This is a genomic window from Mangrovimonas sp. TPBH4 (assembly GCF_001280505.1).
Classification (GTDB): Bacteria; Bacteroidota; Bacteroidia; order Flavobacteriales; family Flavobacteriaceae; genus Mangrovimonas_A.
This window is the reverse complement of the sequence record NZ_LBIO01000037.1, coordinates 346,029-403,699: the sequence shown is the minus strand read 5'-3', so window position 1 is coordinate 403,699 and position 57,671 is coordinate 346,029. Positions and strand designations below refer to the sequence as shown.

Genomic DNA, 57,671 nt, shown 5'->3' with positions numbered 1-57,671 from the left:
GCATTAAATAGGTAGGCCAAAGCATCCTCCTCGGTATAGTCGATTGTTTTTCGCTTTTTCATCTTCTTTATCTTAGGAGACACTTCTTCTGGCCGCAACTCATCCTTGAGCATATTGAATAGCCGCATTCGCTCCTCTTTAGGGAGCAATTGACTTATTTCATATACAGTGGATGCGTTTGCCAAAGTTTTATAGGCCTAATCTTTTGTTTGTATTTCTAATTGTTCCTTCACTCACACCCAGCTGTTCCGCAATTTTGGTGTTCGCAAGTCCTTCGCTTTTAAGCTTTTTTATAACTTCATCCCTCTCAGACATATCACTTGCGCTTAACTGCTTCAAATGGTCTGTTTCAGATCCAAATTCCCTTAGTTCGAGCTTCAAAAAGTTATGCGGGTTAACGATCTCACACACGGCAACGTTTTCTCCATGATAGATCTGTTCTGTATTCCGCTGCTTTATTTGTTTGATATACCTATAAGATGGGAGCATGGTACTTTCTCCAAGGGCGAAGGCACTATCACAAAAGTTCATAAGCATTTTACTTCCTGCAAGATCATTCTTGGTGATAGGGTTGAACCCGGTTCGTTTGGGAGTATGCGCCAATACCAAAATTGACGCCCCATACTTCCTATTTAAAGCTTTTAAATGCTTCATCAAGGCCAAAGCATCCTTAGCTCTCTCATTGTCACTCTTTAGATAAGTGATGTTATCTATGATGAGAACTTCTGCTCCGTGGTTTTGGATCATGGTTTCGAACGAATGGCACAAGTAATCTTCAAAGGTTACAAATTCCTTAGGGATCTCTGTTTCTGGGTTTATCTCGGCTCGAAGAAAATTGTCGTGAAACTTATAATGATCGGTATAGTCTTTAGAGTAACGCTTTTCAAACTGTTTATCGGAAAGCTCGAAATCAAAATAGGCTACTTTTTTAGTGGAAGTCTCTATTTGAAACCCATCTATGGCAATGCCCCTACTTATACTGTCAGCAATTTGCATTCCCAATATAGATTTACCAACATTGGTGTCGGCAAACAAAACGCTGACTTCCCTTTCATACCAAAATTCACTAAACAGCATGTTTGGAATGGGACGCTGTTTAGCGTCCTCTATCCATTCATTTCCCGACTTTACGATAAAACAACCATGTTGCGATGATTTATCCCTTAGGGCTTTCTCTTCCCTTTCGATCTCATGCAAAAGATCAAAATGCTTATCCAATGTAACATTAGGATCTTTCATAATTCTTAAGTTTTTTAGGATTAAGCATATTTTGATCGATCAAGCCTCTGATGTATTCAGAAACAGTTTGTTTTTTGGCATGCCTCATTTGTTCTATACCGTCCATTTGTGTGCTAGTTACTCGCACATTAATCATAAATTTTTTCATAGTTGATTAAAGTTTAATTTGGGTTAATAAATAAGAATGCCGCCTATAGACCATACGGATCCATAGGCGGCATATATAAATTTGTAGTCTAAAGAAAAGTAGGGCTGCTTTACCGCTACTTTGCTTCACTTGAATTTCTTTTGTAAGGATAAAGGTGCTGAGCACCGAAAGCCTCCTTACTCGATCTGCTTTCCTTTTAATAGTAATACTGTTCATAATTTACAGGTATTGGTTAACACTTGCAAATTATGAGCATCCCCAGAAGAGGGCTAAAAAACTGTATTACATTCTATATCAAAAAACAGAAAAGTTATATCAAAAAAGGGCATTTCTATATCAAAAAGCCGATTTACCCTCCATTGAGGCTTCGTATTTCTCGATTTCGGTGGTTAAAAGTTGAACCCTTTCATAATATTTTCTGTTCAAATGTTCCTTAGGTTTTAGAACCCGAATAAGCTCCACTCCAAACTCCTTTTTAACGAAATTAAGGTAGCTCTTTGGCTTACTCTCTTCGAGATATCCTTTTCCTGCCATAGCAAGAAAAAAGGCCTGAATGTACATCTCTGGATACTCCCTAAATGAAGTTATCTTATTGTAGACAAAACGGAAAAACTCAAAGTCATTAAACAGATCCATATAGCCTTCTTCATATTTCCGCTTTAATTCCGCTGCCTTGGAAAAGTAATTATCTTCTTCGAATTTGAACTGCCTATTAAGATTAAGTAATATTTTTAAATGTGTCTCGAAGTTGACTACAGTTCGAATATTTAAATTTTGAAGAATTAACTCCTCTGTGAAATACTCTAGATCACCACATAGAAATGGGACAACCATATCTTTAGTCGCCAACGCCCTCTTTAAGGCATTTCTGTGATAATAAAGGTACTCAAACTTGGCTTGTGTATACGACACAACATCCCCCTCACTATTCACCGTCTGGACGACCTTATCAAACCCTTCTGGTTTTAATACAGACATAATATCAAGAAATAGTCCACTTGCATATTTCCTGAGCTCTAGTGCATCTTTTCCAAACACGGCTTTGTCCCATTCACGTAAAAAATCATTATAGTCCTCTGAAATAAAAATCTTCCATCTTGTTACAATAAACTCATAGAACTCATCCCGCAATTCTTTTACGGGTGTTAGCTGGCGCTTTAAGGGGACAACTTGATTTTGAAAAATTTCATCAGATACTACTATCCTTGCCGAGTTTTCCCATTGAAAGTATCCCTCCCCAACTAAAAGCTCATCAAAATCTTCGAGCTCCTCAATTAACTCTAATGCCTTTTTACTACCAGATTCATCCTTTAGGTTGATGTTATTAAAATATGCCATACAATATTGATTTAGGTCGGGCGAAATTATAATTTATCCACTTCTAACCCACCTAAAACAACTATTGTTTATTCACATTACCCCTAAATCCTTTCAGGTCAAAAAAAGAGACACATAATTAGTAAGGATTAAATTATACCTTAATTAGGTTAGAGTAGTCCTTTGGTAGTTCTGCGTCGATATCCCTTAAATACTTCTCTAGTGCTTCCATAGTTGAATGGCCTGTAATAAGCATTAATTGGGATTTGGTCTCATAAGTACTAAAGTTCTTTTTAAGTTCCCTGTAAAGCATAGTAATAAAAGTATGCCTAAAACTATAAAGTCCATAGTTCCCATCTAAGCCAAAATGATCCTTGACCTTTTTAAATCTTTTTGTAAAATAATCTCGCTTATTGACTTCCGTAGTGTCCCATTCCCCTCCAATTCTGTCAGGAGTAAATAGGAAGGAATTTCTATCCATCTTCGTTAGGTCGGGAAGGTCTTTCAGAAGTTTGGCTGGGATAATTTTTGTCTTAACAGGCTTATTCTTCGCCTTTACATACAACTTTTTGTCCTCCACGTCCAGATCCTTTACTTTCAACCTACAAACTTCTATGGGACGAAGGAAGTTATAGGAAACAAACTTAATGAACAAGGATAGAATAGGATCCTCCTTTTCAAGGTAGGCATAAATCTCTTTGTTCTCTTGTGGCTTATAGGTCTTATTTCGGATAGGCTTAGCGCTAAGGACATTGATCTTCTTAACAAAATTGCCAGCTATTACTTCATTGTCCTCTAGAACCTGAAACAAAGAGCTTAGATCAACACGGGCATTATTTCTGTTCCTTGGACTTGTACGTTGAAGGACATCATTAAGGTAATTTATTACGATCTTTTTAGTCACTAGGTTAATGGAAGACTCTTCTGTGATCCCATTTTCCTGTAACCAGCTCTTTAACCTGTTGATACGACTCTTGAACTTAGGGTAGGAAGTTGCGTTGAGAACCTTTTGCTTAGTTTCCAAACCAAGCTTGAAGGCCTCCCCTAGCGTCATCACATTTTCTGCCTCCTCCTGTATACCTTCAACTTTATGATTGGCTTTACTAGCAGCTACCTCGGTAACTTTATTGGAAATCTCTGGAGCAATCTTATGGTCATTATTGCGACTATCAGTTTTAGCCTCTACTCGTGCCATCTCAACGACTTTCGGTTCTTTGCTAAGAAGCCTGTCCTTTACCTTGGAATTGTCCTCTGCATAGGGATTATATCCTGCCTCCAGAACCTTCTCCAAAGTCGCTTTTATTTGTGTTAGGATTTTTAACCTATTCCTTTTTGTCTTCTGAAAATTTGCATCTCCTTTCAAATTTGTTTGTCGGGTCAACTTTCCCGTCTCGGGATCTCGGTAAGAATAATAGACGTACCAGTCCTTTTTAAGAGCATCTTTCTGCTCTTTTTTGGATAGTTTACTCCATTCGGAAACCTTGACGCCTCCTGTGAAGATTTTGGGTTCATTGTAGTTCAATTTCATACTAAAATCGTGTACTGCATCGTGTACTTCAAACAAAAACCGCATAGCTGACTGCATAAAAAAAACGGATTGTGAATACACAATCCGTTCAGTTTAACAGCTTTAAGCTTTGTAGCGGGAACTGGACTCGAACCAGTGACCTTCGGGTTATGAGCCCGACGAGCTACCTACTGCTCTATCCCGCGATATCGTGCTGCAAATATAAGACGTTTTTTGAGAATACAAAGCATATTTTAAAAATAACTCCCAACAATTTCTTGCCGGGAGCTACACAATTATTATGGGCTTATTTTAATCTTCTGGGTCCAAGGTTACTATCACTCCTCTACCCTCAGTATTGTGCACATCAAAATTTTTCATTTTTGGAAAGTTTTTTTCCAAAGCCGCCAAATCTCCCTTGAAAGCGTTGTTTCCTAAGAGCAAAACTTTCAGGTTTACCAAGCTAGCAAGTTCATTTGGCAAATCACCATAAAAAGCATTATTGGCCAATACCAATTCTTCCAAACCTGTTAACTTACCAATTGACTTTGGGACAATCCCTAACATTTGATTATCAAAGACACTCAATACTCTTAGTGATGCCATCCCTGAAATTTCCTTCGGAAGGTTTCCGGTAATTTTATTACTGCTAATTAAAAGCTCTTTTAGTTTGGTAAGTTTACCTATGGATTTTGGAATCGTTCCTTCTATGTGGTTATTATATAATTCCAAATATTCTAAATTGGCCAAGTTTCCTATCTGACGAGGGATCTCACCTTCAATTCTATTCATAAACAACTGCAACGACACCAAGGATTTTAAATTTACAATGGAACTTGGCAGTGTTCCGTTCAATTGATTAAAAGCTATGTTCATTACTTTTAGTTCCGTTAGGTTCCCTATGGATGAAGGAATCTTTCCGGTGATAGCGTTTCTAAAAAAACTAATTTTTCTTAAGTGAATCAAGTCTCCAAACATCTCTGGAAGTGTCCCCGAAAGGTTATTGGAATCTAAATTTAACTCAACCACCTTATCGTCCTCAATGATCACACCACACCAAGTATATACTGGTGCATTGAGATTCCATTTTTTAAACCAATGCTCTCCTTGGGTGGAAGCATTTAATGCCACAAGAGCTGCTTTTTCTTTGGCCGAAATTGCGCCAAATGACAATACACTAATTAAACAGAACAGAAATGATAGTTTGAGCGTTTTCATAATGATAAGTTTGAAGCAAGAAAAAAGTTACATTAACGAATATAATCTTAATTCGTTGAAATGCAAATTTTTTTCGACGAAATACATAGTCAACTAAAAAGAAATACTGATAAAGACATTGAAAATCAACATATTTTATAAACTCTTACTTATTAAAGCTCACTTACTTGAAAGTAAAATATGTCAAAATTTTGAATCTTGATTTCCAACAACATGGGATTACAACAGACTTCGCAATCTTCAATATAATTTTGATTGTGAATAGACTTGTCCACTACAACAGATATTTGCTGCCAACAATATGGACATTGAAAGAAGTATGTTTCCATTCTGTAAGTTACAGATTTAGAAACGATTTTAAACAACTAAATTTTAAGTGAATGTCTTTTAGTTAAAACTATCCAACTCCTCGTGGATTGTTTCCCAATCCAACATGAGAGTATCCAATTTGTCCTTTTTGGCTTGATAATTCTCAAAGAAACTAGGGTCTGCCACTAAGGCATCATAATTTATAGCAAGTTCGGCATCAATAGCCTTGATTTCCTTTTCCAGTTGACTAATTTTAGCTTCGGTATTGCTCAACTTGTTGGCCAAAGCTTTCATCTTCTTTTGGTCTTGGTATGATTGCTTATTGGTTTCCTTTGGTTGCTCTTTGATAACATCGCGTTTTTCAACTTCCCTAAGGTTCTCCACGTTGCGTTGCTCTAAATAGAAATCGATATCTCCCAGATACTCCTTGATTCTTTGATCTTTGAATTCGTACACCTTATTTGTAAGCCCTTGAAGAAAATCACGGTCGTGAGACACTAAAATCAAAGTTCCCTCAAACTTCTTTAATGCTTCTTTTAAAACATTTTTGGATTTAATGTCCAAATGGTTAGTGGGCTCATCCATAACCAACACATTCAAGGGTTGCAGTAACAATTTTGCCAGCGCCAAACGGTTTCGTTCCCCTCCGGAAAGCACTCTCACATATTTATCAACCTCCTCACCACGGAACAAGAACGATCCCAAAATGTCTCTTACCTTACTTCTATTGGACTCATTAGCAGCATCAATCATGGTATCCAAAACTGTTTTGTTGCCGTCCAGATATTCTGCTTGGTTCTGAGCAAAATACCCTATTTGCACGTTATGCCCCAACTTTAAATGCCCTTCGTGCTTTATTTCCCCAACAATAATTTTAGCCAAGGTAGATTTACCCTGACCATTCTGCCCAACAAAAGCCGTTTTGGAATCTCTTTCAATACTTAAGTCGATGCCATTTAAAACCTGTAAGTCACCATAATTCTTGGATATATTTTCAGCTTCAACTACCACTTTACCTGGGGTAATGGACACCGGAAAATTTAAGGTCATCACGCTATTGTCATCTTCATCTACCTCTATTCGCTCCATTCGGTCCAATTTCTTGATCAGAGACTGTGCCATGGAAGCTTTGGAAGCCTTGGCCCTAAATTTTTCAATCAGTTTTTCGGTTTGCTGAATCTGTTTCTCCTGATTTTTTTGTGAGGCTAACTGCTGTTCCTTGATTTCCTTTCTAAGCACTAAAAACTTTGAATAAGGCTTATTGTAATCGTAGATTCGTCCCAAGGAGATTTCAATAGTACGATTGGTTACATTATCCAAGAACATTTTGTCGTGGGATACAATCACTACGGCACCGGAATAGCCCTTTAAAAATCCTTCCAACCAAATAATGGATTCAATATCCAAGTGGTTGGTAGGCTCATCCAGAAGTAAAATATCATTGTTTTGAAGTAACAACTTGGCCAATTCAATACGCATACGCCATCCTCCGGAAAAGGTATCCGTAAGTTTATTAAAGTCCTCCCTTTTAAAACCTAAACCTTGAAGAATTTTTTCGGTTTCACCTTGATAATTGTAACCTCCCAAGATTTCATATTGATGCTGAATTTCATTTAGATCGACCATCAATTGGTGATAGCTTTCACTTTCATAATCGGTACGCTCTGCCATTTCTAGGTTGATCTTCTCTAATTTCCGTTCCAAGGCCTTAATCTCCCGAAACGCTTCATAGGCTTCTTCCAAAACTGTCCTTCCTTGGATGAAATCTATGTCCTGTCTTAAAAATCCAATGCTTAAATTTTTATCGGAAGCTATTTGCCCCAAATCAGGCTCCATATCCCCAGACAAAATCTTGAGCATGGTAGATTTACCAGCCCCGTTTTTACCAATCAAACCAACCCTATCCCCAGGATTGAGTTTAAAGGTGATTTCTTCAAATAAATATTCGCCCTGAAACGAAATAGAGAGGTTATGGATATTGAGCATTTAGTGACTTTTGTTACAATTAATCATTCTATAAAACGTAACTTTACAATTCGATAGAAAACGCAAAAATACACTATAAATCCATGATAAAAAAAGGGACTAAGCTGTATAGCATATTTACGGGATCTTGTCCAAAGTGTCAAGAAGAATCCATGTACGTCAACAAAAATCCGTACATCATCACCGATACCCTAAAAATACATGATAAGTGTTCACACTGCGGTACAAAATACAGATTGGAGCCTTCATTTTTTTATGGATCCATGTATGTGAGCTATGCCGTAGGTATAGCCTTTGCCGTGGCCGCCTTTGTGATAAGCTATCTCATTCTTGGAACGACCTTAAAAACCGCCTTTATCGCGATTGTAGGGACGATGATAGCCTTTTATCCCATTATCATGCGCTTGTCCAGAAATATTTGGATCAATATTTTTATGCATTACGATAAAGAATGGGCTAAGAAGAAAACCGCTTAATGTCTATCTCTGGATTTAGAGCTTTGTTGTTTTCAATGGATCCATAGAGCTGCTCAGCTACATAAGGTGCAATCATAACGCCGCGCGTCCCCAAACCATTTAAAACATACATGTTTGAGTGTTCTGGATGTGCACCAACCAAAGGACGTCTATCCTTTACCGTTGGCCGTATTCCTGCTTCTTGATCTATTACTGTGAATTCGCAATTAATTAATTCCTTTACTTTCGCTACCAATTCCTCTCGTCCCGCTTGACTGGGTTGATTGGTTTTATCCTTCCAATCGTAAGTTGCTCCAACCGTATAAACATCATTTCCTTCTGGCAATAAAAACACAGATCCCTTCAAAATAACATCCAAGTTAAGATTGGGCGCCTTAATGGTTATGGTCTCCCCTTTAGTGCCATTTAATGGTAAATAGTTGAAATAAGGATTGGACTTTATACCAAAGCCTTCACAGAATACAATGTTTTTAGCTGTATGCTCATGATATTGAAACGAATTTGAGTTGATTTCCAAGGTGCCATAATTAAAAGCTTCGGAAATAAGTTGGTTCATCGTCAACAAATACGCTATATAGCCATCAATGAGCTTGTTGGTATCAACTCGTCCTGTATGCAATACCTTACCAAAACCAAAAGGCGCTTTGATTTCGTCATTATGATTTTTAACCAAAGTAGTCGATAAAAAAGCCTCCAATGCAGGTTTATCTGAAGCAGAAAACCAAAGGTTTTGTTCTTCAATTGAAGAAAACCGCCTGTGAATTGGAATTGAAAAATCTATTTGCGTGCCCAAGAGTCCTTCCAAGTCCTTATATTTAGGTAATGCCAAATCCAATTGCTCCCTAGCCATCCAAACTTCGGAAAACCGCTTTAAAATAACAGGATTATAGACCCCTGCCGCTACTTTTGATGACTGTTGCGACTCATTGTTGAACACCAAAAAGGTTTTATTATGTTGACGCAATTGTTCGCAAAATGCAATACCCGCCAATCCACAACCTACTACAAAATAATCTACATTCATAACTACAAAATTAATATCCTGAAAATAATTACAAACTATAAAAAAGAAAAAGCCCACTTCAAAAGTGGGCTTTTTCTTTTATTTGATCGTGATTTACCTTAGTAAGACCACATATCTTGTTCGAAATTACGAATCTTCTCTTTGATTCGGTCAGACTCCAAAAGTTGCATTAATGCGTTGTCAGCAATATACTCCTTCACCTCTCTGTCTCCATAAACGTTCTCTTCTTTATACATAAAGCCATTGAAACGTCTAGAATTCAACAAGTGATCGAAAGAGATTGGCACAGCACTGTTTTTGTTGTTAAACGATTTTGCTTCGTGCAAAACAGTTCTAGCTTCTGGGAAGAATACCCAAAACAATTCAACTAAATCAGGAATTTCTGCGTCAATAAAGTTAACATCTGGACAAACCGGAGCGATACCTAAAAGTCTGTAACGCAATTCACCTTGTCTTTTGTCAAAATACCACAATCCTTTGATACGGTATTCCTTGATATCATAAGAAGAGATTTCTCTTTTTCTAATGTATTGAGGATCTACGATACCTTCTGCATTGTATTGCTCAAAACCTAGATCTGTAGTATCTACCAATTTCAAGGCTCCTTCCAAATCTTTCAACGTACGCTTTTCAGTGAAATAAGAGTCAGCATAAACATTTTCAATATTACCATTTGCTACATTCTTCATGATTACATCAAACAAAGAACGTCTGTTACTACCAATGTTGTTAGTATCTACAGGGTAGTAAAGCGGGAAGTTGGCACGCTCATCTAAAACGATTCTTTCCCAGGTCATTTTTGAAAACAAAATATCTCTGTCATCTACATAACCATACTCTAAAGGTCTGTCATGATCCAATGCCAGTTGAGCTTCTGTTTTAACTCCTATTTGGTCTGGTGTTTTAGCGTTAAGGATATTTGCCTGAGCAAATGCCCCAGTTGTTGCAACAACTCCTAAAACGGTTAATAAAATATTCTTAATCTTCATCTTAAATCATTTAATGTTTGGGACTTCTGAGTCTCTACGTATAAAACGTTTGTTGTCTAACTAAAATATCTTAGTTTGTTAATTCGATAATTACTGGAGATACCTTTTTCAACTTGTATGATGAGTTGTTGGTAATCTTAGCATTGATATCAAATATTTGAACAGCATCTCCACGCTTAGCTTTACGCAACGCAGATTTAGCTCTATCATTTAATTTGTTACCGTTAACAGTAATTGTTGGTTGCCCTGGTACTTTGAACTTGAATCCAGAAACACTTAATGGTAAATCGAAATCGAAATCATCCAACTTAGCACCAACAGAAGAAATTTCTAAACCGTTACGTTGCATTGGAACAACTCCATCTTCTCCACGAATAGTACCAGTAGGTGCAGGGATATCCTTAATACGGAAAGTAGCCTTATCACTAACTTTAGTACCATCAGGTAAAGTTCCAGAAACGTTGATAGTAACTTCTCTACCAGAACCTGGCTTCATGTTGTATTTACCAACACCAGATCCCTTAGATAAACCTGTAGCAGACGCTGTTACTTTGTTATCTGGCACGCCAGCGAAAGAAATTGTCATTGGGTTTACAACACCACGGTATACAACATTCATCTTGTCAGCAGAAATTGTTGCTGAGTTTGGTTTAGGTACAACTGCGTAAGTACTCTTTACTGGAATAGAGATAATAGAATCTCCTTCTTTAAATTGGAACTCACCTTCAATTGTTTGCTCACCTACATTACCAGCAGCAAACTTCAACATAGTTTGTCCAGCTTGCATAGCTTCAGCAGGTAATTCTTTACCGTTGATGATTACTTTATCAGCTCTTAACGTTTTGTCATTTTTACCCAAGATGATTCTACCTGTAAACTCTTCTCCTGAGAAGAAAGCAGTTTTGTCCGGTACAACAATAGCGTCAAAGTTTGTTAAAGAAGCTTCCACTTTAAGCTGCTCACCTAACATAGACTGTAATACTTCAGTTTCAGTAGTTTTAACGTCAGCTTGCATCTGAGTCAATTTAGTTAAAGACGCTACCAATGGGAAACCTTTATAGTTGTGGCTTAACCATTCTACAGTTCCAGCACCTCTTTTTACATCTTCAGTAGCAAATTTCTCTTTAACAGATGGCGCCATAGAAGCCGTCATAGGGTTTGCTTCCAAAACAGCTACCACACCATCTCTAAATTCAGCAATTTTAGCTTTGAATTCTTCTCCTTCTGGTTTCAATTTATCACCTTTAAACCAAAGGTTATCCAAGAAGTCTCCTTTATCCATTGACTCATACTCAGTAGGATCGTCCAACTTAGCGGTCATTTCAGTTTTAAGATTGGTTATGTAAGCATCCAAACCAGTTGCTAATTGATCAATTTGATCAGCAGCAGCTTTTAAAGGCTTATACTTTGCTGGTTGTTCGTCAACCTTAGCCGCCAAACCATTCATGAACTGTGTATTTCTCTCAGTAGAAGCCTCGTTGGATTCGGTCAACTTTTCATTCATCAAACCGAAAGCCGAAAGTACTTCTTTTGACATATTCAATGCTAACATCGCAATGAAGATCAAATACATCAAGTTAATCATTTTCTGCCTTGCAGATAATTTTCCTCCTGCCATTTCTAATTAGTTTTTTGTGTTGTTAATTGTTTAAAATTCTAGACTAAAAAACTAATTAGTTTTTGTTCATAGCAGATAGCATACCACCGTAAACACCGTTAAGTGAAGACAAGTTAGAAGCCAAAGATTGCATTTGTTCTTTAAGTTTAGCTGCGTTTTCTACTGCTTCTTCGTTAATTGTCGCTTGACGGTTAACGCTCTCTAATTGTACTTTGTAAAGGCTGTTCAAAGACTCCATTTGAGATGCAGCAAGAGACAACTCTTCACCATACTTTTTAGTTGCAGCGATAGAATCTACTGTTGGGCTGATTCCTTTAGCAGCTCCTTCGAAGTTTTTGATGCTGTTTCCTAAACTTGCCATAAGTTCACCATCAATTTTAGCTTCTTTCAATAAGTTGTCTAATTTCTTAGATAAAAGACCTTCAGCATCTTTAGCTTCTTCTTTCTTAGCTTTTGGTGAAGACTTACCACCTGCCAATTCTGGGTAAACCAAAGACCAATCTAAATCGTCATCTACTGGTTCGAATGCTGAAATCGCGAAAATAATTGCTTCTGATACAAGACCGATAGTTAACATTACGTTACCAGTAAGTGGTCCTAATTCGAAGTGAGTAATCTTAAAAAGTGCTCCAATGATTACGATTGATGCTCCTAATCCGTAAGCCATGTTCATAAAACGCTTACCTGCTTTTGACTGTGCCATAATTTTTGTTTTTAGTTTAAGTTAATATGTATTATTACTTAAGTAGGTTAAATAATAGATTAAATTTTATTGTTTTGATTAGTGTGAATTATTGGTTACTTCAGTTCCCATATAATCCTGTACGGTTCTAAATCCGATATAACTTCTTGCTGAATCTGCGTACTCATAATCTCTTGAGCTCACCTGTAAGAAGTATGCAACATCTTTCCAAGACCCCCCACGTACTACTTTACGTTCGTTAGCAGCATCATTTACATTAGGGTTGATGGTTGAGAAATGCTCGTATGAAGCTGGGTCATAAGATCCTTGCACCCATTCTGACACATTACCTGCCATGTTATATAGGTTGTAATCGTTTGGCTCGTAAGCATCCGCTTCAACAGTATACAAAGCTTGATCTGCTGCATAGTCTCCACGTAATGGTTTAAAGTTTGCCATAAAGCATCCTCTATCATTTTTGGTGTAAGGTCCACCCCAAGGGAAAGTTGCTCCTTGAAGACCACCTCTAGCGGCGTATTCCCACTCTGCTTCAGATGGCAATCTGAATTTATTTACCTGAGCTTTACCTCTAGATTTTTGGTAACCATTCTTATAAATAGTACGCCATTGACAGAATGCATTTGCTTGTTTCCAAGACACTCCAACTACTGGATACGCTCCATAAGCATCATGCCAGAAATAGTCATTGTGCATTGGCTCATTATATGAATAGGCAAAATCACGAATCCAAGCGGTAGTATCCGGATATACAGCAACCTCATCAGTAATAAGTACATCACTTCTTCTAAGGTTTCTGTTTTTTGCAGCCTTTTCGATATCCATATAAGTATATTGGAACTTGAACTTGGTTACGTCCCAAGTACGTTGTCCATTATAGGATTCCTCGATAGGTAGATACATGGTATCCATTACCTCGGCGTAGTATTCATCAGGATAGTCGTTAGTATCCAAAATAAGGTCTACATCCTTATTAAGTTTTCTACCTTCATATCCTGTTGGACCTAAACCACTATAGTTATCCAACATGTACTTTTCGTACACACTCATATCGGCAGTATCTGCATCTTTAAATGCAAACTCTCCAATACCACCATCATCTGGTGTTTTACCAATTTCATCGGCTAGGATCGCCAACTTGGTTCTTACGATTGAGTCACGTACCCAATTCACAAACTGACGATACTCACTGTTAGTGATTTCAGTTTCGTCCATATAAAAGGCCCTTACGGTCACCGTTTTGGTTGGTGCATCTTGTACACCCGCCAGATCATCATCCGATTTACCCATGATGAATGCTCCTCCCGGAACAAGGGTCATACCATAAGGTTTTTCAGGATGCCATTTCTTTCCTTTAACTCCTACCAGTTCTCCTCTGTCACCAGAGCTACAACTGTGTAATAGAGCCAATACAGCGGTTAATAAAGCAAACTTCTTCATATTCATAGAAACTCGAGGTTAAATTATTTAGTTGTAATTATATTTTTTTTCAAAAAAACACTGAGCGTATTTTTTTAAAGGCTGTAAACATATCTATATATTTTCAAAAAACCAATTTTTTTTTGATTTTTTTTGCATTTCATCCTATAAACTTTGCATTTCATCGATGATAAAGTGTTAAAAAAATCAAAAAGTAAATATACTAAAAACTATTCTTTTTATAGGCTTTATACCATCTTTCCGGTATTTTGCCCTGAGTAGCTTCAATATAATCTTCGTACATGCAAGGTAATAACGTATGCTTTTTCAATTTATTATTAACATTTGGTAAAAAAGGTATTTCTATCCACCAACGTCCAGTTTTGATGCTTTTAAAGAAAATAAGCTCATCATCTTCTACCAACACATTGAATTTCTGATAATTAACATCACTCTTAAAATCATCATCCTTCACCCTACAGTTAACACCTTCGACGAAATACCATATCATTTGCGCCATTAACATAGCCGTCACGCTATCGTCACTAGACGGTCTATACTCATATATTCCAAACGAGGTCACCTTGTTACTGATACCTGCATATCGGGAAACTGCGCAAATTTCCTTTCCATCCAATCCGTTTGGAGAATACCGTTGATTTGAACCAAGTTCTGAGGCTTTCACCGATTTTAAATCGACACTAACGATATTAGCATCTCGCATCACCGGTTCTACCAAACTTATATTATTGGAAATCTCCCCCAAACGATAGGCTTCAAAATAAAGCTTCTCCATAAGATCAATTTCCTCCTGCGAATTAAAATAGGTTTGATAACCTACAGCAGAATAATTGAACAAATTAAAAGGTTCTTCCAATATTATCTTACCCAAAAAGCTGTTGTTCTTAATAGGAAGCGAGGCATCTCCCAAATCAAAATTGCTATCCACATTTACAATATTGACCATAGGCGCATAATTATCATAGGCCCTATAGTTGGCATAGGTTAAATCCTGACTACCTCCCAATATAATAGGTATGATTTGCTTTTCTAACAACATACCTACGGTGGTTCGTAAAGCAAAATAGGTATCCTCAACCTTTTCCCCAGGAAGAATATCTCCTAAATCGGCCATAGTAGTGTACCAATTTCCAGGAAACAGACTATACAACGAAGTTCTAACAGCATCAAAAGAAACAATCTCCCCCATAAAATTGACATCATTTCTGTTTTCCAAAACACCAATAATGGCAATTTTTACGCCTTCCAAATCTGGAAAGCCATTCTGTTTGGAGTGAACCCTTAATTTTCTTCCTAGTGCTTGTTGTGATAATAATTCGCCATGGGCTAGCACAGCATCGGATATTGGGGTTAGAAAATCAAAGTTCATTTATGGTACTCCTATTACTTCTTTTTGGTTACTGTTTTTTTTCTAGTAGTTTTTTTCTTTGGCGTATTCTTTTCTATAATGCCTTGGGCTTCTTCCAAAGTCATTTTTGAAACATCCACGGTTTTAGGCAATTCTACCTTTACCTTCCCCTTAATAACATTATGCCTACCCCATCGTGCCTTCTCTACTCTAATGCCTTCCTCTTTCCAATCGTGGATAAGCTTATCTTTTTCCTTTTGAATTTTATCTTCAATTAGTTCAACAATGTCAGTATCTGAAAGGTTATCCCAGTCATACTTTTTATTAACATTGATAAACATATTGTTCCATTTAATATATGGTCCAAATCTCCCCTTACCTTTTTGTACCGGTAAATCTTGATACATATATATAGGAGCGTCTGCCTTTTGCTTTTCCTTTATTAGCTCAACCGCATCATCAAATTCCACACTCAAGGGATCCATTCCTTTCGGCAAGGATACGAAAGATTTTCCAAATTTCACATAGGGTCCAAAACGTCCGTTGTTAACTTCTATGCTTTCTCCCTCAAATTCACCTAAAGTTTTTGGCAATTGGAACAAGTCCATAGCCTCCTCAAAAGTAATAGAACTCAATTGTTGGTCTGGCGCCAAACTAGCAAACTGTGGTTTTTCTTCATCATCAACAGTTCCTATCTGCACCATTGGGCCAAATTTCCCCAAACGTACACTCACTTGTTTCCCGGTAGCAGGGTCAACACCTAAAATACGTTCTCCAGATTCCCTCTCAGCGTTTTCCTCGACATCCTTCACCTGTGGATGAAAGTCTTTGTAGAAGTCCTTCATCATTTTGGACCAATCTACTTTACCTTCGGCAATCTCATCAAAGTCTTCCTCAACTTTTGCCGTAAAGTTGTAATCCAAAATGGTCTCGAAATGATTCACCAAGAAATCAGTTACAATCATCCCGATATCAGTGGGAACCAATTTTCCTTTATCAGAACCTACTTTTTCAGTAAGCGCTTTTTCCTTTACCGAACCGTTTTGAAGCTTCAACTGACTATAAGCTCTTTCTACTCCATCAATATTTCCTTTTTCAACATAATTTCTATTTTGAATGGTAGAAATGGTTGGCGCATAGGTAGACGGTCTTCCAATACCCAATTCCTCCAATTGCTTCACCAATGAAGCTTCGGTATAACGGGCTGGTGGTCTTGTATAGCGTTCGGTGGCGGTTATATAATTATTAAGGAGTGTTTCATTCACCTTAAGTGCTGGCAACATTCCTTCTTGTTCAATATCTTCATCATCGGTTCCTTCCAAATATACCTTCAGGAATCCGTCAAAAGTAATCACCTCTCCATTAGCCGTGAACACATGACTATCAGTAGAAGAACTAATCTTTACATTGGTACGCTCCAACTTGGCTTCACTCATTTGGGAAGCAATGGCACGTTTCCAAATCAAGTCGTATAAACGATCTTGATCTCTATCTACACTAATGGAATGGCGTGAAAAATCGGTAGGACGAATGGCCTCGTGAGCTTCCTGCGCCCCTTTAGCCTTTCCTTTATAGTTTCTTGGCTGACTATAGTCTGATCCGTAAGCTGAATTAATTTCTGCTTGGGCTCCTGCTCTTGCCTCATCGGATAAGTTCACACTATCCGTTCTCATATAAGTAATCAACCCAGATTCATAAAGGCGCTGTGCCAAGGTCATCGTTTTACTTACCGAAAAATATAATTTACGAGCCGCTTCCTGTTGCAAAGTAGACGTAGTAAATGGTGCCGCCGGTGATTTCTTGGCTGGCTTTTTCTCTAGATCAGCTACTTTAAACTCTGCTTTGACATTGGCTTCCAAAAAGGCATAAGCCTCTTCTTTTGTACTGAAGTTCTTCGGAAGTTTTGCCTTGAAAACTTGCCCATCTTCATTTGAAAACTCAGCATCTATTCTAAAAGACGCTTCCGCAGTAAAGTTTTGGATGTCGCGTTCGCGTTCTACAATCAATCTTACAGACACTGATTGCACTCTTCCCGCCGAAAGACCTCCTTTTACCTTTCTCCATAAAACAGGAGACAACTCATAACCCACAATTCTATCCAACACACGACGCGCTTGTTGTGCATCTACTAAATCGTAATCAATACCCCTTGGATTTTCAATCGCCTTTTGAATGGCCGTCTTGGTAATCTCGTGAAATACGATACGCTTGGTCTTGGCCTTATCCAATTTTAAAGTCTCAGCAAGGTGCCATGCAATGGCCTCCCCTTCACGGTCCTCATCACTCGCCAACCATATCGTTTCTGCTTTCCCAGCTAAGGTCTTCAGTTTTTTAACAACATCTTTCTTATCCTTGGACACTAGATATTTTGGCTTAAAATCTCCATCAACATCTACCCCCAATTCCTTTGAAGGCAAATCTGCAATATGTCCAAAACTAGACTCAACCTTAAAGTCTTTTCCTAGGAATTTCTCTATGGTTTTGGCCTTTGCAGGGGACTCAACTATCACTAAATTCTTTGCCATTTTTCTTATTTTAAGGCTACAAATGTATATCAAAAAAAATATATCATCCTAATTTAACATTTTTTAACCCCCAGATATTGCGCAATTTTTCTGGAATCACAAAAAAAAGCCTGAAAAAATTCAGACTTTTACAACTATAACTAAAACAAATGAAAATAGCCTATTCAAAAGGTAATTCGTGAGGCTCAAAACCAACACTGTCCTTATATATATAGTATGCCGGCAAGTAGGCAAAGGATGCCGTTATCAAAAGTCCAACTCCACAAAGCACAAGCCCTATTACTTCGGCAAACAATCCTGAAATAACAATTAATCCAAAAGTGATGAGCCACTTTTTATTTCCCAAATCAAAACTGGACTTCACAATATCCCTAACGTCCATTTCTGGGTTAAATGCAAAAATCACATTCATTAGGGTTATAGGCACCATGACATATATTATAGGCAAAAAACATAACAATGCAGCCAATAGGGAAATCCCATAACTGATCAATGCCAACTTTACCACTTTCACCAAATAAGGTTTCTTTAAATAATAGAAGTAATCATCCTTTTCTACCAAGTCAAGATCTTTCGCCTTGCAAATACGATAAAAGGATGCCTTAAGCCCAAAAGCAATGACCATAGCAAAAAAAGCAAATAGCAACATAAACACCACAAAAGGAACCATCAATAATGGATTTACTTGATTATCCTGAAAAGCTTCCGGATTCCAAATACCCATTGCCACCATTGGCAGATACATTATTATATAGAAGGGTGCCAACATAGCAATGGTTATCAAAATCATGATGAGACCTTGAACCCATACTTTTTTAAATAGCTCGATACAATTACTGAAGATAGTGCCAAAATCCAATGGTTTGGAAGCATTAATTCTAGATTGAAGTTCTGAAAAAGTCATATTTAATTAATTGGTTACCTGTTAAAAATAGCGCTTATTATTAACATATTAAAATTAACAATAACACTGTCAACTTGTCATAGATTACAAATAAATCGTATCTTTGCACACTTAATGAACACGGAACGCTTCAGTATTATATATGGAAAAGATTATAGATGAGAACAAGCAGGGCCAAAGCCTTGTTTTAGAACAAAAGGAAGGTAACCAGCGAAAACTGTTTATTGAAAGTTATGGTTGCCAAATGAATTTTAGCGACAGTGAAATTGTAGCCTCGATTCTTTCTAAAAACGGATTTAACACGACCCAAAACCTTGAAGATGCCGATTTGGTTTTGGTAAATACATGCTCCATTCGAGACAAAGCAGAACAAACGGTTCGTAAACGTTTGGAAAAATACAATGCCGTAAAAAAAATCAACCCAAACATGAAAGTTGGTGTTTTGGGCTGTATGGCAGAACGCTTGAAAAGTAAATTCCTTGAGGAAGAAAAAATTGTAGACCTTGTTGTTGGGCCAGACGCCTACAAAGACTTGCCTAACCTTGTTGCCGAAGTGGATGAAGGAAGAAATGCCGTTAACGTGATTCTTTCCAAAGAAGAAACCTATGGTGATATTTCTCCTGTGCGTTTAAACTCCAACGGTGTTACTGCTTTTGTATCTATCACAAGAGGTTGTGACAATATGTGTACCTTCTGTGTCGTTCCTTTTACACGTGGTCGTGAGCGCAGTCGTGACCCACAGAGTATTATGGAAGAAATCAACGATCTATGGAGCAAAGGCTATAAAGAAGTGACGCTTTTGGGACAAAACGTAGACAGTTACCTTTGGTATGGTGGAGGACTTAAGAAAGATTTCGAAAAGGCCTCAGACATGCAAAAAGCCACGGCCGTTAACTTTGCAAACCTTTTGGAAATGTGCGCCACGGCACAACCAAAAATGCGTTTCCGCTTTTCAACATCCAACCCTCAGGACATGACTTTGGATGTGATTGAAGCCATGGCTAAACACAATAACATCTGTAATTACATCCATTTGCCGGTACAGAGCGGAAGTAACCGTATTTTAAAGGAAATGAACCGTCAGCATACGCGTGAAGAGTATTTTGAATTGATTGACAACATCAAAAGACTCATTCCAGACTGTGCCATTTCTCAAGATATGATTTCTGGGTTCCCAACCGAAACTGAAGAAGACCACAAAGATACCTTGAGCCTGATGGAATATGTAAAATACGACTTCGGGTTTATGTTTGCGTATTCCGAAAGACCTGGAACTTTGGCGGAGCGCAAAATGGAAGATGATGTTCCTGCAGAGACCAAAAAACGTCGTTTGGAGGAAATCATAGTATTGCAACAAAAACACGCCTTGTACCGCACCGAACAACATCTTGGTAAAGTTGAGGAAGTGTTGATTGAGAAAGAATCCAAAAGATCTGACGCTCACTGGTCTGGAAGAAACAGCCAAAACACCGTGGTGGTATTCCCTAAAGAAAACTACCAAGTAGGAGATTTTGTAAATGTAAAGATTACTGAATGTACCTCCGCCACCTTAATTGGAGAAGCTGTAGGATATTCAGAAAATAATTAGATAAAAGACAGTAGAACAAAGCGAAAGGAATCAATATCACTTTAAATATTTTGATTCGTTTCTCTTAACTCTAAAATCTAACAGATAAATGGAATCAGTACAAGCCATTAAACAACGATTCGGAATCATTGGTAACGACCCTAAACTTAATCGTGCCATTGAAAAAGCCATACAGGTTGCCCCTACGGACATTTCGGTATTGGTTACGGGAGAGAGTGGTGTTGGTAAAGAGAGTATTCCGAAAATTATCCATCAGCTTTCCCACAGAAAGCATGGAAAATATATTGCTGTTAACTGTGGTGCCATTCCAGAAGGGACTATTGACAGTGAATTATTTGGGCACGAAAAAGGCGCCTTCACCGGAGCCACCCAAACCCGTAGCGGTTATTTTGAAGTCGCCGATGGCGGAACCATATTTCTTGATGAAGTTGGAGAATTACCTTTGACCACTCAAGTGCGTTTATTACGTGTCTTAGAAAATGGCGAGTTTATTAAAGTGGGTTCCAGTAAAGTCCAAAAAACCAACGTCCGTATTGTGGCCGCTACCAACGTGAATATGTTCGAGGCCATCAAAAAGGAGAAATTCCGTGAGGATCTTTATTACCGTTTAAGTACGGTTGAAATCAACATTCCACCCCTTCGCGAGCGAAAAGAAGATATCCATTTATTGTTCAGAAAATTTGCCAGTGATTTTGCACTGAAATACAAAATGCCTACCGTAAAACTTACGGACGATGCTATTAATTTGTTGCAGAAATACAGATGGAACGGTAACATTCGTCAATTGCGAAATGTTGCTGAGCAAGCTTCGGTTTTGGAACACAACAGGACCTTAAATGCTCAAGCTTTACAACATTATTTACCAAGTGGTGGAAGCAATCTTCCTGCGGTGATTAGTACTTCTAAATCCGAAAGTGATTTTAGCAGCGAAAGGGAAATTCTTTACAAGGTACTTTTTGACATGAAAAGTGACTTGAACGATTTGAAGAAATTGACCATGGAGCTCATGAAAAATGGCAATGTCCAAGATATTCAGAAGGATCATGAAGGCTTGATTTCCAAAATTTACGGTAATACTGATGACGACGAAAGCAATATAGAAGACTTGGAAGTGTTATCCATTCCAGAGAAAACCCACGAACCTATCGATGTTCCTGAAACTCCAATGGACAAATACCATTTTGCGGAAGAAATTGATGAAGAAGAAACGTTGTCATTACAGGACAAGGAATTGGAATTAATTAAAAAATCCCTTGAACGTCACCAAGGAAAACGTAAATTGGCTGCTGCCGAACTAGGTATAAGCGAACGCACCTTGTACCGCAAAATAAAACAATACGACCTATAATGAGATTTTTGACCTACTTCATCTTATGCGCCCTGTCATTGGTGATGATATCTTGTAAAGTATCCTACGGATTTACAGGAGCTTCCATTCCGGCGGGAACACAAACTTTTCAGGTAAATTATTTCCAAAATAATGCCGCTTTGGTAGAACCTGGCCTGGATAGGGACTTTACCCTTGCCCTTCAAGATTTAATTTTAAACCAAACCAGTTTAGACTTGGTAAACTCGGGAGGTGATTTAGTGTACGAAGGTGAAATTACCGAATACCGTATTTCTCCCACAACGGCCACAGCCGAAAATAAAGCGGCCCAAAACAGGCTGACAATAGGAGTGAATGTGCGCTTTTATGACAGAAACAACCCCGAAGGTGACCTTGAACAGCGTTTTTCCTTTTTCTATGATTACCCAGCAACAGCGCAACTTATTGGAGGAACTAGAGATACTGCCTTTGCTGAAATTTTTGAAAGGTTGACACAAGACATTTTTAATGCTACATTAGCTAAATGGTAATTTAATTCAACCTATGCAATTGCAGGATATTACATATCTACTTCAACACCCTCAGGAATTTACTTCCGAGCAATTGAGTGACATCACTGCTGTGATTAAGGAATACCCTTATTTTCAGGCGGCACGTGCATTGCATTTAAAAGGCTTGAAACATACCGAAAGTTTTAAGTATAACCAAGAATTGAAAATTACCGCAGCCTATACGACGGACCGCAGTATTCTATTTGATTACATTACTTCCGAAGCTTTTAACCAAAATGAGATTTCATTTCAAATCAAACAGAATTCAGAACATATCAAGCAATTGGATGTTAATGAAGAAAGTGATATTTCGGTAAATAAAAGTGTCCTAATTGACGATGCCCTAAAGCAGCACATTAAAGATACCGAAGGTGTCCTTGATCCTTTTCTATTTGAAGAAAAAACTAATGAAGACGACACCGCAAATTACCAAAATAGCGTTCCTGAAAACCAAGCATCACCAATTATAGCTGTAGACACAGCGAATATAGAACAAACGCCAGAAGAACAGCTTCAAATTGGTAAACCTTTGGATTTCGAAAAAAATGAAACCCACTCCTTTTCTGAATGGCTTAAGATAACCAGTTTTAAACCTATTGAAAGAAAAGATACTATTGAAGAAGAAGAAGAAGCATCAATAACTCCTCCTGTTTCTGAACCCTCTGAGCCCGCAACCAAACCGAGGCCCATGGACAGCAAATTGGATTTAATTGATAAATTCCTGAACAGCAATCCTAAAATTGTCCCCTCTAAAGAGGCCAGTCCAAGTCCTAAGCTTAACCATAAAAAGGATGACAACCAAAATGACGGTCTAATGACTGAAACTTTGGCCCGAATTTATCTGGAACAGAAAAATTATGACAAGGCAATTCAATCTTATAAAATTTTAAGTTTGAAATATCCAGAAAAAAGTGGTTTCTTTGCAGACCAAATTAAAGCAGTTAAAAAATTACAAGAAAATAATACTAAAGAATAAGAAGCATGTTTACAATATTTTTAGTCCTTATAGTGCTTATCGCATTTTTGTTGGTAGTAGTGATTATGGTTCAAAATCCTAAAGGAGGCGGATTATCTTCTTCTTTTGGCGGTGGAGGTACCCAACAATTGGGAGGTGTTAAAAAAACCACCGATTTCTTGGACAAAAGTACTTGGGGATTGGCAACCGTACTATTGGCACTTATTTTATTATCAAATGTAGCCATTGGTGGTGGAAACGGAGTTACGGAATCCAAAGCTCTTGACAGTGATACTTCCGTAGAACAACCAATTCAAGACACGCCTGCCACTACAACGCCAGCAGACACTCAGGAAACTAACGCTGTAAGCAACGATTCAGCTCAATAATATCTGAAGATATATTCGTAAAAAATGCCAACCTTTAAGGTTGGCATTTTTTTGTTACTGAAAGTTTGTCAGTCACTTTTAATTGGCACATTTTTGGCTTCTTCCAATTTCGAAAAACAAGTTTAATTAATCATAAAAATATATTACCAATGGGATTAAACATTAAACCATTAGCAGACAGAGTTCTTATTGAGCCTGTAGAAGCAGAAACTAAAACAGCTTCAGGAATCATTATCCCTGATACTGCCAAGGAAAAACCCCAAAAAGGAAAAGTTATTGCTGTAGGTAACGGAACCAAAGACGAACCTATGACTGTACAAGTTGGTGAAATGGTATTATACGGAAAATATGCCGGTACTGAGCTTAAATTGGAAGGTAAAGATTATTTGATCATGAGAGAAAGTGACATTCTTGCAATTGTCTAATTTCTTTTCGATATATTCCATTAATGCTCTCAATGAGTTTAACGTTTAAAAATATTTCAAATTAAATTTTAAAAGAATTTATTATGGCAAAAGATATAAAATTCGACATAGAAGCACGTGACGGTTTAAAACGCGGTGTGGATGCATTGGCAAATGCAGTAAAAGTAACTTTAGGACCAAAAGGTCGTAACGTAATCATTAGCCGTTCTTTTGGAGCTCCACAGGTAACCAAGGATGGTGTAAGTGTAGCCAAAGAAGTTGAGCTTGAAGATGAGCTTGAAAACATGGGAGCTCAAATGGTTAAGGAAGTTGCTTCCAAAACCAACGATTTGGCTGGTGACGGTACCACTACGGCTACAGTTTTAGCACAAGCTATTGTTAAAGAAGGCTTGAAAAACGTTGCTGCAGGTGCCAATCCAATGGATTTAAAGCGCGGTATCGATAAGGCTGTAGAAGCTATTACTGCCGACTTGGAAAAACAATCTGAAGAGGTGGGAAACTCTTCTGAAAAAATCAAGCAAGTTGCTGCCATTTCTGCCAACAACGATGACACTATTGGTGATTTAATCGCCCAAGCTTTTTCTAAAGTTGGAAAAGAAGGTGTGATTACTGTTGAGGAAGCTAAAGGTACCGATACTTATGTAGACGTTGTGGAAGGTATGCAATTTGACAGAGGTTACCTTTCTCCTTACTTTGTAACCGATGCCGATAAAATGATTGCCGATTTAGAAAATCCATACATTTTATTGTTCGATAAAAAGATTTCTAACTTACAGGAAATCCTTCCAATTTTGGAACCAGTGGCACAATCTGGTCGGCCATTGTTAATCATTGCTGAAGATGTTGAAGGTCAAGCCTTGGCTACTTTGGTAGTAAACAAACTTCGTGGAGGTTTAAAGATTGCTGCTGTTAAGGCTCCTGGATTTGGAGATCGTCGTAAAGCAATGCTTGAAGACATCGCCATCCTTACCGGTGGTGTGGTAATCTCAGAAGAAAGAGGATTCTCTCTTGAAAATGCCGATTTGAGCATGTTAGGAACTGCTGAAACAGTTACCATCGACAAAGACAATACAACAATTGTTAATGGTTCTGGAAATGCTGAAGACATTAAAGCTAGAGTAAACCAAATCAAAGCTCAAATTGAGACTACTACTTCAGACTACGACAAAGAAAAACTGCAAGAGCGTTTGGCTAAATTAGCTGGAGGTGTAGCTGTACTTTACGTTGGTGCTGCAAGTGAAGTTGAAATGAAGGAGAAAAAAGACCGTGTGGACGATGCATTGCATGCTACAAGAGCCGCAGTTGAAGAAGGTATCGTAGCAGGTGGTGGTGTGGCCTTGGTAAGAGCCAAAGCTGTACTGGAGAGCATTACTACTGAAAACTTAGATGAAGTTACAGGTATCCAAATTGTAGCACGCGCTATCGAAGCTCCTCTACGTACTATCGTTGAAAACGCCGGTGGAGAAGGAAGCGTAGTAGTTGCTAAAGTAAAAGAAGGTAAAAAAGACTTTGGTTACGATGCCAAATCTGAAACTTATGTAGATATGCTTAAAGCTGGTATTATCGATCCTAAGAAAGTAACACGTATTGCTCTTGAAAATGCAGCCTCTGTTTCTGGAATGATCTTGACTACCGAGTGTGCTTTAATCGACATTAAAGAAGATGCACCTGCAATGCCTCCAATGGGAGGTGGCGGAATGCCAGGTATGATGTAATGTCAAAACTATAAACATAAAAAAACCGAAGCTCAATAGCTTCGGTTTTTTTATGTTATTTTTCAACTAACTTCCTCCAAAATACCCCGATACAAAGGGTGTTTTAAATATCCTCCAAATGCGATATCCGCCATGAAAATAGAAGGATATTCATTAGCTTCAATTATTACAGGCCCATCCTTGGAAACTGCAATATCCCAGCCAATATAACGATCTGGGAGACAATTCACAGCCTGAAACACCAATTCTTTAACTTCTTTAAAAAAAGGGATTTTATATCCTTTAAACACAAATCCAGAATCTGGATGCTCTGTGTACTCCGCCCCTCCATACTCCATATATTGATGGCCAACTTCCCTTAACGTTCCACTTTCAAGATCTATCCCTACATAAAAACCTCCAGCATGAGCATTGTCCACAAAACCACTCCCCACACCAAATCGCATAAAAGCAGATAAAATATGGATTTCGTTTTGCTTGTCAATAAATGTTTCTACCCTAATGGTATTTACACAGTTGGGATGAATTTTATTGACATTCTCATGTTGAATAACCACCTCCTCATGAATGCAACAATTCTGCAAAATAAAATCTCTATGTAGTTCTAAATCCTTCTCTAAATTGTCTTTGGATAATCTATAGCAACCTGTCCCTCCATAAAGAGAAATGGGCTTAAGGAAAATCACAGAATGCCCAGAATCCTCAAAAACCATTTTAAAAAAATCCAGTAACTCCTTTCCCTTTTCAACAACATACAATTGCTTTTTATAAAAAAAATGTGACTCAAAATTATAGCTAATCAAAGCGGGGACTGGCAAATCATTTTGTTTACAAAACAGTGAAAAATTAAGTTTATTTGAAATAATTGTCAGGTATTCCTCTTTATGAAATGTGTCTTTGTATTTTATTCTATTAGCTTCTTTAGTACCAATGTAATCTTGATAATTGTCCACATTTTTTCGATATAGATATTTGAAGTAATAAAAAGGGATTTCCTTTTTCTGAAACAAAAGCACCGTACATTCCTTTATTATTTTTAATGGGGGCTTCTTATTTTTATCTTTTAAGAATACAGCTAATCTATTCTGCTTCATACTATTGCTATTTTAGGTCCTTTATATAGCTGCCATGCCTCTATCTTTGGATGCCTTCTGACTTTTGTTAACCACAAATTTTCTTTTTCCAGAAGAAAGCAAAGGAATTTCATTTACATATTCAAATTCAATTTCTGCATCGACACCTAATAAATTTATGAATTCTTTTCTAATCTCACCTTCTGAGTTAAAAGACTTGTCCACATTTAATTTAAACAAGTATCGTTTGTCACTTTCTTGAATGAATTGATATTGTTTTATATGAGGATACTTTAAAATATTGTATACAGCATATGATGAAATGAAATTACCCTTGGAATCGAAAATCATATCCATCTTTCTACCTTCAATGTTCATCAAAACCGGATACTCGTCAACATGTCCCTTTTCATAATCCATCATACCAATATCGCCCGTGTCATACCGTATCATCGGCATACACTTATTAAACAAATCTGTTACCACTATTCTTCCCAACTCACCCTTTTCAACTGGTTCAGGACTATTAAGTTTTAAAATTTCCACGTAGTAACTAGCCCAATTAATATAAAAGCCATTTTTATGACCCAATAATTGCTGAGCAATTATACCGTTTTCCACATTGGAATATCTGGAGACAACCTCTACATTATAATAGCTTTCTATAACCTCTTTGGTTTCTTGGTTCAATTTTTCTCCAACAGCAATTATGGATTTAAGCCCACAATCACTGGGAGCTTTTCTTCCTGATTTCAAAATATAATCCCTTATTTCATCCAATGCCGAGGCATAGGATACAATACCTTTGCTAGAGTTATTTTTCTCGATTTCACCCAACAGACCTTCAATATCCCTATTCGTCAATTTTGAAACAGGGTGCATATAAATATGTCGTTTCCATGCTTCTAAGGGCGTTTTACTATTGTATTGATCCCAATGCCGAATATAGAATAGTTTATCTCCAACATTAAACCCTGTTAATTCGGCGAAATAAATCACATCGGCAGTGTTCCTAAACTTTTTATGAAGATTTTGATATACTTTGAAAGGAGTCCCAGTTGAACCACTTGTGTATGCAGAAAAATTTTCTTTATCTAAGTAATTAGATGATTTAAAATCATTGTAATAATTTACTATTATATTTTTGTCTATAACCGGGAAATCGGAGAGCGTTTTATACCCTTTATAGTCTTTATAAAATGGTGTAGTAGCAACCGCATGCTGTAAAATTGCGTTTAAATTAACTTTTTGTTTTTCCTTAGAGGTAATCGAATTAAGGTTTTTCAGAATCCCTTTCACCTCCGTATACTGATTTTTAATATGATTGCCTTTGATGAAGTCAACACACCAAAACACCTTTTGCCTAAACAACTCTAACATCCCAATATCTACTATTAATTAATTCCCTAAAATCCTAAGCAAGCACCCTGCCTATTATTCTTTTATTATTTTCTTCCTCAATACCAATTTTCTATTATTCAAAATCTCCACAATATAGACGCCACTCTCCAAATAATTCAGATAATCCAAATGATAAGCCTCAGTATTCTCAAAAACTCTATCTAATACTACACGGCCGGAAATATCATAAATCACAACCTCATCCATCCCTAGCTTGTTTGTGTCTTCAATTTTCAGGTCTAAATATGTATCGAAGGGATTGGGAGAAACTGAAATAATCGATTCGAAACTAGGGTCAATTGGATTATACGCCTCTTTGTTGAGGATTGCTGGATCATAATCAAACGGATTTGGATTATTAATTCTGGAAGCCAATAAACTTGTATTATCCAACCTTGAAGCTTGATTTTCTGTATCAATCGTAGCAACAAAAGAACTTCCCGATTGCGCCGTAAATCCTGGCAATAAATTTATTTGATTTACGGAGGTAACCTGACAGTTTGAGGCCGAGGGTACTAAAAAGTTATCTCCAACATCTATCACAAATTGATAATAAAAATTCTCTAAATCATGATGGGTATTGGATACGGTATAGTCTGACAGATCAGCCAATTGATTTTCAGCGTAAAACACGCCAAGCACTTTGCTGTCAACAATATCATCTGGATCTACTAAAGGCAATGTTTCTCCATCAAACACATAGGTACCATCATAACGTAGCATTGAGGTTATAATGTGAGATGAACCTCCTGGATTGGCTGTTTCCCAGTCATCCCACAATTTGTCCACAAAGGTATGGTGCAAATAAAATATTGGATCCCTAGGAGACATAGGAGAAGGCATGGCCCCTCCAACCCACCTATGGGCTCCTGTATGAACACGCCCTCTTTCCATAGTATTGGCATACTCCAAAAACTCTTGTAAAGGTATAGACTGTACATCAATCACATCTTGAGGGGTAGGTAATAAATCGACATCGTTTACCGTTGCATAATTCCTTTGCAGGTCCCATGCTTGATCGAAGGATCCCATGAAATCATCGGCCCATACAGGAGAAAATATAGATTGATCTACAGAAGAATCCCACCAAGGAAGGCTTATATCAGGGTTTAGCTCCTGCATGGCCTGTTCCATTTCAAACATTTGATACCGATGCCATGCAAAGAAAATTTGACGTTCAGGTTCATCAGGGAGATTAAAATGGATATCTAGCTGTGTGGGGTCATCATCATCATCAAAATTGAAAAAATCTGAGTGAAACTGGGCCAAATCTGCTACCAAATCAGGACCATTACGAAGTTCGTAAAACGCATTGACCAACTCCTCTCTTTCGTACTCGGTCATTTCCTGATAATTTTTACGAATGCTCTGAGCCCAAACCGTTTGAACCAACACACACATTAAAATTACATATATTTTCAATGCCCTTTTCATTTGACTCATTAATTTTTAAGTGCTTCCACTTTTTCTTCTAATTGTTGAATTCTCTTATCCTGTTGAAGTATGTAAAGTGTTAATTCCTCTATTTTCTCCAATAGAATGGCATTCATTTCCCCCAATCCTATACCTTGTTGTTTCACCTCACTTTCACTCGGTACATTAAGCAGATGTCCTTTTTCTTCTATATGTTTTTTAACTTCCAACAAAGTTGGTAGCTTATAGTTACTATCAAAAACATAATCAGGCCAAGAAGCCTGTAATGCAACCCTAACCTCCTCTGCTATCATATTACCCGCTACCGCTAACCTATAACCTTGCGTATTGGTGGTCCCAATTCCTATATTTCTTGCAGCGAACAAATCTCTACCAGTCCAATCTACCGTGTCTAGATTAGAATTTAACGAAGTATAATCGATAATCCCGGAAGTAGTAGTAACATCCAATACCGCACTTTGATTGGAACTATTATCTGCAGCATCCAGAGCCGACACGGAAAAACCGTAAGAGGTTTCTGCAGTAAGTCCTGTTACCACAAAAATTACAGCTCCAGCACTAAACCCAATACTCTGACCGTTCTGAAAAATTTCATAATCTACCACTCCAACATTGTCGGTTGATGCGCCCCAATTCAATATCAATCCTGTATCCGTAACATTCGTAGCAAGAAGTCCAGTTGGTATACTTGGCGCCTCGGTATCTGGAGGAGTCAAGGTGGTCACCTGCAATACAGCGCTTTGATTTGACGCATTATCAGAAGCATCTATAGCAGTAAGGTTAAAATTATAGGTCGTGTCTCCGATAAGTCCCGTAACATTAAAAGTTAGAGCTCCCCCACTAAAGCCAATACTCTGACCGTTTTGGAACACTTCATAATCTACCACTTCAACATTGTCCGTCGAAGCCGCCCAATTCAATGTCAAGCCCGTGTCAGTGACATTGGTGGCATTAAGTCCTGTGGGAATGCTCGGGGCTTCAATGTCCGGTGGACTTGCCGTGGTTACCTCCAAGATAGCACTCTGGTCGGAAGCATTATTAGAGGCATCAATGGCACTCACCGTGAAATCATAGGCCGTGTCCCCTGTTAATCCTGTAACGTTAAAAAATAGAGCTCCCCCACTAAAGCCAATACTTTGTCCGTTTTGAAATACTTCATAATCCACTACACCCACATTGTCCGTGGAAGTCTCCCAATTCAATGTCAAGCCCGTGTCAGTGACATTGGTGGCATTAAGTCCTGTGGGAATGCTCGGGGCTTCAATGTCCGGTGGACTTGCCGTGGTTACCTGGAAGATGGCACTCTGGTCAGAAGCATTATCAGAGGCATCAATGGCACTTACTGTGAAATCATAGGTTGTGTCCCCTGTTAATCCTGTAACGTTAAAAAATAGAGCGCCAGTACTTAAACCAATACTTTGTCCATTTTGGAATACTTCATAATTCACAACACCAACATTGTCCGTGGAAGTCTCCCAATTCAATGTCAAACCTGTGTCGGTGACATTGGTGGCACTGAGACCTGTGGGAACGCTCGGGGCTTCAATGTCGGGAGAATTTGCGGTAGTCACCTGCAAGATGGCACTCTGGTCGGATGCATTATCGGAGGCATCAATGGCACTTACCGTAAAGTCATAGGTCGTGTCCCCTATTAAGCCTGTAACGTTAAAAAATAGAGCGCCAGTACTTAAACCAATACTTTGTCCGTCTTGAAATACTTCATAATTCACAACACCAACATTATCCGTGGAAGCCTCCCAATTAATGGTCGCACCTGTTTCTGTAACATTGGTCGCATTGAGACCTGTGGGAATGCTCGGCGCTTCGTTATCCACAGGCGTCAAAGTTATTACCTCCAGCACGGCACTGGGTGCCGAGGCATTGGTGGCAGCATCTATAGCTGTCACCGTGAAATCATAACTTGTAGAGGCATCCAGTCCCGTAACATCAAAAGTCAGCGCTCCACCACTAAAACCGATGCTGACATCATCTTGGAATACCTCATAGTCCACCACACCAACATTATCCGTGGAAGCCTCCCAATTAATGGTCGCACCAATTTCTGTAACATTGGTCGCATTGAGACCTTCGGGAATGCTCGGCGCTTCGTTATCCGCAGGCGTCAAAGTTGTTACCTCCAGCACCGCACTTGGTGCCGAAGTATTGGTTGCAGCATCTATCGCGGTCACCGTGAAATCATAACTTGTAGAGGCCTCCAATCCTGTAACATCAAAAGTCAGCGCTCCTCCACTAAAACCGATGCTGACACCATCTTGGAATACCTCATAGTCCACCACACCAACATTGTCCGTGGAAGCCTCCCAATTAATGGTCGCCCCTGTTTCAGTAACATTGGTCGCATTGAGGCCTGCGGGTATGCTCGGTGCTTGGTTATCCGCAGGCGTCAAGGTTGTTACCTCCAGTACTGCACTTGGTACCGAGGCATTGGTGGCAGCATCTATAGCGGTCAATGTGAAATCATAACTTGTAGAGGCCTCCAATCCTGTAACATCAAAAGTCAGCGCTCCTCCACTAAAACCGATACTGACATCATCCTGAAATACCTCATAGTCCACCACACCAACATTGTCCGTGGAAGCCTCCCAATTAATGGTCGCCCCTGTTTCAGTAACATTGGTCGCATTAAGGCCTGCGGGAGAGGTCGGCGCTTGGTTATCTGCAGGCGTCAAGGTAGTTACCTCCAGTACCGCACTTTCTAATGAAGAATTTCCAAAACCATCAATAGCTACAACTGTAAAATCATAAGAGGTATTTTCTGTTAAACCTGTAACATTAAAAGCAAGTCCACCTCCACTTAACCCAACGCTCGCCCCATCTTGAAATATTTCATAGTCCACAACACCAATATTATCTGTTGCGGCCGTCCAATTAATGGTCGCCCCCGTTTCCGTAACATTCGTAGCATTAAGATTGGTAGGAGTCGTAGGGTCCTCATTATCCACCAATAAAATACTAACATTATCAATCACCACAGAATTTCCAATTTGAGCACCAGACCATGGAGCGGCATACACCCTAATTATAGGGTTTGTGTTAGTGGCAACAAGAGTCCAAGTATATTCAGTCCATCCAGTAGTATTAATTAAGGTTGTTGTAAACCCATTGAAACCAAACCAATTGGCGAAAGCAGGTTGAAAATTAGTTGTTCCTAAACGTGCCCATATACTAATTTGATAGGTTTCTCCCACTATAGCATTGAAGCTATAATTACCTTCCTTTCCCGTACCATCCGATACTGCTGCTGCAATATTTATAGCAAAATTTCCAGAAAAGGGATCATCTGTAATAGAAGTAATATTTCCATTCCCGTTCCACCCCGTTGTCGCATCAGCTTCATTCAATATCGAAGCAGCATTGGCATCATCATGTAAATTTTGGCTAGAAACAGACCATACAGACAACAACAATAACAAAAAGCAAAAATTTTTCATAACCCTGAGGAATTAAAAAGAAACCATAATTCTTTGAAGAAAAAACTATTAATCTTCGGAGCTATTAATCTGTGCTTAAGAAGTCTGCATTATATCTAAAGGAGATACTTCTAAAGTTACTCATATATAAGGTTTAATAAAAAATAATACTTTCTATTCCATAAAAAACCGACTAAGTGCAAATTAACCATACTTATACTACATATAACTGATTTTCAATAAGTTAAATACTTACATCCCGTTAAGAAAACCCCTTAACTAATAGATAAAAACCCTTCACAAAATGATTTAGGATTTGGGTCAGAATGCTCAAAAAACTCTCATTTAATCCTGCTGACATCAATTCTGTTCAATAAAAAACTCGCTTTAACTTGGGTTAAAGCGAGTTTTAAATACTTCTTTTTGCTATGAATTAATGAACCTTCACCTCATCACCTTATAAGATATATCTGTCGTAATGGTTTTCCAAGTATCGGATCTAAAAGGGGATGCTGGAAATCCTTCTTCATTATACAAATTGCAATCGCCAGCATCATCTGCCCAACCAAACCTAACGGCAACAGGACTTGTAACATTATCACAGTAAACAATCACCTTATTATCCTTGATATAGGCTTTGGCATAATAATACTTTTGATCTTGCCCCGCAAGCTCAAAACCTTTCACATAGCCATATCGGTCTGGAGTCATCAAACCACTGCCTGTATGCTCAAAAGTTACGGTAACCTGATTACCCTCCACTTGCATTGATTTATAAATAGGACTTTCACAAACGATATTCTTGCCATATACATTACGTAAAGCTATCGCCGATAATCGTTTACCAACATCCTGTTTATTTGTTGGGTGAATATCCTTGGCGTTACCAATATCTGTTGTCACACACATCGCTGTATTTGAAACGGTTTGAGCCGTGTAAGACTGAGCTTCCCTTAACTCGGCCCAACGACTTCCGCTATTGCTGTTTCCATTAAACTCGTTAAAGCTCGATAATTGCACAAAATAAAAAGGAAACTCACCTTGCCCCCATTGTTGTCTCCAATCGTTGATCATTAAAGGAAAACTGGTTTTGTACTGCTCAGCTCTATGGACATTTGCCTCCCCTTGATACCAAATAACACCTTGGAAACTATAAGGCATCAACGGATTCAACATCGCGTTGTACAATAATGAAGGATAATTATTAGGTGAAAATTCATAACGTACATCAATTACGTTGAACTTCCATGCCCCTGCCAAAGAAATATCGATATCACCAACCGTAACTTTCAAATCTACAGGGTCTCCATAAATTCCACCACCACCAACATAATCGGTAACTTTTACAGCCACCACATTGGTTCCTTCCTTTAGCACACCTTTGTCAACGCTGTACTTTCTACTTACGTCATATTGACTGTTGCTCCCCACTTCTACGCCATTTACATACGTAACATCAACATCATCAACTTTTGCCAAATTCAAAATAAAAGGTTTACCCGCCAAATGAGCTGGTACTTCAAAGGTTTTTCTAAACCAAACAATCCCATCCATATTAGGCAATTGTTGGTTTTCCCATGCATCAGGAAGCATCATTGTTGGCCAAGTACTGTCGCTAAACTCTAGAGTAGTCACCTTACCCAACTCTTCTTCACTTAATATTTTGCCTTGGATGTTTTCAATTTTCTTGGCTATAACTGCCTTTTGCTCTTTAATGACACCTTCCAAATCTAGATCTGGTAGATTGGAGATATATTTACCAAATTCATCACTCTTTGACAAGCCTTCCTTACTAGTCCATGTTTCCACACAGGTTCCTCCCCAAGTAGTATTAATCAATCCTATTGGAACATTCAATTCCTTATACAGCTTTTTAGCAAAGAAGAAGCCCACGGCCGTAAAATCCCCAACATTATCACGATTGGAAACCGTCCAATTTCCTTGTTTTAAATGTGACTTTGGTTGGGCACTCATATCCTGTGCCACCAAAAACTGTCTGATTTGAGGATAATCCGCGTCATTCATTTCCTGTTCGGCATTGGTAACACCACTCACAGCAAACTCCATATTGGATTGCCCACTGCAAATCCATACTTCTCCAACCAAAATGTTTTTGATTTGAATGGTATTCTTACCCTTAATGGTCATGGTGAATGGCCCTCCAGCTTTTTCCGCTTTCAATTCCAAAGACCATTTTCCATCTTTGTTCGCCTTGGTTTTAACCTTTTGTCCGTTAAAGGATACTTCTATTTTTTCATTGGCATCAGCCCATCCCCAAACTGGAATAGGCTTGTTGCGCTGCAAGACCATATCATCTGCAAACAGTAAAGGCATTTCAACCTTGGCATAGCCAAAAATGCTCAACAATAAAATAAAAGGCAATACAAACTTTTTCATGTTCCTTCGTTATTTTTTAGTTTCAATTTTAATTACAAATGCTTTGTCATCGATCGTTTCACTTGGTGTGGTCAACTTCAGTCCTTCTTCTTCAAGTGAAAAAGAAAGATCTTGGTCCGATCCTAAAATGCTCACTTTTTCAATGGAAAGTCCATCCTCACCTAACACGTTTGAAGTTACAGACGATAAGGTAATTGACCTATCATTACCGGGCCAGCCCAGTACAATGGCATAGATAGTATTTCCTTTTTTGGTGTACCTCACATCCTGAGCTGTATAGGTTAATTTATCCAAAAACATTCCTGATTTCTCCTGCTTAGTTGGCCCTTCTCCAAATACTTTCCAAGTTGAAGACCCATAAATAGCTTCTCCGTTGGTGTTTAGCCAATTCCCAATAGTCAGCAAAATCTCCCGTTGGTTTTCAGGAATGATTCCGTTTTCCATAGGAGAAACGTTCAACATCATCGCTCCATTTTTACTCACTATATCCGCTAACAAATCAATGATTTCATCGGCAGTTTTCAATCCCAAATCATGGGTATAACTCCAACTTCCTACAGACACCGTTTCATCGGTTAACCAATAATCTTCAGTAATCTTGTTCATACGCCCTTTTTCAAAGTCTTCTACACTCACCGATTTTGGCAACTCGCCTTCCTTATGGGTAATGACCACTTCTTGGTTACGGACTAACGATTGATTGATATAATAGGCGGCAAATTCTTCTTTATAGGAGTCAGGGATTTTATCAAGCTTTCCGTCAAAATAAATTAAATCCGGGTGGTAATTATCAATCACTTCTTTTAATTCTGCCAACCAATTGCTGTAAAACACCTCTTTTTCAATGTTTCCATATAGAATGCTCAATTCAGGATCATTAGAGGATGTTGGCATGTTTGGATTGTATGGAAAGTACGAAGTGTCATCCAACCATTTTGTAGAATCCTGCTGAAAAATCTGAAGGTTTCTAGCCTTGTGGAATGAGGTAACAAACTTCATCCCCTTCCCATGAATAGCTTTACCCAATTCACCAACAATATCACGATGTGGACCTTTATCCATGGAATTCCACGGATTGGTTTCACTATCCCAATTAGACCAACCATCATGGTGCTCAGCTACGATTCCTGCGAATTTTGCCCCCGACTTTTGGAACAAGTCAGCCCAAGCTTCGGCATCAAACTCTTCAGCCTTGAACATGGGTACGAAATCATGGTAACCAAATTCTGATGGTTCCCCATAGGTTTCCACGTGATGTTTGTTTTCAACACTACCTTCTACATGCATCAACCTAGGATACCAGTCGTTGGCAAATGCGGGTACCGACAACACTCCCCAATGGGCATAGATTCCAAACTTCGCCTCACGGAACCATTCCGGAGCTTCTTGGTAGGCTGCCAAGGAATCCCAATTAGCGGCATAATGAGGGGGTTTCACCTCTCCTTTTTGCAGCTCTTTTTTACTGTTGTTACATGCTGTAAACACAAAGATAAGCACCAAAAGGCTGATGCTTATCTTTGTTAATCTAATCCTATTCATTGTTATCTTTTAATTATTCGTAACGGCATCAATGATATCTGGAAAGTATTCTTCTCCAGTAGTTCTGTTGAACAATCCCATTTGGTGGTTATCAGGATATCCATTATCCCAAACCACTGGCACCAAACCATGGCTCAAGGCAGCTTCCGTTGTTTTCTTGTAATAGTAGGCTCTGTAAACTTCTGCACCTTCCACTTCACCTCTAAAACTAGCACCATATTCACCTAAAATGACACCTATACCTTGGTCTACAAAATTCGTCTGCATTTTAGTGAATTGGGTTTCCAACCAATCTTCATCACCCCAACCAGCAGTTGCCGAAGGATCTGTAGCAATGGCTCCCCATTGACAAACTTCGTCTGTGCTGACATCCAAGGTAAATTGATAAGGGTCATAATAGTGTACTTCCATCAACATTCTATTTGCAACTGTATCTTCTGGAAGTACCGCAAAATTAACGGTGTGATCAATGTTTGTATTGAAGCCTTGAACCGTTAAATAACGGTAAGCATTTCTTCCTCCTGTGGCACGAACTGTAGAAATGAAAGTTTGATTGAAACTGTTTTGAACCGTATAATATTCTTCCGTTGGCGTTCCATAGTCGCCATCTACCATTACTTCATTAGAGCCAGCAAATACCAGGTGATAATCGTAGTCTCTAAAATAAATGGCAATTTGCTGCCACATTTTAGCCAATCTGTCATTTACATAATCTTGATCCTCATAGGTAGGTTGCATCCAACCTCCGTCCCAGTGAAGATTCACGATGGCGAACATATCATTATCCAACACATAGTTAATCACTTCCTCTACACGAGTTAAGCCTTCATTACTGATGGTGTAATTATCATCTCCCTCTTGGATATAATTACTCCAAGCCACCGGAATTCTAATAGTATTGAATCCTGCAGCCTTAACTCCATTTATTAAATCTTGATTGATCAATGGATTTCCCCAAGCGGTTTCACCGCCTACAGCTTCCAAAGAATTACCAACATTCCATCCCAAGCCCATAACATCAGTTAACTGAACAGAAGTATACTCACTCATCTGACTTGAATCTGGAGCAATTGATAAAATTGAACCTGCCTGAACAACCTGAATTTCTTGACTAGACTCCGAAGTATACACCTTGATAACAGCTGTACGATCTGTTTCCACATCGCTTACTGCTGCTTGAACTGTAACACTTCCATTACCCAAACTAGAAGAATTGGAAAGAGTCAACCAATCTGCCTCAGTATTTACTCCCCAAGTAATGTTTGGAGAAGTTGACACATTAAAAGTTGCTTCTCCTCCACTTGAAGGAAAACTCAGCTCATCAGTGCTCAAAGTAAAATTAACACTTCCTCCACTATCTTCATCGCTATCACTATTGCAGGAAGTAAAGCCTACCAGCATTATAATTAATGCCATAGCCTTAAAAATGCTATTAATTGTTTTCATAGTTAGAATCTTGAATATTAGTTAACTGTTATTGTTTGTTCTGCAACTATATTTCTTGAGGAGTTCCCCACTCGAATTTGGTAAGTACCTTTTTCAACTTCCCATGATTTGGTTTCTACATTGTAAAAAGCCAATTCTTTTACAGGAATTTGAACGGTTACAGTTTGCGAAGCGCCTGCCTTAACATCTACTTTGGCAAAACCTTTCAATTCTTGGGCTGCACGCACTACTTTAGATTCTGGCTTAGACACATATACCTGTACGACTTCCTTACCATCAATTACACCAGTATTATTTACAGCTACTTCTACTGAAATAGTTTCATTTTCCGTATAAGCCTCTGCATTAGTTTTAACTCCTGAAATTGAAAAATCTGTATAAGACAATCCATATCCAAACGGATATAGAGGTGCTACATTTTTAGTATCGAACCAACGGTATCCAACCAAAATGCCTTCCTCATATTTTACAACATCATCACCAGGGAAGCTGTTAGTGGCATGCGCAGGAGAATCCTTTAAAGCTACTGGCATGGTCCAAGGTAATTTACCTGAGGGGTTGATATTCCCCAATAACACATCTGCCAAAGCATTCCCACCTTCTGAACCGTTGAACCAACTCCATACCAAAGCTTTGGTACTTTCGCTCACATTTTTAATATCGAAAGGCGCTCCGGCAATCATCACCACAATGGTGTTAGGATTTACTTCCATAACTTTTTTGATCAATTCTTCCTGACCAAACGGTAAGTTCAAGTTTCTACGATCTGAAGCCTCAGTTTCGTAATCTCTGTTAGACCCAGCAAAAATGATGGCCATATCAGAGTTTTTAGCAGCTGTTAAAGCTTCTTCCAACTTGGCCGGATCCAATTCATCCACCGTGATTGGGCCTTTTAAGGTTACTTCCTGTTTTTGATCGTTTTCATTTTTTGAGTAACGCTCCAAATAGCCTTCGGCATAATTGATTTCGATGCCTTCTGGCAATCTGTTTTTCAAACCTTCCAAAGGTGTTACCTCACGCTTGGTTTTTACACCGGCTCCAAATCCACCCAAGGCATTTTTCTTGGTAGCGTTGTTTCCAATAACCGCAATGCTTTTCAAACCTTCGGTTTTAATTGGCAACATTTTGGCCTCGTTCTTTAGAAGTACTACAGACTCCGACGCAATCTTGTAAGCATCTTCAAAATGTGCTTCGGTGTTGATACTTCCGGTAGCACGTCCCTTATCGTCAATACTCTTAAGTGTGTACATCACCTGCATGATTCTACGTACGGATTTGTCCACCTGAGCTTCGGCAACTTTTCCTGATTTTACTGCTTCAATCAAGGCATCTGCAAAGTAAAACTCATTGAATGGTTTTGGTGTTCCCATTTCAATATCGGTTCCATTTTCCAAAGCCTTTTTGGTATCGTGAACCGCAGCCCAATCGGAAATTACAATTCCTTCAAAGCCCCATTCATCACGAAGGACTTTGTTCAACATATAGTCATTTTCACATAGGTAATCGCCTCTAAATTTATTGTAGGCTCCCATAAAACTATAAGCATGTGCCTCTTCTACCGCCGCTTTAAAAGCTGGCAAGTAAATTTCGCGAAGCGTACGCTCATCAATTTGAACGTCTACAAAATCACGATTGGTTTCTTGGTTATTAGCTGCATAGTGTTTTACACAAGCTGCTACATCATTTTCCTGAAGCCCAACGATAAAAGGAACCGTCATTTTTTTGTTCAAAAACGGATCCTCGGTAAAGTATTCGTAGGTTCTTCCTCCAAGCGGTGTACGGATAATGTTAATGGCTGGCGACAACAACACATCCTTATCTCTTGCGATGGCCTCTTCCCCTACGCTGTTTCCAAAAACATAACTCAACTCAGGATTCCAGGTTGCTGCTACTCCACCACCCGCTGGGTAGTACGTCGCGAAGTCATTGTCCCATCCTGCAGCTGACCAGTTGTCTTTTGAGATTTCTTCTCGAACCCCCAACGGTCCATCGGCCATGGTCAATTCTGGAACTCCCAAACGCTCCACAGCAGCGGTTGCAAACATGGTGCTTCCGTGCAACATGCCTACTTTTTCTTCCAAAGTCATTTGTGCCATCAACGAATCGATTTTAGCATCGAATTCGTGGGTTACCGGTTTCCCTTTATAGGTGGTCTCCACTTTGGCACTCTCGGCCACTACTGGCTCGGATGTCTTTTCTTCCTTACATGACATTGCCAGCAAAGACGCTGCAACTACAGAGGTATATATTAATTTGTGTTTCATGTGTAATATCTATTATTCTATTTGAACTGACGGTGTCTCTAAATTATCTGCAACTTATTTCAAGTTGATAGTCTGTGCTTGTCCGTTGTACTCGACAGTTTGTCCTTCGGCATCATAAGTAAATGCCTTTGGATTGTCTTTGTTAACAGGTACAATCACGAATGTTCTGCTTTTAAGCATCCCATCAAACGCTCCTTGACGTTCACCAATGGTCAAAGTCCCTTCGGCCTCGTTGTATTGGAATGGAATGTGTGCATACTTTCCTTTTTCGTAATTGTAGTTTACACCTTCATCTTCATATAAATAGAAGCTTCCGTCTTTTCCCTGGTATACATACAACACGATTGTTTCGGCTGGTTTTTGATCTGTATACTGAATTTCCGGACCTACAGGAATGATAGAACCTTCAGGAATGAACAACGGAATACGACCATAAGGTGCGTCTACTGTTTTCGATTGTCCTCCATTGATGAATGCTCCTGTGTAGAAATCATACCAACCAGAAGTACTTGGGAAATACACCTCACGACTGCGTGCACCATATTCGTAAACAGGGTTTACCATTAAAGATGGTCCAAACATGAACTGATCGCTGATATTTTCAACCTTCTTATCATCAGCAAAATCCATTACCAATGGACGCATGATGGTATAATCATCGAAATAGGTTTTCCCCGCCAAAGTGTAGATGTAAGGCATCAAGCGGTAACGCAAATTGGTGTAGTACAAAATTGACTCGTAAGCTGGGTGCCCTTCCGGAGCAATATGCCAAGCTTCACGGAATGGATACTGACCATGTGCTCTGTACAATGGTGCAAATGCACCAAATTGGTACCAACGCGCATTCAACTCTCTCCATTCTTTATAATCTTCAGTCTCTTGTCCAGATTTGTTATAATCCAGTTGAGCCGCTACATAACGATCCTCAACACAGAACCCACCAATATCCATCGTCCAGTAAGGAATTCCGCTTACCGCGAAGTTAAGTCCCGCAGAAATCTGTGCCTTCATATCTTCCCAACGGGTAGCGATATCCCCACTCCAAGTAGCAGTTGAATAACGTTGTAAGCCCGCAAAACCAGATCTTGTCAACAAGAACACACGCTTATTCGGTTCAACATCTCGTTGTCCATTATAAATAGCTTCGGCATTCATCAAGGCATAAGTATTGAAGTATTCTGTTGAAGGTCCCAAAGCAGTTGGCCCTTGCAACGCCTTACGGTATTCCATATCTGTACAATCCAAAACGTTTGGCTCACTGGCATCCATCCACCAAGCGTCGATGTTCAATGGATAGTAATGTTCATAAATTTGGTTCCAGAACAGTTTTCTTGCGTCTGCAGAATAGGCATCGTAGAAGGATCCAATATATCCAGGACCTACCCAATCGCGAATGCTATCCTTGATAGCTTGTCTGTACATCCATCCTTTTTGATCAAATTCCTTAAAGTGTTCTGTATTTTGATAGAACTTAGGCCAAACAGAAATCATCATTTTTCCGTTCATGGCATGGATAGAATCCAACATGCCTTTTGGATCTGGGAAACGGGCTTTGTCAAATTCATGGCTTCCCCATTGGTCTTCTTCCCAGTGGTTCCAGTCCAATACAATATTATCGATAGGAATTTTGCGAGCTCTAAACTCTCTCAAGGCTCCCAAAATCTCATCCTGGGTTTTGTAGCGCTCACGGCTTTGCCAGTACCCCATAGCCCATTTTGGCATCACCTGGGATTTTCCTGTAAGGGTACGGTAACCTTTAATAATCTCGTCCATTGAGTTTCCGTGAACAAAGTAATAATCCATTTTTTTGTTCATTTCACTCCACCAAACCTGGTTTCCTTTTTCAACTTCCGGTTGCGGCGTTCTTACACGTAAACCACAGTAAGAGCTTCCTCCGTTTGGTTGCCACTCGATACGCAATGGCACACGCTTACCAGCTTCCATATTGAAGGTAAACTTATAGCTGTTAGGGTTCCAAGCCGTTCTCCAACGCTCCGGTACCAAAAGCTCATCATTCAAGAATACTTTAATGTATCCTGCGTAGTACAAGATAAAGTTGAACTCACCACTTTCAGCAGCTTCAATGTCCCCTTCATACAACACTTCAGCATTTTTTAACGGGAAATTGGCCGGTAAGTTTTTAATGCTCTTAACGTCTTCAAAGAAAATTGAAGGTTCATCCCTTACAATAGTTTGCCCGCCATTATCGGCTGTTTTGTAAGTTCCAGTTAACGCATTTTCCTTGCCTTCTTTATTATAAAGTTTAAACACTTCGTTCAATTGCAGGTACGGACGGCTGTCACCAAAACGGCTTAACGCATAACTGTCCCAAAGCAATCCATAGTTCTTGTTCGATACAATAAATGGTACAGAAACTTTAGTGTTATATTGAAATAACTCTTCGCTTTTATCTTTGTAATTGTATTCATCGGATTGGTGCTGTCCTAAACCATAGAACGCCTCATCTGCTGATGAATCGAAGATTTGACGAACGCTGTAACCTTTGGTTCCTTCAACTTCTATAGGCTCAAAGGTTTTTCCGCCTCCGGCTTGTTCGGACAGAACTACCTTTCCATTTTTATCCTTAAATGTAATTCCTCCATCAATGCTAGACACCAACACATTTAGAGCCTTTGTTGAAAGCGTGATGGAATCACCGGTTTGTGCAAGGTCAAACGGAACGGTCTTAATATTTGGAAGAATAATTAAACTAGAATCTTTTGGAAATTCCTGATCGGGAGTTGCCGACACATGAATCAATTCATCCCCTAAAACTTGCAGTCGCAGTTTATGTACATCGGTGTTGTTGGCCTGCTTCAAATTAACAACAATACCATCAGTCGTTTTCTGATACAGTTGTTCCTCCTTAGCACAAGAGGCAAAAAGCAAACCCGTTAATAAACCCAGGTATATTTTGTTTCTTTTCATTGTGATTGTGTTTTCTTCCTTAATTTATGATTTGAAATACATTTAAATTCTACTTCGTTGTCACCGTAATTGTCGCCTCTTGCAAGCCATCCGAAGTCACTTTCAGTGTGGCAATTCCGGCCTTATCTGTAGATTTCACTACTACCAAACATTTTCCGTTAAGAGCTTTGTGAGTCTTCCCCTTGAACGATTCATGATTGGTTGGGTCTCCATTGCCCACAGCAAATATCTCCCCGTTTCCTTCTATTGAAAAATTCAATTGATTTTGCGCTGTTGCCACAAAATTCCCTTCGGCATCTACCACATCTACCGTGATAAATGACAGGTCTTTGCTATCTGCGTTAATGGTTTGTCTATCGGCTGTCAATTTAACCGTTGCTGCTTCCCCTGCTGTTTTTAGTTCTTTTTCAAGGACTACCTGCCCATCTTTTCTGGAAACAGCTTTCACTGTTCCTGCTTCAAAAGGAATTCGCCACATAACATGCAAATCGTCTCCTTCCTTTTTCTTAATGCCCTGAGATGTTCCGTTGACGAATAATTCCACTTCATCTGCATTGTTGTAATAAGCCCAAACATCTACGGTTTCCCCTTCAGTCCAATTCCAATGTGGGAATATGTGAAGCACATCTTTATCGGTCCATTCACTTTGATACATATAGTAGACATCTTTTGGAAAGCCTGCCAAATCCACAATTCCGAAGTAAGAACTTCTAGATGGCCATACATACGGCGTAGGCTCTCCTATATAATCGAAACCTGTCCAGATGTACATTCCAGAAAGGAAATCGTATTTTTTAATGATCTTCCAAGTTTCCTCATGGGTGGAGCCCCAAGGGGTGCTTACCTGGTCATAAGCCGACACGGTGTTTCCAGGATTTCCCCCATCAAAAGGCAAATCCCAACGCACCGGCCAACGCTTTAAAGTATCCGATTTTTTATCGTAATAACCTCTAGTTTGTAAACCCGAAGTTGTCTCCGTTGCAATGAACGGTGTCTCTGGGAAATTCTGTTGGTGAAAAGGAAATGTATTGTGGGCATAGTTATAACCTATCAAATCCAAAACTCCTGAAGCCGCTACTGGATTTAAACTCGCTTTTTCTACATCAAACTGCGTCGTTACATCGGCATTGGGCATGTTTACCGGTGGGTTCATGGCCACGGTAATTGGTCTAGTAGTATCCAATTTTCGAACAATCGCCTTTAATTCCTTAGCCGTGGTAACACCTTGCTCATTCCACTGCTCCTGAATTTCGTTACCGACACTCCACATGAATATGCTCGGGTGGTTACGATCACGAATAATGAAGTCTTCCAAATCCTTTTGATGCCATTCTTTCCAGTAATTGGCATAATCATGAGGGGATTTTGTGTTGTTCCACATATCGAACATTTCATCCATCACAATGAAGCCCATGGTATCACACAATTCTAACAGTTCAGGCGTTGGTGGGTTATGGGCGGTTCTAATGCCATTCACCCCCATGTCCTTCATGATCTCCAATTGGCGCTCTAAAGCGCGTGTGTTTACAGCAGAACCCAAAGGCCCTAAATCGTGGTGATTACAAACCCCTTTAATTTTTACTTGTTCGCCATTCAGCAAAAATCCTTTGTCTAAATCAAACTTAAAAGTTCGGATGCCAAAAGGCGTTGTATACTCATCTACGGTTTGCCCTGCAACCTGAACTTCGGTTTTGGCGGTGTACATTTCAGGATGTTCCACAGACCATAATTGCGGATTTTCCACTGTGATATTTTGAGTGATGGTTTTGCTGTCATTTGCATTGATACTTACTGAAGCAGTAGCAGTCCCCACTTCTACATTGCCTTTATAAATACTTGTAATGACCGTAGCTTCTTTTGCTTCGGCATCCTCATTTTTAAGATTGATTTCCAAAACGGTTTCAGCCTGCGCTGCTGACACGTTAGGAGTCGTAATAAAGGTTCCCCAAGTATCTACATGCAATTTGTCTATGGTCTTCAACCATACATTTCGGTAAATTCCAGATCCGGAATACCAACGGGAATTAGGTTGTTTGGAATTATCAACTTTTACTAAAATTTCGTTCTCTTGACCACTGTATTTTAGGTAAGGTGTAAGGTCGTACTCGAACCCAATATAACCGTTGGGACGATGTCCTACATGATGACCATTAATCCATACGTCGCTGTCCATATACACACCGTCGAAATGGATAATCGTCATTTTGTTGGCATCTTCAACTGTAAATGTTTTCTTGTACCAACCTAAACCTCCTGGTAAATACCCGCCACCTAAATCGGCAGGATGGTCTTTTTTGAACTCGCCTTCAATGCTCCAATCGTGCGGTACATTTAAAGTACGCCAATTGGTGTGTTCCGAAATAGAATCGGAAGCTTGAGCGGCTAAATAAAATTGCCAATTATTGCTAAAATTCACTTCTCTTGCAGAGGTTTCACCAGAAACTTTTGGCGATTGACAAGAAGCTCCGACAACCAAAATTGTTAAAAATACACTTATCGATTTAAGCGAAAAAAAATTGAACATTGCTCTAATTGGATTTTGTTTGTGTTACTATTTATAAATAGGTAAGAAGCAGTAAAACACACTGCTTCTTACCATAATTTTAATTCAATATGACAATTGCAATTGTCATGATGTTTCTGTTTTTATCGGTCCAAACCGATGGTGATAGATTAGTAAATTACAATACTGTCGATATTAGCTGTTACAGTTTCAAGATCTGCAATATCAGGCACCATACCCAAAAGATCTATTACAAATACAACTGCACCTTCAACATCCGCACCTGGGTTAAGAGTTACTGTGTATGTCCCGTTACCGGTTACCGTAGCAGCTCCTGCACCAGTACCATCTCCCCAATATTGGAAAGACCAATCGGCATCGGCATAACTTAGGGCGGCCTGATAACTTCCTGCAGCTCCTTCATTAAGTGTGATTCCATCCAAGGTGAAAGTAATTTCGATACCATTGCTGAATACTAAATCACTGGTATTTAATCCTGGATCATTTACCGTATCTCCAAAATCATTATAAATCTCTATACGGTAATTATCATTAGCATCTTCAATATTTCCAAATAACAATTTTGAATTGTCAAAAGCCACTTCTGTTTCTTCATTGCCGCCTTCTCCACCGCCAGAGCCAGCATTTGGCTCCAAGTGGAACGCCGTATATTGAGAAGGGTTGTCTACATCATCAACAGCCCCAAGCCACATATCGGAAACGTTTCCATTTTCATCTGTTCCTATTTGTAGAATACGTAACTCGTTATTGGCATCTGGAGCAAAACTTGCCCAGTTAATCAATGTAAAAGTTGGTACCGGTACTGAGAAAGAGTAAATCCCTGAACTGTTAATTGAATAAGTTCCTTCGGTGGTTGTTCCATCAGGAGACACGAACACTACAGAATTATCTGCAGAATCCAAAGTCATAGAGAAATCTCCATACACTGCTGGATCCGGAGTTCCTAACCAATCAGGATAATCCTCTGGCGACTGCCATCCGTTCATCATTGTTCCGCTTAAGGTTGCCCAATCCAACGGATTGCTTTCAGACAATTTCCATTCAATAGCTGTGGTTGTAATTTCAGAAATGATATCTTCCCATCCACCTGGCAAGGTTGGTTCTTCTGGTCCAGTTTCTTCTGGCACCCAGTTATCACTATACTCTTGAGAAATGAAGTTGTAGACAATCATAGCTGGTCCTTCTGAGGAACAGGATCCTATAGCTTCACGAATCACCCCTAGCTGCATAGCATCCTCTGTAATAGAGAAAATGGTAAGGTTACCCCAATTTGAAGAACACGTATCATACCCAACATTGTGGATCATTTGCGCATTAGACATTGACAACTTATAGTTATTCAAATCCAAATTGTAAGTTCCGTTTTGAACTCCCAAATCAGGCAAGGTCAAGTGATCTACAGTTACGAATGGCCCTCCTTGAAGATTAAACTCCATATACCCATAATCGGCAGCATCCATAATCCAAGTGTTACTTGCCCAATCTGGAGCCCATGACCAGCAATCGTCTCCATAACAACCTTCATCACCACCTTCTAACCAACCGTTATCGGTACCATAGAAATACATAGGACCAGCAAAATACTTAGACACACCTTCGGCATTCAAGTCTAAATACCATTTTTTAGAGTTTCCTTGTCCTCCAGACAACATATTCCAAATAGGGTGATTTATGTAGTTGAAATTATCCTCATCTACTGTAATGGTTATCGGTTCTGCATCAACCACTCCTCCAGCAGTTACCGCAGAAAACTTAATGGTATAGTCTCCCGCAAATGCAAAACGTACCGTATCAATAGCTCTGTTGGATTTTCCTGTTCCATAATCCCAAACAGGCACCGTTTCCGGCGTGTTATTGATCAAGATCACTGTATTTCCTCCCGGATCGATAGAATAATCCTGAACTACCGAGAAGTCAAGTTCTGAAGGATCTAGTTTTCTTCCCAACTCATAGTCTTCACTACAAGTAAAGAAGGTCATTAAGATCCCAATTAACATAAAGATTTTAATAGTACTTTTCATAATTTTCTATTAATTAGTTAATTACCAACCAGTATTCTGCTGAAGAACACCACCCGATAATGTAATTTGCGTATTTGGAATTTGAGACAAGCCTTGAGTCGTTTGGAAATTGGCTCCAGAAATAGTTTTTGGCTCCTCAATGTTACCAGTTAGGACGGTTGTACTTTCTTCAAGTTCTGCAGCTGCAGCCCCAACACCTTGACGCATTAAATCCCAATATCTAATCCCTTCCAATGCAAACTCCTTGTGTCTTTCCTTTAAAAGGTTTTCAGCATTAAAGGCCAATGGTGTAAAATTATTACCGTAAGCACGTTGTCTTACTTGGTCGAAGTAACTTTGCGCACTTCCACTACCAAGTTCAGCAGCCATTAATAACACATCTGAATATCTAATAGCAAAGTAATCTTGGAACTGTCCAATTTGGAAACTTTCGTTACCAGCAGCGATGGCAGAACTTACCAATTCACCCGCATCGTTATATTCAGACATTGGTGTATACTTTTTGTTGTAATATCCTGTATACTCTCTCTGCCCTTCAAAATTGTCAAAAGGAACGCCCTCCTCTTCTATAGCAATAACGGTTGCAAAACGTCTGGAATCACTATCGCTATACAGGTCGTACAATTTTTGGGTTGCAGTGATTCCCCAACCATTTCCGTAAGGGAAGCTCATGAATTCACGCATACCGAACAATACCATCCAGTGGTTTCCATCTGTATTGCCATTGTAATCACTAGTATAAGTATACTTTACAGAGAATACAACTTCCTCATTAGCTTCACCAGCATAAGTAGACCCATCTTCATTAGTTGAAGCAGCTGGCCATAAATTCGCAAAATCAGACACTAAGGTATGACCACTGGAAGCAATCACATCTTCCATATGTGCCAAAGCATCAGCTTGAGATACCAAACCAACCAAATCTGAAGCCCCATAGTATCCTGTATAATATAGATACACGCGTCCTAACATGGCCTTAGCTGCCCAACGTGTTACACGCCCATTAGGCACTGCATTATAAGCTTCATTTGGAATATTTTCAGCTGCATACAATAAATCTTCTGCAATCACAGTATATACATCTGCAGGATCGGCCTGTGGAATATTTTCTGTTGAAGGTTCTGTCAACAATGGAATGTTTCCCCAAAGTCGCACCATATCAAAATATAGATATGCTCTTAGGAAACGAGCTTCACCAATATAACGGTCTCGTAATGTTTCTTGTCCAGACCAATCTATTTGGTCAATTCTCTGCAACAACACATTACAACGATATACTCCTTGGTAATACTTATTCCAAGTATCATTGTATAAATCTTGATACCCAGGAGCTACACTCATATCAAACTCGTCAATAGCCTGATAATCTGGATTATCAGTATACCCCAAGCCACTGAAACAGTCATCTGACATTACTTCCGAAGCGGTATAGAAAGTTCTTCCTGAGGCTCCTGTTACTACCTGTAAACCGTCATAACATCCAATCAAAGCCGAATAGGCATGCTCAGGAATTTGGTAAAAACTCTCATCCGTAGCATCAGTAATGGGTTCCGTATCCAAAAAGTCGTCGCCACAGCTGAACATAGCAAGCATTCCCAAAGCGACAATATATTTATTAATTCTTTTCATGGTTCAATTTTTAAAATTTAACGTTTAACCCTAACATATAAGTTCTAGGTCTAGGATAATATCCTACATCCACTCCTCTCGAAAAGTTATAACCACTATCGGAAATACCAAACCCTACCTCTGGATCCATACCGTCATAATTTGTAAAGGTGTACAAATTCAATACAGAGAAGTACAAACGGAATTGTTCAGCAAAGAAATCTTTCTTCTTAGCTCCTCTAGCAATATCGTAGCCAAGTGTCGCCGTACTGATTCTTAAGAAATCCCCATCATGAACAAAGATATCTGAAAACGTACTGTAGTTTTTGTTATCTACAGTTAACCTAGGAAGCGTATTTGAAGATCCCGGCCCGTGCCAACGATCTAAAATAGCACCCGTCCAGTTTTGGTTAGCAGCTGTGTTTCTATAAGACTGTACAATTTGGTTTCCAGCCACACCATTGGCTTGTAAAGAAAAATCAAATGCCCTGTAGTTAAATCCTAAGGAGAATCCATAAGTGAAATCTGGATTGGGATCTCCTAATTCTGTTCTGTCATCTCCATCAATAACACCGTCACGATTGGTATCTACATAAATTAAATCTCCTGGTTGTGCATCTGGCTGCAATAAGCTCCCATCTGAATTAACATAGTTGTTAATTTCGTCTTCCGTCTGGAACACCCCTCCAGTTTCATATCCCCAGAAATACCCAAGAGGATATCCTTCTTCTGCTCTATAAAACTCCTGTGAATTATCCCATAATTGACCACTAGCTCCGTGAATGATACCATCTTCTGTTGGAATGTCTCCAACTTCGTTTTTGTTGTAAGCTCCGTTGAAACTAAAGTTATAGCTAAAATCCTCATTTACGTGATTATTATATCCCACCACGAATTCAACTCCTGTATTAACCACATTACCTCCATTTTCATAAGGAGGCTCTGCACCCCAACTACCCAGTGACGGAGGTACCACTAACCAATCCTTTTGAGTTTTGCGATACCAGTCGAAAGCAAAGGTTAATTTAGAATCCAAGAATCTGGCATCAAATCCAAAATCCAACTCTTCTGCTGCTTCCCATTGTAAATACTCATTTCCTAATCTGTATGGGTAGGCTCCAGGAGTCAAGACCCCTTCTTGATCCCCAAAAATATAGTTAGTATTGAAAGTTCTAACCAAACCTAAGAATTGGAAATTACCAATATTTTGGTTACCACCTTGTCCCCAACTACCTCTCAACTTGAAGTAGTTCATGAAAGAATCTCCATCACCCATAAAATCTTCTTTCGTAATAATCCAACCGGCAGATACAGATGGGAAATATCCCCAACGGTGTCCAGTCGCAAATTGTGAAGATCCATCAGCTCTAAAAGTGGCATTCAACAAGTACTTACCTTTATAGTTATAGTTCAATCTACCGAAATATGACATTCTTTTAGCAATAGGATCAGGTCCTCCAGAAAGCGCAATTTGTGCTCCATCCGTGTTGGTAGCATTACTTAACCATGCGTGATTAAGGTCATCATAAATCAAATCAGTATTCTCGCCATACATTGAGTGTCCGTCATATTTATAGGCCTCTGCACCCAACATTGTAGTAAAATGATGATTTTCTCCTAAATCGAATTCATAAGTCAATAAATTAGTCCAAATCAAGCTTTTGCCTTTACTCATATTTTGAGTAACCTTTCTAAGGTTGCTAAAAGCATAAATAGATAATTCATAAATTGGAGTAAAATTGTGTCCTTGACTTGCAAAATAATCTATCCCCAAATTGGTTCTAAAATTTAAATTTTTCAAAAGTTCAAAATCGAAGTACACATTTCCCAATAACTTTTGTGTATCATTTTCATTTTGATTAGAATATGCCATTTGTGCATAAGGGTTAGATACCCCTTGTAACCAAGGTTCGCTATAGCCCGTAGAGTTAAAATACTCTCCATTGGCGTCATACATTGGAAACAATGGGTTGGTTTGAAAAGCACCTCTTAAAGAGTTATTGTATTGATTTCCAACACCGATACCATTATTATTAATCCAAGCGAAACTGAAATTTTCACCAAACTTGATTCTGTCTCCATACAATTTATGTTCTGAGTTGAATCTGAAATTGTAACGCTCGTAGTAAGAATAGTCAGCTCCCCCCACAATACCCGCTTGGTTCAAATAAGATAAAGAAGAAGAATAGGTTGAAGTTTCAGACCCGCCTTTAACTCCTAAAGTATAATTTTCTGTTGGAGCGGTTTCGAACATTTCGTCCATCCAATCTGTACCATTACCTGCATTGGCAATATCTTCATCAGAAAACTGTCTAGTCATACCAGAATTGATTCTAGCTTCATTAATCATGGTCATATACTCTGTAGCATTAAGCATGTCTATCTTTTTTGCTAATGTTTGTACACCATAAAATTGATCGAAGGTAATTTGCGCTTTACCGGCCTTACCTTTTTTGGTAGTTACTAATACAACACCATTCGCCGATTGCGAACCATAAATGGCAGAAGAGGCAACATCCTTAAGGATAGAGATACTTTCAATATCTGCATTATTAAGATACGAAATATCTCCCGTTTGCACACCATCTACAACATATAAAGGCCCATTACTACCTGTTGACCCCAATCCACGAATTGCAACATTCATAGATTCTCCAGGCTGCCCTGAAGTAGAGGTAATCTGTACCCCAGCCGCTTGCCCCTGCATAGCTTGAAGCGCATTGGTGGTACTTTGCTTTTGAAGGGCTTCCCCATCAACTTGAAGATTGGCTCCTGTGGTCAATTCTTTCTTTTGAACACCGTAACCAACCACTACAACTTCACTCAATTCTTCAACATTGGTTTCTAATTGAATGTTAAGTGTGGTTCTGTTTTGAACACTGACCTCTTGTGTCTTGTATCCTACATAACTGGCTATTAAAACAGCATTTGGCGATACTGCAAGAGAATAGTTCCCATCAAAATCTGTGGAGGTTCCTTTTGTCTCGTTGCCCTTCACAATAATAGAGGCACCGGGAACTGGCATTCCATCGGCAACATCTGTTACTGTTCCGGACACGGTGATTTCACTTTGCGCGAACATAGATTGTGTACTGAACGCACAAAGTAAAATTGCCACCAAAATGGCCAACACTCCAGAAGAGTCATAAAATTTACTTCTCATAATGAAAAAGGTTAGTTTAATTGATTTATTTAAATGTTAATTAGTATGCGTTTGCTATGATTTGTTCAAACAGCTCTTGCTTTCCACTTATTTGCTGTGGCTCGCCATTGGCTCTACCTATTTTGCTAAGGTCTTCCAAACTAAGCTGTCCTTTTTCGAACTTAGCACCGTTTCCAGAATCGAATGATTGGTAACGCTCCGCTCTTAATTTTTTATAGTTTGTATTTTTAAGAACATGATCGGCACAAATCAACCCTCTGGCAAATACATCCATACCAGAAATGTGTGCTATGAATCTATCTTCTAGATCTGTTGAGTTTCTTCTTACCTTGGCATCAAAGTTGATTCCTCCTCCTTGAATTCCGCCTCCTTCAAGAATCACAAGCATGGCTTGAGTAGTCTCATAAATATCAATTGGGAACTGATCCGTATCCCATCCGTTTTGGTAATCCCCGCGGTTAGCATCGATACTTCCCAATAAACCGGCATCTACCGCCACTTGTAATTCATGCTCAAAGCTATGCCCTGCCAAGGTGGCGTGGTTCACCTCCAAATTCAATTTAAAATCTTTGTCAAGACCGTAATGTCTCATAAACCCAACACAGGTTGCAGCATCATAATCATACTGGTGTTTTGATGGCTCCATTGGTTTAGGTTCGATTAGGAAATTCCCTTTAAAACCTTGGCTGCGTCCATAATCTCTACACATGGTTAAAAAACGCGCCATGTGCTCTTGCTCACGCTTCATATCGGTATTTAGCAAGCTCATATATCCTTCGCGACCACCCCAAAACACATAGTTTTGTCCTCCTAAGGCAATGGTAGCATCCATAGCGATTTTAACCTGAGCGCCCGCATAGGCCAACACATCAAAATTAGGATTCGTAGAAGCTCCGTTCATATACCTTGGATTTCCAAACAAGTTGGCAGTTCCCCAAAGCAATTCAATTCCGGTATCTGCTTGTTTTTGCTTCGCGTATTCTACCATTTGTTGAACTCTGTTTTCAAATTCAGCTAATGTTGGCGCCTCATCTACAAGGTCCACATCATGAAAACAATAAAATGGAATTCCCATTTTGGACATAAATTCAAAACCGGCATCCATTTTATCTTTTGCTCTCTGCACTGCATCTTCACTTTTATCCCAAGCAAAAACAGAGGTTTCCTTACCAAAAGGATCATTTCCTTTATCACACAGCGTATGCCAATACGCCATTGCAAATCGTAAATGTTCCTTTAAAGGTTTACCATCTACAATTCTATTCTCGTCATACCATTTATAGGCAAGAGGATTATCACTCTCTCTTCCTTCATACTTAATAGTATCGATACCTTTAAAATAAGCCTTATGGCTATTTGTACTCATAATTAAATTTCTTGAAGTTTAATTTGTTCTTTCCAGTTAAAATATATGTCTTGATACTGGGCTGTCAGTTCCTTATTAGGTTCCAACCGCTCAATACATTCAAGATTACCAAAAGCCTCCGATAAAGAATTATAAAACCCAAAGCCATAGGCTGCACCTCTTGCAGCGCCTTCAGACCCGGAGTTGTTATAAAGCTCTAATGAGGTTTTGGTGGTGTTCACAAAAATTTCCCTAAATACAGGACTTAAGAATAAATTCCCTTTGGAAGCCCTTACGATGTTTCCAGAAACCCCAATGGATTTCATGACATCAAACCCATAATTCATGGCGAACACAATACCTTCACAGGCCGCTCTAACCAAATAATTGGAATTATGGATATTGAAGTTTAAATTCTCAATTCCGGAGTTTACCTCCTTATTATCAAAGATGCGCTCTACGCCATTACCAAAAGGATAGAACTTCAAGCCCTTACTCCCTACTTCGGCCTTGGCGGCAGCATTATTTAAAAGGTCATAGGAAACCAATTCATCATTTCCCAGAGACATGATCTTCCTTAACCACTGATATAAAATACCGGAACCATTTATACACAGCAGCACACCGTTGCGCTTTTCAAGCTCCGTGTTATTGACGTGCAAAAAGGTATTCACCCTGTTCTGTTGATCAATATGGTTTTGATCAGTAACTGCATACATCACAGCCGACGTTCCCGCTGTAGTTGCAATTTCACCAGGATTCAGCACATTCAAGGACATGGCATTGTTTGGCTGATCGCCCGACCTATAGGTAATTTTCACCTTAGGATCCAATCCTAAATCGGCGGCCACGGCTGCATCAATAGTTGCATGCTCACCAAAAGTTGGCACGATTTCCGGAATTCTATCTACTGGCAAGCCCATTCCATCCAAAATCTCAGTGGCCAGCCTATTCTCTTTAAAGTTCCATAAGGCACCTTCAGACAAACCTGAAGTACTTATTTGCGGCACCCCAGTAAATTTAGCCGCAATAAAATCTCCTGGCAGCATCATATAAGAGGCTTTAGCAAACACTTCCGGTTCATGCTGCTGCACCCACTTAAGCTTAGAGGCCGTAAAGTTTCCCGGCGACCCCAAAATTTGTTCCTGACAAAAGTCCACCCCTATGGATTCATAATATTGTCGTCCAATCTCAGCAGCTCGACCATCACACCAAATAATAGAAGGTCGTACCGGATTCAATTCCTTATCCGTAAGCACCAAACCATGCATTTGATAAGCTACACCGATTGCTACGATTCGCTTAACATCTATGGAATACCTATCTTTAAATTGTGAAATTCCGCCTTTGATATACCCCCACCAAAGATTGGGATCTTGTTCAGCCCACCCTAAACGCGGCGCAACGATTTCGGTTTCGAAATCAGGTACAGAAATTGTCTTCAATACAGTTCCTTTGTCCCCATCGAATACGGACATTTTTATTGAAGAACTTCCTAAATCTATTCCTAAAAAGTACATGGATAGATATAATTTAGTTTCAAATAGTTCAAAAGACCATTATTATTTGCCCAACACACATCGTAACTCCCTCATTTCAACAATTATGCCTCCGAACTAATTCTTATGGTTAATTTGACTACAAGTATACTGAAGATTGTTCAATTTAACAAAAAATTAATGTTTAATTTTCAGTTTTCTTAAAAAAAATTTAAATAAATGCGCATTTCGTAATATCTTTGAAGTCAAATCAATAAGAGGTCCAACAGTTTTTCTTGTTCACCAACCTTTTGATTAATCCTAAAATATCTTATTTTGCCATTTGATGGTCTTAAGGACTTTTACCCATCCATGACCAACAATGTTATAATTACAACATTTACTCTATCATGCCAATGGTTAAGAAATTTATAGACGAAGAGTCTGGAAAAGTAATCGAACGTTCTGTCATGAATGCTATTACAATCGATTGCGTTATTTTCGGTTTCGACAAAGGGAGCCTGAAAGTATTATTAGTAGAGCACGCCGAAGGTATCAGCAAAGGAAAGTGGGCCCTTCCCGGTGGATGGATCAAGGAAGAAGAAAGCATTGACAACGCAGCCCATAGATTGCTTAGAGAGCTGACTGGCCTAGACAACATCTACCTTGAACAGCTAAAAGCTTTTGGTGACCCCGACCGTTTCCCGTTGGGACGCGTTATCACCATAGGCTATTATGCCCTTATTAAAATTGAAGATTACAACATTACGGCTGGTTTTACAGCTTCGGATGCTAAGTGGTATGATGTCGCTGATATCCCTGAACTGATTTACGACCACAACAAAATCATCAATTTCAGCCTTAAACAGTTACGAAACAGAGTCAAGCAAGCCCCCATTGGATTCAACCTATTGCCTGAAAAATTCACCCTTCTACAACTCATGCAACTTTACGAGCAAATTTTAGGGATTGAAATGGACAAATCGAATTTTAGAAGAAAAGTCTTAAGGATGAAACTCCTGGAAGCTTTGGACGAAAAACAGCAAGACGTGTCGCATAGAGCTGCCAAACTATACCGTTTTGACCATGCCATCTACAAAAAACTCACAGAAAAAGGCTTCAATTTTGAGTTCTAAAGAATTGTGACCAAAAAAAAGAGCCTGAACTAATATTCAGGCCCTAATTCACAAAAATCAACTCAAACAAAATTATTCATTTACTGTGCCGTCCAGCCACCATCCAAAGTAAAGGACGAGCCGGTAATGGTTTTTGAAGATTCTTTTGCCAACAATAAAGCCATATCCGCAATGGCCTCTACCGGAACAAAATCTTTTACCGCTTGCTTTTTTAGCATGACTTTGGTCACTACCTCGTCCGGGGTCATATTATGAGCTTTGGCTTGATCTTCTATTTGACCTTCAACCAAAGGCGTTTTCACATACCCAGGACAAATGGCATTCACCGTAATATTACATCCGGCGCCTTCCAATGCCAACACTTTGGTCATCCCAATCACGCCATGCTTGGAAGCCACATAGGCCACTTTAAATTCAGACGCCCTGAGACCATGCACAGAAGACACATTAATGATTCTTCCAAATTTCTGCGCCTTCATATACCCCCAAGCTTCCTTGCTGGCAAAAAAAGCAGCATTAAGATTAATAGCTATAATATTCAAATATTTTTGATCAGGAAATTCTTCTATGGGCGACACAAATTGAATCCCTGCATTGTTCACCAACACATGAATAGTCCCGAAATACGCCACAGCATCCCGAACCAATTGTTTCACCTCATCCGCTTCCAATAAATTTGCATTGGAAAAGGAAGTCTTCACATTAAATTCCTCAGCAACTCCTTTAGCAATCTCTGCTCCATTAGCTTCTAAACCATGAAACATTATATGATATCCATTGGCTGC

40 protein-coding genes and 1 tRNA gene (2 of these 41 cut by a window edge) are annotated in these 57,671 nt (G+C 39.1%); 9 read left to right on the top strand and 32 right to left on the bottom strand.

What is annotated here, in order from left to right:
* From ZA05_RS18145 to ZA05_RS03170, 8 genes are all read right to left on the bottom strand, one after another.
* Positions 1-185 carry the 5' portion of a hypothetical protein gene (locus ZA05_RS18145; protein ID WP_157514487.1) on the bottom strand. 13 nt of this gene lie to the left of the window's left edge, so 185 of the gene's 198 nt are visible here — the first part of the coding sequence; its start codon is at positions 183-185; its stop codon lies beyond the left edge, outside the window.
* A gap of 4 nt (positions 186-189) precedes the next feature.
* Complete coding sequence (locus tag ZA05_RS03195; RefSeq protein ID WP_053990095.1) at positions 190-1,239, bottom strand: AAA family ATPase; 1,050 nt, start codon at positions 1,237-1,239, stop codon at positions 190-192.
* Between the two features lie 484 nt (positions 1,240-1,723).
* Complete coding sequence (locus tag ZA05_RS03190) at positions 1,724-2,725, bottom strand: hypothetical protein (protein ID WP_053990096.1); 1,002 nt, start codon at positions 2,723-2,725, stop codon at positions 1,724-1,726.
* Positions 2,726-2,858: 133 nt separating this feature from the next.
* Positions 2,859-4,289, bottom strand: coding sequence for a site-specific integrase (locus ZA05_RS03185; protein ID WP_053990097.1), 1,431 nt, complete (start codon positions 4,287-4,289; stop codon positions 2,859-2,861).
* A gap of 55 nt (positions 4,290-4,344) precedes the next feature.
* A tRNA-Met gene (locus ZA05_RS03180) sits at positions 4,345-4,417 on the bottom strand.
* Between the two features lie 106 nt (positions 4,418-4,523).
* Positions 4,524-5,429, bottom strand: a complete 906-nt coding sequence (locus tag ZA05_RS03175) for a hypothetical protein (RefSeq protein WP_053990098.1) — start codon at positions 5,427-5,429, stop codon at positions 4,524-4,526.
* Positions 5,430-5,581: 152 nt separating this feature from the next.
* Entirely contained in the window at positions 5,582-5,758 is a 177-nt protein-coding gene (locus ZA05_RS17985) for a CPXCG motif-containing cysteine-rich protein (RefSeq protein WP_082333637.1), read from the bottom strand.
* Between the two features lie 58 nt (positions 5,759-5,816).
* Entirely contained in the window at positions 5,817-7,724 is a 1,908-nt protein-coding gene (locus ZA05_RS03170; RefSeq protein WP_053990099.1) for an ABC-F family ATP-binding cassette domain-containing protein, read from the bottom strand.
* Positions 7,725-7,807: 83 nt separating this feature from the next.
* Here ZA05_RS03170 and ZA05_RS03165 point away from each other — a divergent pair, with 83 nt between their 5' ends.
* The gene (locus ZA05_RS03165; protein WP_053990100.1) at positions 7,808-8,200 is read left to right on the top strand and encodes a DUF983 domain-containing protein; all 393 of its coding nucleotides are present in this window, start codon (positions 7,808-7,810) and stop codon (positions 8,198-8,200) included.
* Here ZA05_RS03165 and ZA05_RS03160 read toward each other — a convergent pair.
* The 8 genes from ZA05_RS03160 to ZA05_RS03125 all read right to left on the bottom strand — a co-directional run bounded on the left by ZA05_RS03160 (position 8,181) and on the right by ZA05_RS03125 (position 18,748).
* Entirely contained in the window at positions 8,181-9,224 is a 1,044-nt protein-coding gene (locus ZA05_RS03160) for an FAD-binding oxidoreductase (protein WP_053990101.1), read from the bottom strand. The genes ZA05_RS03165 and ZA05_RS03160 overlap by 20 nt on opposite strands.
* Positions 9,225-9,322: 98 nt before the next feature.
* On the bottom strand, positions 9,323-10,213 hold the full coding sequence (gene gldN / locus ZA05_RS03155; protein ID WP_053990102.1) for a gliding motility protein GldN: 891 nt from the start codon (positions 10,211-10,213) through the stop codon (positions 9,323-9,325).
* Positions 10,214-10,283: 70 nt separating this feature from the next.
* Positions 10,284-11,831: a gliding motility protein GldM gene (gldM, locus tag ZA05_RS03150; protein WP_053990103.1), complete on the bottom strand. Its 1,548-nt coding sequence runs from the start codon at positions 11,829-11,831 to the stop codon at positions 10,284-10,286.
* Positions 11,832-11,886: 55 nt separating this feature from the next.
* Positions 11,887-12,534, bottom strand: a complete 648-nt coding sequence (gldL, locus tag ZA05_RS03145) for a gliding motility protein GldL (protein WP_053990104.1) — start codon at positions 12,532-12,534, stop codon at positions 11,887-11,889.
* Between the two features lie 78 nt (positions 12,535-12,612).
* Positions 12,613-13,977 carry a gliding motility lipoprotein GldK gene (gldK, locus tag ZA05_RS03140; protein ID WP_082333638.1) on the bottom strand — a complete coding sequence of 455 codons (1,365 nt, stop codon included), beginning with the start codon at positions 13,975-13,977 and terminating at the stop codon, positions 12,613-12,615.
* Between the two features lie 196 nt (positions 13,978-14,173).
* The gene (locus ZA05_RS03135) at positions 14,174-15,340 is read right to left on the bottom strand and encodes a formimidoylglutamase (RefSeq protein WP_053990106.1); all 1,167 of its coding nucleotides are present in this window, start codon (positions 15,338-15,340) and stop codon (positions 14,174-14,176) included.
* A gap of 14 nt (positions 15,341-15,354) precedes the next feature.
* Positions 15,355-17,844, bottom strand: a complete 2,490-nt coding sequence (gene topA / locus ZA05_RS03130) for a type I DNA topoisomerase (RefSeq protein ID WP_053990107.1) — start codon at positions 17,842-17,844, stop codon at positions 15,355-15,357.
* A gap of 160 nt (positions 17,845-18,004) precedes the next feature.
* A complete protein-coding gene (locus ZA05_RS03125) occupies positions 18,005-18,748 on the bottom strand; it encodes a hypothetical protein (protein WP_053990108.1) in 744 nt (247 codons plus the stop codon).
* A gap of 142 nt (positions 18,749-18,890) precedes the next feature.
* On the opposite strand from ZA05_RS03125, the gene miaB reads away from it, so the two are divergent.
* The 7 genes from miaB (at position 18,891) to groL (ending at position 25,698) form a co-directional block, all read left to right on the top strand.
* The gene (miaB, locus tag ZA05_RS03120) at positions 18,891-20,336 is read left to right on the top strand and encodes a tRNA (N6-isopentenyl adenosine(37)-C2)-methylthiotransferase MiaB (protein WP_053990109.1); all 1,446 of its coding nucleotides are present in this window, start codon (positions 18,891-18,893) and stop codon (positions 20,334-20,336) included.
* 88 nt (positions 20,337-20,424) lie between these two features.
* Positions 20,425-21,684, top strand: coding sequence for a sigma-54-dependent Fis family transcriptional regulator (locus ZA05_RS03115; RefSeq protein ID WP_053990110.1), 1,260 nt, complete (start codon positions 20,425-20,427; stop codon positions 21,682-21,684).
* Complete coding sequence (locus tag ZA05_RS03110; protein ID WP_053990111.1) at positions 21,684-22,193, top strand: LptE family protein; 510 nt, start codon at positions 21,684-21,686, stop codon at positions 22,191-22,193. Before ZA05_RS03115 ends, ZA05_RS03110 begins: the two co-directional genes overlap by 1 nt.
* 13 nt (positions 22,194-22,206) lie before the next feature.
* Positions 22,207-23,190: a hypothetical protein gene (locus ZA05_RS03105; protein ID WP_053990112.1), complete on the top strand. Its 984-nt coding sequence runs from the start codon at positions 22,207-22,209 to the stop codon at positions 23,188-23,190.
* Positions 23,191-23,195: 5 nt separating this feature from the next.
* Positions 23,196-23,558, top strand: coding sequence for a preprotein translocase subunit SecG (gene secG / locus ZA05_RS03100; RefSeq protein WP_053990113.1), 363 nt, complete (start codon positions 23,196-23,198; stop codon positions 23,556-23,558).
* A gap of 149 nt (positions 23,559-23,707) precedes the next feature.
* Positions 23,708-23,983 (top strand): co-chaperone GroES, encoded by a 276-nt coding sequence (groES, locus tag ZA05_RS03095; protein ID WP_053977040.1) that lies wholly within the window; start codon positions 23,708-23,710, stop codon positions 23,981-23,983.
* A gap of 83 nt (positions 23,984-24,066) precedes the next feature.
* Positions 24,067-25,698 (top strand): chaperonin GroEL, encoded by a 1,632-nt coding sequence (gene groL, locus ZA05_RS03090; RefSeq protein WP_053990243.1) that lies wholly within the window; start codon positions 24,067-24,069, stop codon positions 25,696-25,698.
* Between the two features lie 62 nt (positions 25,699-25,760).
* On the opposite strand, the gene ZA05_RS03085 is transcribed toward groL, so the two are convergent.
* From ZA05_RS03085 to ZA05_RS03015, 15 genes are all read right to left on the bottom strand, one after another.
* Entirely contained in the window at positions 25,761-26,792 is a 1,032-nt protein-coding gene (locus ZA05_RS03085) for a sugar-transfer associated ATP-grasp domain-containing protein (protein ID WP_053990115.1), read from the bottom strand.
* Between the two features lie 21 nt (positions 26,793-26,813).
* Complete coding sequence (locus ZA05_RS03080) at positions 26,814-28,151, bottom strand: phenylacetate--CoA ligase family protein (protein ID WP_053990116.1); 1,338 nt, start codon at positions 28,149-28,151, stop codon at positions 26,814-26,816.
* Positions 28,152-28,205: 54 nt separating this feature from the next.
* A complete protein-coding gene (locus tag ZA05_RS03075; RefSeq protein ID WP_053990117.1) occupies positions 28,206-29,615 on the bottom strand; it encodes a tyrosinase family protein in 1,410 nt (469 codons plus the stop codon).
* Positions 29,615-33,058, bottom strand: coding sequence for a fibronectin type III domain-containing protein (locus tag ZA05_RS03070; protein WP_053990118.1), 3,444 nt, complete (start codon positions 33,056-33,058; stop codon positions 29,615-29,617). The genes ZA05_RS03075 and ZA05_RS03070 overlap by 1 nt, the downstream gene beginning before the upstream one ends.
* A gap of 423 nt (positions 33,059-33,481) precedes the next feature.
* Complete coding sequence (locus tag ZA05_RS03065) at positions 33,482-35,434, bottom strand: sialate O-acetylesterase (protein WP_053990119.1); 1,953 nt, start codon at positions 35,432-35,434, stop codon at positions 33,482-33,484.
* A 9-nt stretch (positions 35,435-35,443) separates the two neighbouring features.
* Entirely contained in the window at positions 35,444-36,973 is a 1,530-nt protein-coding gene (locus ZA05_RS03060) for an alpha-L-fucosidase (protein ID WP_053990120.1), read from the bottom strand.
* Between the two features lie 9 nt (positions 36,974-36,982).
* Positions 36,983-38,419: a cellulase family glycosylhydrolase gene (locus ZA05_RS03055; RefSeq protein ID WP_053990121.1), complete on the bottom strand. Its 1,437-nt coding sequence runs from the start codon at positions 38,417-38,419 to the stop codon at positions 36,983-36,985.
* 17 nt (positions 38,420-38,436) lie between these two features.
* Positions 38,437-40,683 (bottom strand): glycoside hydrolase family 3 C-terminal domain-containing protein, encoded by a 2,247-nt coding sequence (locus ZA05_RS03050; protein ID WP_053990122.1) that lies wholly within the window; start codon positions 40,681-40,683, stop codon positions 38,437-38,439.
* Positions 40,684-40,737: 54 nt separating this feature from the next.
* Positions 40,738-43,611 carry a TIM-barrel domain-containing protein gene (locus ZA05_RS03045; protein ID WP_157514488.1) on the bottom strand — a complete coding sequence of 958 codons (2,874 nt, stop codon included), beginning with the start codon at positions 43,609-43,611 and terminating at the stop codon, positions 40,738-40,740.
* A 49-nt stretch (positions 43,612-43,660) separates the two neighbouring features.
* Positions 43,661-46,135 carry a beta-galactosidase GalB gene (galB, locus tag ZA05_RS03040; RefSeq protein WP_053990124.1) on the bottom strand — a complete coding sequence of 825 codons (2,475 nt, stop codon included), beginning with the start codon at positions 46,133-46,135 and terminating at the stop codon, positions 43,661-43,663.
* A 149-nt stretch (positions 46,136-46,284) separates the two neighbouring features.
* Complete coding sequence (locus ZA05_RS03035) at positions 46,285-48,156, bottom strand: hypothetical protein (RefSeq protein WP_157514489.1); 1,872 nt, start codon at positions 48,154-48,156, stop codon at positions 46,285-46,287.
* Between the two features lie 21 nt (positions 48,157-48,177).
* The gene (locus ZA05_RS03030; protein WP_053990126.1) at positions 48,178-49,785 is read right to left on the bottom strand and encodes a RagB/SusD family nutrient uptake outer membrane protein; all 1,608 of its coding nucleotides are present in this window, start codon (positions 49,783-49,785) and stop codon (positions 48,178-48,180) included.
* Positions 49,786-49,795: 10 nt separating this feature from the next.
* Entirely contained in the window at positions 49,796-52,927 is a 3,132-nt protein-coding gene (locus ZA05_RS03025) for a TonB-dependent receptor (RefSeq protein WP_053990127.1), read from the bottom strand.
* Between the two features lie 40 nt (positions 52,928-52,967).
* On the bottom strand, positions 52,968-54,293 hold the full coding sequence (gene xylA, locus ZA05_RS03020; RefSeq protein WP_053990128.1) for a xylose isomerase: 1,326 nt from the start codon (positions 54,291-54,293) through the stop codon (positions 52,968-52,970).
* 2 nt (positions 54,294-54,295) lie between these two features.
* The gene (locus ZA05_RS03015; protein WP_053990129.1) at positions 54,296-55,792 is read right to left on the bottom strand and encodes an FGGY-family carbohydrate kinase; all 1,497 of its coding nucleotides are present in this window, start codon (positions 55,790-55,792) and stop codon (positions 54,296-54,298) included.
* A 374-nt stretch (positions 55,793-56,166) separates the two neighbouring features.
* Between ZA05_RS03015 and ZA05_RS03010 the strand changes: the two genes are divergently transcribed.
* Positions 56,167-56,886, top strand: coding sequence for an NUDIX domain-containing protein (locus tag ZA05_RS03010; RefSeq protein WP_053990245.1), 720 nt, complete (start codon positions 56,167-56,169; stop codon positions 56,884-56,886).
* 80 nt (positions 56,887-56,966) lie between these two features.
* Here the strand turns inward: ZA05_RS03010 and ZA05_RS03005 are convergent, their stop codons facing one another.
* Positions 56,967-57,671 carry the 3' portion of a 3-hydroxybutyrate dehydrogenase gene (locus ZA05_RS03005; RefSeq protein ID WP_053990130.1) on the bottom strand. 66 nt of this gene lie beyond the right edge of the window, so only the last 705 of its 771 coding nucleotides appear in the window; the start codon falls outside the window, past its right edge — the gene reads right to left on this strand; the stop codon is at positions 56,967-56,969.

What these genes read in the sequence shown, in the direction of transcription:
- ZA05_RS03195 (WP_053990095.1), bottom strand. Translation starts at nt 1,239, where the DNA reads ATGAAAGATCCTAATGTTACATTGGATAAGCATTTTGATCTTTTGCAT.
- ZA05_RS03190 (WP_053990096.1), bottom strand. Translation starts at nt 2,725, where the DNA reads ATGGCATATTTTAATAACATCAACCTAAAGGATGAATCTGGTAGTAAA.
- ZA05_RS03185 (WP_053990097.1), bottom strand. Translation starts at nt 4,289, where the DNA reads ATGCAGTCAGCTATGCGGTTTTTGTTTGAAGTACACGATGCAGTACAC.
- ZA05_RS03175 (WP_053990098.1), bottom strand. Translation starts at nt 5,429, where the DNA reads ATGAAAACGCTCAAACTATCATTTCTGTTCTGTTTAATTAGTGTATTG.
- ZA05_RS17985 (WP_082333637.1), bottom strand. Translation starts at nt 5,758, where the DNA reads ATGGAAACATACTTCTTTCAATGTCCATATTGTTGGCAGCAAATATCT.
- ZA05_RS03170 (WP_053990099.1), bottom strand. Translation starts at nt 7,724, where the DNA reads ATGCTCAATATCCATAACCTCTCTATTTCGTTTCAGGGCGAATATTTA.
- ZA05_RS03165 (WP_053990100.1), top strand. Translation starts at nt 7,808, where the DNA reads ATGATAAAAAAAGGGACTAAGCTGTATAGCATATTTACGGGATCTTGT.
- ZA05_RS03160 (WP_053990101.1), bottom strand. Translation starts at nt 9,224, where the DNA reads ATGAATGTAGATTATTTTGTAGTAGGTTGTGGATTGGCGGGTATTGCA.
- gldN (WP_053990102.1), bottom strand. Translation starts at nt 10,213, where the DNA reads ATGAAGATTAAGAATATTTTATTAACCGTTTTAGGAGTTGTTGCAACA.
- gldM (WP_053990103.1), bottom strand. Translation starts at nt 11,831, where the DNA reads ATGGCAGGAGGAAAATTATCTGCAAGGCAGAAAATGATTAACTTGATG.
- gldL (WP_053990104.1), bottom strand. Translation starts at nt 12,534, where the DNA reads ATGGCACAGTCAAAAGCAGGTAAGCGTTTTATGAACATGGCTTACGGA.
- gldK (WP_082333638.1), bottom strand. Translation starts at nt 13,977, where the DNA reads ATGAATATGAAGAAGTTTGCTTTATTAACCGCTGTATTGGCTCTATTA.
- ZA05_RS03135 (WP_053990106.1), bottom strand. Translation starts at nt 15,340, where the DNA reads ATGAACTTTGATTTTCTAACCCCAATATCCGATGCTGTGCTAGCCCAT.
- topA (WP_053990107.1), bottom strand. Translation starts at nt 17,844, where the DNA reads ATGGCAAAGAATTTAGTGATAGTTGAGTCCCCTGCAAAGGCCAAAACC.
- ZA05_RS03125 (WP_053990108.1), bottom strand. Translation starts at nt 18,748, where the DNA reads ATGACTTTTTCAGAACTTCAATCTAGAATTAATGCTTCCAAACCATTG.
- miaB (WP_053990109.1), top strand. Translation starts at nt 18,891, where the DNA reads ATGGAAAAGATTATAGATGAGAACAAGCAGGGCCAAAGCCTTGTTTTA.
- ZA05_RS03115 (WP_053990110.1), top strand. Translation starts at nt 20,425, where the DNA reads ATGGAATCAGTACAAGCCATTAAACAACGATTCGGAATCATTGGTAAC.
- ZA05_RS03110 (WP_053990111.1), top strand. Translation starts at nt 21,684, where the DNA reads ATGAGATTTTTGACCTACTTCATCTTATGCGCCCTGTCATTGGTGATG.
- ZA05_RS03105 (WP_053990112.1), top strand. Translation starts at nt 22,207, where the DNA reads ATGCAATTGCAGGATATTACATATCTACTTCAACACCCTCAGGAATTT.
- secG (WP_053990113.1), top strand. Translation starts at nt 23,196, where the DNA reads ATGTTTACAATATTTTTAGTCCTTATAGTGCTTATCGCATTTTTGTTG.
- groES (WP_053977040.1), top strand. Translation starts at nt 23,708, where the DNA reads ATGGGATTAAACATTAAACCATTAGCAGACAGAGTTCTTATTGAGCCT.
- groL (WP_053990243.1), top strand. Translation starts at nt 24,067, where the DNA reads ATGGCAAAAGATATAAAATTCGACATAGAAGCACGTGACGGTTTAAAA.
- ZA05_RS03085 (WP_053990115.1), bottom strand. Translation starts at nt 26,792, where the DNA reads ATGAAGCAGAATAGATTAGCTGTATTCTTAAAAGATAAAAATAAGAAG.
- ZA05_RS03080 (WP_053990116.1), bottom strand. Translation starts at nt 28,151, where the DNA reads ATGTTAGAGTTGTTTAGGCAAAAGGTGTTTTGGTGTGTTGACTTCATC.
- ZA05_RS03075 (WP_053990117.1), bottom strand. Translation starts at nt 29,615, where the DNA reads ATGAGTCAAATGAAAAGGGCATTGAAAATATATGTAATTTTAATGTGT.
- ZA05_RS03070 (WP_053990118.1), bottom strand. Translation starts at nt 33,058, where the DNA reads ATGAAAAATTTTTGCTTTTTGTTATTGTTGTTGTCTGTATGGTCTGTT.
- ZA05_RS03065 (WP_053990119.1), bottom strand. Translation starts at nt 35,434, where the DNA reads ATGAAAAAGTTTGTATTGCCTTTTATTTTATTGTTGAGCATTTTTGGC.
- ZA05_RS03060 (WP_053990120.1), bottom strand. Translation starts at nt 36,973, where the DNA reads ATGAATAGGATTAGATTAACAAAGATAAGCATCAGCCTTTTGGTGCTT.
- ZA05_RS03055 (WP_053990121.1), bottom strand. Translation starts at nt 38,419, where the DNA reads ATGAAAACAATTAATAGCATTTTTAAGGCTATGGCATTAATTATAATG.
- ZA05_RS03050 (WP_053990122.1), bottom strand. Translation starts at nt 40,683, where the DNA reads ATGAAACACAAATTAATATATACCTCTGTAGTTGCAGCGTCTTTGCTG.
- ZA05_RS03045 (WP_157514488.1), bottom strand. Translation starts at nt 43,611, where the DNA reads ATGAAAAGAAACAAAATATACCTGGGTTTATTAACGGGTTTGCTTTTT.
- galB (WP_053990124.1), bottom strand. Translation starts at nt 46,135, where the DNA reads ATGTTCAATTTTTTTTCGCTTAAATCGATAAGTGTATTTTTAACAATT.
- ZA05_RS03035 (WP_157514489.1), bottom strand. Translation starts at nt 48,156, where the DNA reads ATGAAAAGTACTATTAAAATCTTTATGTTAATTGGGATCTTAATGACC.
- ZA05_RS03030 (WP_053990126.1), bottom strand. Translation starts at nt 49,785, where the DNA reads ATGAAAAGAATTAATAAATATATTGTCGCTTTGGGAATGCTTGCTATG.
- ZA05_RS03025 (WP_053990127.1), bottom strand. Translation starts at nt 52,927, where the DNA reads ATGAGAAGTAAATTTTATGACTCTTCTGGAGTGTTGGCCATTTTGGTG.
- xylA (WP_053990128.1), bottom strand. Translation starts at nt 54,293, where the DNA reads ATGAGTACAAATAGCCATAAGGCTTATTTTAAAGGTATCGATACTATT.
- ZA05_RS03015 (WP_053990129.1), bottom strand. Translation starts at nt 55,792, where the DNA reads ATGTACTTTTTAGGAATAGATTTAGGAAGTTCTTCAATAAAAATGTCC.
- ZA05_RS03010 (WP_053990245.1), top strand. Translation starts at nt 56,167, where the DNA reads ATGGTTAAGAAATTTATAGACGAAGAGTCTGGAAAAGTAATCGAACGT.